Here is a 56,858-nt window from a genome sequence, read left to right on the forward strand (position 1 = left end):
CACACCAACCCCCACACCCTCGGCCTCAACCCCACCACCCACCCCCTCCTCGCCATGTTCGTGCCGCGCCCCGCGCTGTGCGCCCCGCCAAGATCCGCGCAACTTCCCTGATGTTGCTGCCTCCGGCGGCCGGGAGGCAGCAACATCAGGGAAACTGCGCAGATCTTGGGGGCACGGGCACGGGCACGGGCCGCCGACGCTGCTGCGGCGCGATGTCCGTGGCGCGGGGAGGTCGGGGAGGTGTTGCTTCTGCTCTCGTCCGGTGGTTCGGCCTTAACCGCTTGCCGCGTTGTGCTTTGCGACCAGGCTCGGAAGTTCGTCCAGCGAGTCGATGCGGAAGAGGCACTGCGCGGCCACGTCGGGAAGGTCGAGGATGTGACCCCAGGGGCCGCGCCGGATCAGGCACGTCCGCATACCGATCTCCTGGGCCGGGCGTACGTCGTTGTCGGGCCGATCGCCGACGTACAGGATCGACGACGCGTCGCCGCCGCCGGCGCGGACGACCCGCTCGAAGAAGGCCGGTGACGGCTTGGCCACCCCCCAACCGTGCGACGTGCCGATCACGTCCACGGGGAGGTCGAGTGCGCGGAGGGTCGCCTCGGCGTGCGCTGGCTGGTTTCCGGCCAGGCCCACGAGCAGGCCCTGCTCCTTGAGGGCGGTCAGGCATTGCCGTGCGTCGGGGTAGAGATCCTCCTCGCCGAACGACTCTGACTTGCCGGCGGCGGCCCGGCGCTCAAGCTCGGTGTCGAGGTCGAAGTCGGGCCGGAAGGCCCGGAACGTCTCCTGGTAGTCCAGTCCTCGGGCGATCACCGCGCCGAGGACCGCCGAGAGCGTGTGCCGTGGCACACCGAACCAGTCGGCCCAGGTCGCGAACTCGCGTGACTCGTCGAGAATCGTTCCGCCAACATCGAAGAAAACCGCGTTGATCACTGCGCCCCCGGTCACGGTCGTGTTGTCGGTGGAGCGTAGCCGCAGTCGTCGCTTGTGGACACGGGACGCGGGAATGGCACTCACGTCGTACCGTTTGCCGGTGCATGTACTTGACGATCCGGCGGTGTCAGCCAGGGTGGCCGGCTTCCTCGGCACGCACGGGGAGCGGTGGCCGAGCACCCCGGTCGAGCAGATCCGGCGGTTGGCGAGCGCGGATGGACCGGACGGGCCGCTGGCCGTGGTGCCCGACGAGCTGGTCGCGGTCGCCGTCGCGTTCGAGGAGCGATATGGCGGGCTCGCCTACCGACTCAAGACAGACGGCAACCACATGGAGTACGGCCTGGAGGGTGAGGCGTACTTCCGCTGGATCTCCGAATTTGGGTGGATGTTCCCGGCAGCCGTCGACGGGGCCTGGACGTGGGGTGTCGATGTCCTGCTCGACGGACGGACCGCCATGGCCCCGGGCGAGTGGCCGTACCGGCTGATCGACCGCGCCGTGGAGCAGCGGCTGGAGAAGCACGCGCTCCTGGAGGAGGTGCGGCTCTGGCCGCACGTCACGCTCACCTACGAGACCGCCACCCTGGTCTCGCCGACGATCACCCTGAGCGGTGTCCCCGAGGTGCCCGAGGCCACCGGCCCGGCCGACCGTTGGTGGTATGACGGCGAGGTGGCCGCACACCTCTGGCTCCATGGCTGGCCCGCCGGGAGGGACAACTGGGTGTTGCGCTGTTTCTCCCGAACGAGACCTGGGTTGTCCGGCGTGCTCGGACACCTCAGCGCGGTCGGCGAGTTGGACCAGTGGTGCACAATCTGCAGCCGAGCATTGCAGCCGTCGATGCCTACCTACGTCCCTCAGGGCGGCGAGCCAGGCCTCTGTCTGCCCTCGCCCTCGGATCGCCGGTAGCCCGCTGACGCGCGCCCTGCCCAGCTTTACCGGCGCTGCGTCGACGGCGGCGAACGTGTCGCTCATTCACTATCGTGATCGTCCATGGGGGAGTCGGCTGAGCCGGTGGGTGAGGTGCTCGTACTCGGGCGGTCGCGGGTCTGGCCCGCCGTCGCGGTGCCGGTCGCGGTCGTGATCGGGCTGATCGTCGGTGCGGTGCTGTTCGACTGGGTCGGCTGGGGCGGGTTGGTGCTCAGTGCCGGGTCGATAGTCCTTGCGTTCGTCCACTGGCGCAACGCGGTGTTGGCTGACGACACCGGGCTGCTGGTGCGGGATCGGGGCGGCTTGCGGCGCTCGTACGCGTGGTCTGAGATCGAGCGGATGGGCTGGCAGGATGCCGGGATGTGGGGGAGTTCCCTGGTGGTCTATCCCCGCGGCGGCCCCTACGACGTACCGGGGCCCAATGCGTCAGTCAACGTGGCACGCATCTGGCGACCGAGACGCGCACACCTCGCCGACCCGATGCCGGCGCTGCTCCGGACGCATGGCATCAAGACGATCAGCGAGCCCTGACCCGCTCAAGGTCGACGTGGCTGATCGACAGTGGTCAGCCGCAGCGTCCGAGCGGCAGTGGGTGCGAAGCCCAGGGCACGGTAGACGCCGCTCGGACTCCGCCTCGGCTCGACCGCCCTCGTGAAACAGGTCCTAGTAGGGCGGGGTGGGCATCTCCGGTGCGCGCCGACGTGACCGTCGGGAGTCCGCGCCAACCACTGCGAGCAGCACCACGGCGGTGGCGACGCCGGCGTTGAGCGGATTGAGGTGCGGCGTCACCGGCACCAGCAGGCCGAGGGCCAACAGGCCAGCCGTCCGGGAGCGGGAGACCCGGGCGAAGACCTGGTATTCGAGGGCCGTTCGCCCGGCGAGGAAGAGCGCCGGGCCACCGAGGATGGCGATGAGCCAGGCCGCGGGGAGGTGCCGGAGTGGCTCGGTGATGACCAGTTCGAAGCCGACGCCGGTCAGCACGATTCCCGCGATCATGATCAGGTGGGTGAATGCCATGTCGGTGGCGAGTCGAGTGGCGTCGCGCGATTGGCTGATGGCGGCGTCCAGCAATCCTCCCGCGACGTGGAAGTAGGTCCGCCACAGCAGGACGGTGGTCCCCAGGGCGAGGAGGAAGCCGCCCGTCTGGTCGGCGTGGAATTCGCTGCCGCTGAACGCCAGCCCGATGACGAAGATCGCCTCACCGAGGGCGATGAGCAGGAACTGTTGGTACCGCTCGGCCAGGTGCTCGGCCGCGATCGCCCGGACGCCGAGCCGTCGCGCGCCGAGTCGCGGCGTCGGCCAGCCGAGGAACAGGCCGGCGTAGTCGATCAGCACGGCGGCGGTCCAGAGTGGCCCCCGGACGCTTCCCTCGGCGGCCAGAGCACCGATGACCCAGAGCGGCGCGCTCATGCCGAGCCAGAACAGGACCCGGATGGATTGCCGGGGATCCGGTCGGCCGTGCCCGGCGAGGTGGAAGTAGACCACCCGGCCGATCTGCAGGCTCACGTAGGTGATGGCGAACAGCGGTGCCCGCGCGCCGAAGCCGTCGGGCACCGCGACCGCCATCGTCATGGCGCCGACCACTGTCATCACGATGACGATCTGGACGATCGACGCCTCCGGGTCCAGCCAACTTGTCGACCAGGCGGTCAACGACCAGACCGCCCAGAGCGCCAGGAACAGCAGCAGGGCCTGCCCGAGGCCCGCGTACACGCCCCGCTGGCCGTCGGTGAAGTCGCTGATCACCCGCGCCGAGATCCGGGTGAGGGCGAAGACGAAGACCAGGTCGAGGAAGAGTTCCAGAAAGGTCGCTCGTTGCCGACTGGCGGCGCTGCGCACCAGCCCTTCCTCGCGCTGATCGCTCATCCGTCCGCCACGGGCCGGTGCCGTCGAACGACCACGTGCCCTCCCGTCGTGGTGATCCCCTCACCTAACGAGCGACGGTCGGCGGTGGCACGTGGGAACGAAGGAATCGACCCGTTCGCCTTACGGTTGTAAGGTTATGCGGTGACCACACCGAGAACGCGGGCTCGCAACAAGCGCGGCGAAGGCGCCCAGTTGCGCGAAGAGATCGTCAGCGCCGCCGGCAAGCTGCTGGACGGTGGTGACCCGCAGAGCGTGACGCTGCGGGCGGTGGCCCGGGAGGCCAGCATCTCGGCGCCGTCGATCTATGCGCACTTCCCGGACCTGGACTCGATTCTGCTGGTGGTCGCCCAGCGCGCGTTCGCCGCCCTGGAGCAGGCGTTGGCCGGGCCGGACGACCCGGATCCGGCCGAGCGGCTGCGGGCGGTCAGTGCGGCCTACCTGACCTTCGCCGAGCGCCAGCCGCACCGGTACCGGCTGATGTTCGGGGCGGTCTGGGATGCCAGCCAGGCCCGCGATCGGACGCCGGCGTTGGCGGACGACCTCGCCGTGCTCGGCATGGGAGCCTTCGAGGTCATCCATCGCACCGTCGCCGAGTGTGCCGCGAAAGGGCTCTCGACCAGCGCGGATCCCTTCGCCGACGCGACGGCGCTCTTGGTGGGGCTGCACGGGTTCGCTCAACTCCAGGTGGCGACGCCGCTGTTTCCCTGGCCCCCCAACCTGCGGGAGGCCCTCATCAACCGGCTGGCATTGTTGGTCTGACCGGCCCATACAGTCGCCAATCCGTCACGACGCGACTGCGGTCGGTGTCCGCCCTTACGCTCAACTGCGTGCCCGGACCTGCCGAGAAGGCCACCGAACAGGACCGGCGTGACCTCATCGTCACTGTCGCACGCGAGCTGGCCGAGGCGGAGGGCTGGGCGGGGGTGAGCACCCGACGACTCGCCGAGCGGGCCGACATCGACGTCGGCGACCTCTACCGGCAATTCGCGGATCTTGACGCGCTCCTCGCCGCCGTGGCCGTCTGCGCCTTCGCCGACCTGGCCGCCGATCTGGCGGAGGCGCACGCGGAGGCAACCGGCAGCGCCGAGGGGGTCTGGCCGGCGGTCGCGACCGCGTACCTCGACTTCGCGTACACGAATCCGGAGGTCTATGACGCGATGCTCGCGCTGACCCCCGACCTGGGCCTCGGCGTCGATGGCGTCCCGGCCGCGCCGCGGGCGGTCTTCGCCGAGCTGCGCGCGGCCCTGACCCCGCTGGCCGAGGGGCGTGACCCGGACACCCTCGCCGAGGTGGGTTGGAGCCTGCTGCACGGCGTGGTGATGCTCACCCGGGGCGGTCGGCTCCGACCCGAGGGGCAGGAGGAACGGGAGGTGTTGATCGCCCAGCGGTTGCTGCGGTGGCCGTGACGGGCAGCCTGGTCAGTTGACGGGCTTGCGGTCGGCCGGCCCCCTGTCGACGAACCGGAACGTGCTGCCCAGCGGCGCGTTACCCAACTCCTTGAGGATCAGACCGTTACCGGCGGCGTGCTGAAGGAACCGGGTCTCACTGCCGATCGCGTACGTGCCGGCGCCCTTGGCGACGATGGTGAACCGCTGTATCGGGTTGTCCACGTCGCAGACGGCGGCCTCGATGGTCAGCTCGGGCTCGATGTCCAGACCGTTCACCTGCCAGCAGGACGGCTCGTCGTTGGCCGGGTGATCGTCCTTCGTGCCGAAAGCCTTGATCACGTACCGGTCGCCGCCGATCGGCGTCGGAACGAACAGGACGCGTCCGCCGGTGTCGCCGCCCTCCTCAAGCCGACCGCTGAGTTCCAGTGCGTCCCCGGAACCCTGCACCCGCGCCATCGTGATCTCGCGCTTGCCGGACAGCAGGGAGTCGGTCGCGACTGCCGGAGCCGACGACGATGAGAGTGTCGCCGCCGGGGGCGTCGGTGTGCCTGCCGTGGTCGTCGGCGCCTTGTCGGCGTCGCCTCCGCACGCCACCAGCGCGCCGGTGCACGCCAGCAGCGCCGCGCCGGCAACCCACTTCATCGTGATCACGTCGTACTCCTCATGAGCTGTCCCGCACCTCTCGGCCACCAAGATTTCGCTGCTCCCCCTCCCCGGACGAACGCCACGCCGAGACGGTTCACGAAAAAGTCCGAAATCCACAGCCGATCTCCCGCCTATCCTGTCCCTTCGACTGGGCGGTGACGTCACGGGGAGGGAACGGTATGACGGACGGCGCGGTGGCGCGGCGACAGGCGCAGGTGCTGATCTTCGATGCGGACGACACGTTGTGGGAGAACAACGTCGTCTTCGAGCAGGTGATCGACGACTTTCTGGAGTGGCTCGACCACCCCACGTTGGATCGCACCGAGATCCGGCTGATCCTCGACGACATCGAGCGAGCCAACACGGTGGCGCACGGGTACGGCAGCAAGGTCTTCCTGCGCAGTCTGGCGGAGTGCCTGGAGCGGCTGCGCGAGCGGCCGGCCACCGACTCCGAGCGCCAGGAGATCGAGCGCCTGGCGGTAGCGCTCGTCGAGCACCAGGTGGAGCTGATGCCCGGGGTGGCCGACGCGCTCGACGAGCTGGCCGGCCGGCACGAGCTGCTGCTGCTCACCAAGGGCGACAAGGCGGATCAGCAGCGCAAGCTGGACGCCTGCGGGCTGCTGCACCACTTCCGGGCCGCGCACATCGTCGCCGAGAAGGACGTCGAGACGTACCGGTGGCTGGTCCGGGAACACCGCCTTGATCCGGCCCGCGCCTGGATGATCGGCAACTCCCCGAAGTCGGACATCCTGCCGGCCCGCGCGGCCGGGTTGAACGCGGTCTTCATCCCGAACGAGAACACGTGGGTGTTGGAGCACGACGAACTGGACCCCACCGACGCCGGGGTGTTGCGGCTCGCCGCGTTCCGCGACCTGCTGCGGCACTTCTGAGGGTGCCGAAAGCCAACAGCGTCAGCGATCATGGTCGCGTTACGCCGGCTTGTCTGATTTTCACCCTGAGATCAGTCGCGCCGTCGGTCGCCCGGCACGGCTTGTCCGCCCGGTCCGGGTCGACCTAACCTGGCCCGGCGCTCACGGCCTTCGGGGTGTCTGCCGGGAGCGCGCCGGTGTTCGGCGGCTGGCACCGTGGAGCTGAGTGCCGGAGCTGTCCGCTCCCATCCGGACGGCCGAACGTCAGGGCCGGGTAGTTGCGGACCCGGCCCTGACCCGGCCACTGATCAGTTGGACCCGGCGCGTGGGGCAGACCGTGCGCCGGTTGGACTGTCAGGATGACCTGATGAACCGCAGAGCCCTCCTGTTCGGCGCTGTCGCGGGTCTGGCGGCACCGGCCCTGCTCGCCCCGACGGCCCCCGCGCTCGGCGCGACCCGGCCGACGCCGCCCTGGGGCACCGCGCCGTTGCCCCGCCGCACCGGACCGAGCACCCCGCGCCGCAACCTGGCCGCCCGGTTGACCACCCTGCCGACGCAGACTCGGCAGGTCATCGTCGTCGGCGCCGCCAGCTACGCCACCACCTACGCCACGCTTGAGGCGTACGCGCGGATCAGGGGCCGCTGGCAGCCGGCCTCGGCGGCGTTGCCCGCCCGCCTCGGCTCCAGGGGATTCAGCGACAACCACGTGGAGGGCGTGCCGACCACCCCCACCGGTGTCTACTCGATCGGTCCCACCATGTACGGCATCGCCGCCAACCCGGGAGTGCGATACCCCTACCACCAGTTGGTCAGCGGCGACTGGTGGAACGAGAACCCGTCGTCCCCGCTCTACAACACCTTCCAGCACACCTCGACCAACCCGGGTGGGGCCAGCGAGGCGCTGTGGCAGGAAGTCCCGTCGTACACGCACTTCGCGGTGCTCACCTACAACATGCCACCGAACGTGCCGACCCCGATCCCCAACGCGGGCAGCGGCATCTTCCTGCACCAGTTCAGGGTCAGCGCCGGCAATGCCACGGCCGGCTGCGTCTCGCTCGCCCACGACCACCTGGTCGGCGTGCTCAACTGGCTGGACCCGGCACTGTCGCCGCGCATCGTGCTCAGCCCGTACGACCAGCTCGACCGATACTGACAAGCGCCGCGGCGGGGTCTGGCCTCAGGAGGTCTCGCCCCGGACGATCGCCACCGCCACCCGGCAGAACTCGTCCATGTCCGGGTTGAACCTGGCCGCGATGTCGGGATGCAACCCGGAGCGGGTCTCCTCCAACAGTCGCTGGCAGACCTGCTCGACCGGCTCGCCGCCGTAGCCGGCGCGGATCCGGTCGGTGGCCGCCTGAAGCGCCGAGGTCAACTGCTCCTCCAGCGGGCCCCGCAGCTTCTGCTGCACAGGGTCGAGCCCGCGTGGGTCGAGCGTGACATGTGGCTCCGACATCGGTGCTCCCTTCGTCGGCGTCCGCGATACCCCACCGCGGTCGTCGGTCAAACCCCGTCCGGTACGGCGGCGACCCGCACCTGGTACGAGAAGTCCTCGGCCGGCTTCTCCTGATACGACAGCCGGCGGATCTGCCGGTCGTCGTGGTAGAGCGCGACGTCCACAAGCACACCGAGGTGGGTGAGGCCGATGGACGACACCCGCTTCTTGTCCTGCAACACCGCGCAGACGCCGCCGAGCAGGGTGCTGGCGTCGCCCGTGCGGTGCCCGGGCGGGCACCGCAGGACCAGCTCCACCTCGATCGGCCCGGGCAACGGCGTCCAGCCGGTGCGCTGAGCCGCCGTGAGGGCGGCCTGAAGTAGGGTGCGGACCCTCGTCGCCTGCCGATGCCCGGCGGCGAAGATGGACAACGCTTCGGTCTTGACCGGTGGCAGGCCGCTCACTTCGAATGTCAGGGCGAGAGCGCGGGTGTCCTGCACGAGCACCTCCTCGTTGGGACGATCCTGCCGAACCGGGGGAGCGGCGGTGGGACGTTCCCGCGATTACCAACCGATCGGGCAGGCAGGGGGTCGGCCGGAGCGTGTCGACGGCGGCGGCGAGCGCGCTGGCTGCGGCGTGAGGAAAACGCTAGCCGACGCCGCCCGCCCCCGGTAGTCGGCCAGTCACCCGATGGGGTGCGGCGAAAAGGCGCAGAACTCGTTGCCCTCCGGGTCGGCCAGCACCCACCAGCGGGCGTCGGCCTGTGGCTCCCGCAGCAGTGTCGCGCCCGCGTCGATCAGCGCCGTGGGCGCGGGGTCGACCAGGTCGACGTCCCAGTGCAGCCGGTTCTTGACCGTCTTGGGCTCGGGCACCCCGGCGAAGACCCAGTAGTCCCAGGGGAACCCGGCCGCGCCGCTGACCGCCGCGTGGGTCGACTCGTCCTCGATGGTGCCGCCGAGCGCGCCGGCCCACCAGGTCGCCTGTGCGACCGGGTCGGCCGCGTCGACGACCAGCTCGAACGGGCCCGGCCCGGTGCCCTCGCGAGCCGCGAACGCGCAGAACTCGTTGCCCTCCGGGTCGGTCAGCACCCACCAGGTGGCCTCGCCGGCCGGCTCCCGGACCAGCCGTGCGCCGGCCGCGAGCAGCGCCGCCGGGTCCGCGTCGGCCAACCGCAGATCCAGGTGTACGCGGGTCTTGCCGACCCGCGGTTCGGGCACCTTGTTCACCCAGATCGATTCGGCGTTCGAGCGCGCCGAGCGGGGGTCCACCCGCGTGTCGTCGTCGCCGGCGTCGGCCACGTCACCGTTGAGCATCCGAGCCCAGAAGGCCCCGAGGGCGAGCGGGTCGGCGGCGTCCAGACAGAGATCCTTGAAGCGCGCGATCATGTGTCGGTGGGGCTCAGTGCTGCTTGGCGTACCCGACGAACGCCTTCCAGGCCGCCGGGTCGACGCGCAGGGTGCCGCCGTCGCGGTCCTTGGTGTCGCGCACCAGCACCACGGTCGGCAGGTTGTCGGCGACCTCGACGCAGGCTCCGCCGTTGCCGCCGGACCTTGTCGACTTCCGCCACTGGGGGGTCAGCATGTCCATGACTTCGCCACTTCCTTGATCAGCTCGGTTGACTGCCGGCGGGGGAGCGCCTCGTTCCGCACGATCTCCCACGTCTTCGCCAGCTTAGCGATGTCGGTCGGCGCATCGACGATCTGCGCCGTGAGTTGGTTGTCCGCATAGGTCACGCGCTCACCGTCGGGCATCTCGGCGATGATGAACTGCCCGCCCAACCCCAGGTACATCCCAGCATCCACCGGCACGATGTGCACCTGGATATGCTCCGCCGTCGCCAACTGGACCAGGTGCTCGCACTGCTCGACCATGAGCCCCGGCTGGTCGAGCACCGGCCGGCGCAGCACCGCCTCGTCCAGGACGGCGATGAGCTGCGGCGGGCGCGGGCGTTGCAGGATCGCCTGCCGCTCCAGCCGGGAGGCGACGATCCGGTCCACATCGTCGGCGTCGAACCGACCACCGGCCAGTGTGGCCCGCGCGTACCGCTCGGTCTGGAGCAGACCCGGCACGTACGCCAACTCGAACCAGCGCAGCGTGGTCGCCTCCCGCTCGAACTCGATCCACTCGCGCAGCCAGGCCGGCTCGGCGTCGAGCCGGGCCAACCTCTCCAGCATGCGCTGGAAGCGCCCAGCGGTCGGGTGGTGAGTGTCAATCGCCCGCATGTACTCCTTCGTGGGCGCTCGTCCGCCGGTCTCCACCGAGCTGACGTGTGAGCCTGAATAGCCGATGCCCCTGCCGAAGTCGTCCTGACTGAGCCCGAGCCCGGTGCGGAACAGGCGCAGCTCCTCCAACACGTAGTCGGTGACGGTCCCCATCGAATCCCCAACCTTCGCTCACTGTGGATCGGCGTGTCCCGCACGGCTGCTCGACTGTGCGGCTGAGCTGCACGGATGCCGCGAGCACGTGTCGACCGTAGTCGGCTGCTCGCAAACTGTCACCAGTGGCGGGTCCGCTGGTGGCCGGAACAGGCGGCGGTGGGCTCTGCCCCCGGGGTCGCTCCCGTCTCCCCCTTGCGGGAGCGACCCCTTCCCCGCCCCCGAGGAGGTCGATGTGTTGAGCCCGACAGACCACCAAGACGGAACGAGGTGGCGGTGATCATGGTCCGGCCGCCCGTCCCGCACGTCGCCATGCGTCCGCTCTGGCGGTGCCGGAGCTGCGGCCGGGACTGGCCCTGCCAGCCGGCCAAGCTCGCCCTGCTGTCGGAGTACCGGACCAGCAGAACAGCGCTGCTCATCTACCTCGGCACCCTCATGAACGAGGCGACGGGCCAGCTCACCCAGCTCCACCCGGACCACCCGCCGGCCAGGATGACCGAGCGCTTCCTCTCCTGGGCGAGAGCCCGGGGCTGACGTTGCTCGTACCGTCAGGCGGGTTTGACTCTGGTGGTGTCCGGGGGCGAGGTGTCGGAGGCGGTCCGGCCCTCGCGTAGTGACAGGCGACGTGCCAGCACCGTGGCGCCCCCGAGCGCGGCCAGGACCATGGCGATCTCCGCGACCACCACCGCCGGTGCCAAGCTGTAGCCGGTGGCCCAGGAGAAGCCGACGGTGATCGGCGTGATGACGATGCCGGCCACCGGGACGAGCACGCTCATCATCCGAGCCGTCCGCCGGATCTCGGGCAGGTCGCGAAGCCGGGTCCGCACCGCGACGACCGCTCCCGCAGCGACCACGGCGCCCGGTACGCCGTAGTAGACGGCGAAGGCGAGCTGGATCGGCACGTCGATCGAGCGGGGGATATCGATCATGCGGACGAATACCGGGAAGGCCGCCATCAGGAGGCCGTAGCCGAGCACCGCACCGAGCATCGCGCCGATCAGTGCGGTGCCGAGGATGCGACCGTAGTCCTCGCGCACCCGTCGGACGCCAGCCTCGTCGGCAAGCCGTCGCGCGAAGCCGGCCACGTCACTGCCGATCAACTGCGCGGGATCGCCCCCGTCGGCAGCCGCGGCCCGCAGGTCGAGGCGCAGGTCCGCGGCGAGTGTCGCCCGATCGGCCGAGCCGACCCCGTACCCGCGCCACGCCTGGTCGGCTTCGCCCAGAAGGCGGTCGATGGTGTCCATGGGTCAGCTCCTCGTGGGGTGGTGGTCGAGCGGGCGGAGAACGGCGTCGACGGTGCCGGTGAAGCGGTCCCACTGTTTCTGCCAGGCGTCCAGGTGGATCCGACCGGGCCCCGTCAGCGCGTAGACCTTTCGGGGCGGGCCGGTCGGACTGGCCTGCTGTTCGTGAGCGACGAGGCCGAGTCGGCGCATCCGCGTCAGCAGGGGATAGATGGTGCCGTAGCTGATGGCGCCGAAGCCGGCCGTCTCCATCCGCCGCACCAGCTCGTAGCCGTGCGCGGGCTCGCGCGCCAGCAGTGCCAGCAGGCACATGTCCAGCGCGCCCCGCAGAAGTTGGGTCTGCCGGTCGTTGTCGTCAATGGACTGGCTCTCCGCCGCTACCATGCGACACATACTAGCTTACTAGTTGGCGTCGCGATATACCGGTACGAGCTTCCACTGTGTCAGCCAGGTTTCGCGACTTCGCAGGTGGGGCAGAGTAGCCGCACAGAGCATCCGGGCCGGGGCGTTTTCGCAGCTCGTCGGCCTCGACATGGCTCGCCGTGCGCCGGGGCACGGACGCCCTCCCCGGTCTTTCGCCGAGGGAAGGGGGAGGGCTATGACGGACCCCGAAACGGCACGACACCGACGCCGGCCGATTGTTCGGCTGGGCGCGGCGGCCGCCGCGTTGGCGCTTGTCGCACCGCTCGCCGCGTGCGGCGCGGGCGACGACGGTGGCCCACCGACGATCAACCTGTACTACCCGCCCGAGCAGAACCTGCAAAAGGTCGTCGACGACTGCAACGCGCAGGCACAGGGGCGGTACGAGATCGCCTACCAGGTGCTGCCCCGCCAGGCCGACGACCAGCGGGTGCAGATGGTGCGCCGGCTGGCCGCCGAGGACAGCGGAATGGACCTGCTCGGGCTGGACGTGACCTGGACCCAGGAGTTCGCCAGCGCCGACTGGATCCGTGAGTGGAGCGGCCAGGACAAGGCCGAGGTCGAGCAGGGCACCCTCGCCGGGCCACTGGCCACCGCCCGCTACGAGGACAAGTTGTACGCCGCGCCGAAGAACACAAACGTCCAGTTGCTCTGGTACCGCAAGGACCTGGTGCCGCAACCGCCGACCACCTGGGACCAGATGATCAGCGCGGCCCAGCAGCTCAAGGAGCAGGGCAAGCCGTACCAGGTGCTCACCATGGGCGCCCAGTACGAGGGCCTGGTCGTCCTCTACAACACCCTCGCCGAGAGCGCCGGAGGAAAGATCCTCAACGACGACGGCACGCAGGCCGTGATGGACGACGGCACGGTCCGGGCGTTGGAGCAGCTGAAGAAGTTCGCCACGTCGGGCGTGACCTCGCCGTCGTTCAGCAACGCCACCGAGGACCCGGTCCGGCTGGAGTTCCAGTCCGGTTCGGGCGCGTTCCAGGTGAACTGGCCGTTCGTCTACCCGGCCCTTCAGGAGGCCAACCCGGACCTGGCCAAGCAGGTCGGCTGGGCTCGGATCCCCGGCATCGACGAGGGCACCCCCAGCAAGGTCACCATCGGCGGGGTCAACCTGGCGGTCAGCTCGTACTCCAAGCACCCGGAGATGTCCTACGAGGCGGCCCGGTGCATCCGCAGCGCCGAGCACCAGAAGTTCTCCGCCATCAAGGACGGTGTACCGCCCACCATCGAGGCGGTCTTCGACGACCCGGAGATGACCGAGGCGTACCCGATGAAGGACACCATCCTGGAAGAGCTGAAGGAACCGGCGACCCGTCCCCTGACGCCGGCGTACCAGAGCATCTCCACAGTGATGTCGGCGATCCTGTCGCCGCCGTCGGGGATCCGGCCGCAGCAGACCGCCGACGAGCTGCGCGACGCCATCGCCGATGCCCTCCAGTCGAAGGGGGTCCTGCCGTGAGCATCAACGCCACGCCGACCGGCGCGGACGTCGCCGCGGAGGAGACCCGCGCGCCCGCCGCCGTACCCACCCAACGCGGTGGTCGCCGTAAGCCGCCACTGAGCGAGAACAAGAAGGCCGAACGCAGGCTCGGCTGGCTGCTCTGCGCACCCGCCGCGCTGGTGATGGTCGCGGTGACCGCGTACCCGATCATCTACTCGGTCTGGCTGTCGTTGCAGCGCTTCGACCTGCGGTTCCCCGACGAGCGTCAGTTCATCGGGCTGGACAACTACGTCACGGTGCTCACCAACGAGTTCTGGTGGACCGCGTTCGGGGTGACCGCGCTGATCACGGTGGTCACCGTGGTCGTCGAGCTGGTGCTCGGCATGGGCCTGGCGATCATCATGCACCGCACCCTGGTCGGCCGCGGCCTGGTCCGCACCTCGGCGCTCATCCCGTACGGGATCGTCACAGTGGTCGCGGCGTTCTCCTGGCGGTACGCCTGGACGCCCGGCACCGGCTACCTGGCCGACCTGTTCAGCGACGGCGCGCCGCTTACCGAGCGGGCCAGCTCGCTGGCGATCATCATGCTCGCGGAGATCTGGAAGACCACCCCGTTCATGGCGCTGCTGCTGATGGCCGGGCTGGCGCTGGTGCCGGAGGACCTGCTCAAGGCGGCGTCCACCGACGGCGCGAGCGCCTGGCAGAAGTTCACAAAGGTGATGCTGCCGGTGATGAAGCCGGCGATCCTTGTCGCGCTGCTGTTCCGCACCCTGGACGCCTTCCGCGTCTTCGACAACATCTTCGTGCTGACCGCCGGGGGCAACGAGACCTCATCGGTGTCGATGCTCGCCTACAACAACCTGATCCGGGGCCTGAACCTCGGCATCGGCTCGACGATGTCGGTGCTGATCTTCATCACCGTGGCGATCATCGCGTTCATCTTCGTGAAGCTGTTCGGCACCGCTGCCCCCGGCAGCGACGACGGGGAGAGGCGCTGACATGGCTGTCGAAACCACCCGGGCGAAGCTGCGCTGGGGGCTGCTGGACGTCCTCGTGGTCGCCTTCGCGCTCATCCCGGTGCTGTGGATCGCGTCGCTGTCGTTCAAGACGCCGGCCACCCTCACCGACGGGAACTTCATCCCGCGGGAGTGGACGCTTGACAACTACCGGACGATCTTCGACACCGACCAGTTCGTCCGGGCGCTTGTCAACTCGATCGGCATCGCCCTGATCGCCACGCTGATCGCGGTGGTGCTCGGTGCGATGGCCGCGTACGCGATCAGCCGCCTGGACTTCCCCGGCAAGAAGCTGCTGGTCGGCGTCTCCCTGCTGATCGCGATGTTCCCGCAGGTGTCGCTGGTGTCCCCCCTGTTCGAGATCGAGCGTCAGCTCAAGATCTTCGACACCTGGCCCGGCCTGATCCTGCCGTACATCACCTTCGCGCTGCCGCTGGCGATCTACACGCTGTCGGCGTTCTTCAAGCAGATCCCGTGGGACCTGGAGAAGGCGGCCAAGATGGACGGCGCCACGCAGGCCCAGGCGTTCCGCCGGGTGATCGCCCCGCTGGCCGCGCCCGGCTTGTTCACCACGGCGATCCTGGTGTTCATCTTCTGCTGGAACGACTTCCTGTTCGCCATCTCGCTGACCTCCACCGAGCGGTCCCGCACGGTGCCGGCCGCGCTGTCGTTCTTCACCGGCGCGTCACAGTTCGAGGACCCCACCGGGGCGATCTGCGCCGCCGCCGTCGTGATCACCGTTCCGATCATCCTGTTCGTCCTCTTCTTCCAGCGCCGCATCGTGTCCGGTCTGACCTCCGGCGCAGTCAAGGGATAGGTGAGTAGTCATGGCTGACATCGTGCTCGACAAGGTGAGCAAGAGTTTCCCGGACGGGACCGTCGCCGTGCAGGACGTCGACCTGGAGATCGCCGACGGCGAGTTCGTGATCCTGGTCGGCCCCTCGGGCTGCGGCAAGTCCACCACCCTCAACATGATCGCCGGTCTGGAGGACATCAGCTCCGGCGAGCTGCGCATCGCCGGACAGCGGGTCAACGACAAGGCTCCCAAGGACCGGGACATCGCCATGGTCTTCCAGTCCTACGCCCTGTACCCGAACATGACAGTGCGGGAGAACATGGCGTTCCCGCTGCGGCTGGCGAAGCTGAACAAGGAGACCATCAACCAGAAGGTCGACGAGGCGGCCAAGGTGCTGGAGCTGACCGCACTGCTGGACCGCAAGCCGGCCAACCTCTCCGGCGGGCAGCGCCAGCGGGTGGCGATGGGCCGGGCGATCGTCCGCCAGCCCAAGGCGTTCCTGATGGACGAGCCGCTGTCCAACCTCGACGCCAAGCTGCGGGTGCAGATGCGCACTGTCGTGTCCCGGTTGCAGAAGCAGCTCGGCACGACCACCGTCTACGTCACCCACGACCAGACCGAGGCCATGACCCTCGGCGATCGGGTGGTGATCATGCGCGGCGGCGCGGTGCAGCAGGTCGGCCCACCGCAGGAGCTCTACGACCACCCCCGCAACCTCTTCGTGGCCGGCTTCATCGGCTCCCCGTCGATGAACTTCCTGCACGCCGCCGTACAGGACGGCGGGCTGCACACCGCGCTGGGTGACGTGCCGCTCGGCGACCGGGTCCGCCGTGAACTGGAGGCCGCCGACGCACCCCGGGAGCTGATCCTCGGCATCCGCCCCGAGCACTTCGAGGACGCCGAACTGGTCGACGACGACACCCGCCGCCGGGGCATGGAGTTCGAGGCGCCGGTCGACATCGTCGAGTCGATGGGCTCGGACAAGTACGTCTACTTCACAGTGGAGGGCGAGAAGGCCAGCGCCGCCGAGCTGGAGGAGTTGGCCGCCGACGCCGGTGCCGCCGACTTCGCCGGTGGCGGCGGCAACCTGGTGACCCGGCTGTCCGCGGAGTCGCCGGTGGCCGAGGGACAGTCGCGCCGGGTCTGGTTCAACCTGGAGAAGATCCACCTGTTCGACCCGGCCACCGGCCGCAACCTGACCCTGCGCGAGGGGCGGGCTGCCGGCGCGCTCGCCGACTGACAACGAACCCGGCACCACGATCGCGCTCGATCACTTGTGCAGTGGTGTCGGACCGCGCGGGATGCCACCGCAACCAGGAATTTGCGCGATCTTGACGATGGGGTCGGCGGGTGAACCCGCCGGCCCCCGTCCGTGTCCTGCGCCGCGCCGCCGGTCGTGGCAAGGTGGTCGAAGGTCGCATCGTGAGGCGGGGGGCGGGATGGACCGACGACTGGCCGCGCTGGCCAAGGCGCACGGCGTGTCCACCTGGTACGAGGACTGGCGGCACCGCCGCGTCGAGGTCGCACCGGAGACCGTGGTGGGTGTGCTCGGCCTGCTCGGCGTGGACGCCACCAGCCCCGCCGCCATCGCCGACGGTCTCGCCGCCGCTCGCGCGGTCGACCGGAGTGCGCTGCCGGAGACGGTAGTGCTCACCCACGGCGTCACCCGGGCACTGCCCGGCCCGGGGATGGTGACCCTGGAGGACGGCGGCCGGCGCGCCGTCGACAGCGAGCTGCCGAAAGACCTGCCGCTGGGCTGGCACCGGCTGGCCTGCGCCGGCCGGGAGGTGACACTGGTGGTGGTGCCCCGCCGGCTGCCGGTGCCGCCACGCACCTGGGGTTGGCTGCTCCAGCTCTACGCGCTCACCTCGGAACGCTCGTGGGGCATGGGAGATCTCGGCGACCTCGCCGAATTCACCCGCTGGGCCGGTGCCACCGGTGCGGGCCTGGTGCTGCTCAACCCGCTGCACGCGGTCGGGCCCGCGCACCCGGTCGCCGCATCCCCCTACTCGCCCGCCAGCCGACGCTTCGTCAACCCGCTCTACCTGCGAGTGAGCGACATTGCCGCGTACCGGGCGGCGGACCCGGCGACCCGGGCCGTGGTCGACGCCCTGCGCCCCGACCGTGGTGACCTGATCGACTACGACGAGGTGTGGACGGCCAAGCGGCACGCCCTGGAGCTGCTGCACCCGTACGCCCAGCCGGTCGACCTCGCCGCGGACCCGGCGTTGGCGAGCTTCGCCACCTGGTGCGCCCTGGCCGAGCGACACGGCAACGACTGGCGGGCCTGGCCGGCGGAGCTGCACCACCCGGACGCCCCGGCGGTCGCCGCGCAGCGCCGTCAGCTCGCCGACCGGGTGGCCTTCCACGCCTGGCTGCAACACCTGTGCGACGAACAGCTCGATGCCGTCACGGCGGCGGCCCGCGCCGCCGGGATGCCGGTCGGCGTGGTGCACGACCTGGCCGTCGGCATCGACCCGGGCGGCGCGGACGGCTGGCAGCTCGCCGACGTGCTGGCCCAGGGCGTGCGGGTCGGGGCCCCGCCCGACGACTTCAACCAGCTCGGGCAGGACTGGGGGCTCGCCGCGTGGCGCCCGGACCGGCTCGCCGCGACCGGGTACGCGGCGTACCGGGACATGCTGCGCCGGACCCTGCGGCACGCGGGCGGCCTGCGGGTCGACCACGTCGCCGGCCTGTGGCGGCTGTGGTGGGTGCCGCCGGGCGGCGGGGCGGCCGAGGGCACCTATGTCCGCTACGACGCCGAGGCGATGCTCGGCATCCTCGCACTGGAGGCGCAGCGGGCCGGCGCGGTGGTGGTCGGTGAGGATCTCGGCACCGTCCAACCCGCGGTGACCCGAGGGCTGCGCGGGCGCAACATGCTCGGCTCGACGGTGCTGTGGTTCGCGCGCGACGACGAGGGTGACTTCGTCCCACCGGCCCGATGGCCGCGCAACGCTCTCGCCACGATCTCCACCCACGACCTGCCGACCGCACCGGGCTTCCTCACCGGCGAGCATGTGCGGGTACGCGACAAGCTGAAGCTGCTCGACACCGACGTGGCGGTGGAGCGGGCCCGCGCCGTCGCCGACCGGGAGCGCCTGCTCACGATGTTGCGGACCGAGCGCCTGCTGCCCGATGCGACACTGCCCGACCCGGCGGCGACATCCGGCCCGGCCGCGACATCTGACGACGGCGAGGTGGTGGTGGCGATGCACGCCGCGCTCGCGGCAAGCCCGGCCCGGCTGCTCGGCGTCTCCCTCTACGACGTGCTGGGCGAGGTGCGCCAGCCCAACCTGCCGGGCACTGTCGACGAATATCCGAACTGGCGGTTGCCGCTACCGGCCACCGTGGCGCAGATCCGCGCGGACCCCCGGGTGGCCCGGGTCGTCGACCTGCTCAACACGGCGCGTCCACGATCGGGTGACGCACGGCCGGCGCGCCCACGATCGGGTGACCCGCAATCGGCGCGCCCAACCGAGGACTGACGCCCGACCGGACCAGACCAGACCAGACCAGGCCGGGCCGGGTCGGCGTCGGTCAGGCCAGGTCGGGGTCGGGGTCGGTCAGGCCGGGTCGGGGTCGGGTCCGCTGCTCGTCGATGGCGAGCAGCGCTCAGGCCGGCCAGTCGAAGCGGGGCGGGAGTCCGAGGTAATCGGCGTACCGCTGCAATGCCTGCTCGACGCGGACCCGCTCGCCGGCCGCCATCGGGGTCAGTGGCTGGATCGTGATGGTGACCGCGGCCCGGCCCACCTTGCGCTTCCACACGCCCACCACCCGACCGGCGCGGACCACTGTCGCCTGGAAGATGCCGTTGTTGCCCGGCACCACGGCCGCCTGGTGCGCCGGGTCGAGCATCAGCGTGCGGTCGCGGTAACCGAGCAGGTACTCGTCGAAGCCGGGCAGCACCACCACGTCGTCCGGTGCGCCGCGCGGCGCGTCGGCCAGCGCCGCGTCGACGTGCATCGGCTCGCCGTTCACCCGGACCGGGCTCAGCACGTCGCCGGCGGCGGCCAGCCCGCGCCGGGCGTCGGTCAGGGTGAGGCCGGTCCAGCCGGCGAACTCGCGGGCGGTGACCGGCCCGTGCCCGCGGACGTAGCGGTGGGCGAGCACTGCCAGCGCCTCGTCGCGATCCAGCCGGCGTGCGTCGGGCGCCCAGTCGTCGAGCAGGGCGAAGGTCTGTTCGGTGCCGACGTTCGGAGCCACACAGGTCACCCCGCGCACACTGGCGAACCAGAGCAGGTGGTAACCGCGTTGACCGTCGGTGCCCAGGCCGGCTTCGCGCAGGGTCGCCAGGCACTCTGCGCGGGTGAGCCGGCCGCCGCCGGCCAACGCCGTGCCGAGGACGTCCACCGCCCGATCCGCGTCGGCCTCGGTCAGCCCGAGCTGCGCCCGGCGGGTCGCCGCGCCGGCCAGCGAGCGAACGCCGGTCAGCTCCAGCATCCAGCGGGCGTCGGCGGGTGGGACGAGGTGCACGGTGCCCCGCATCGGCCAGGTGCGCAGCGCCTCGCGCCGCTCCAGGGCCGCCTGCACGTCCGCGACGGTCCGGCCGGGCAGCCGAGCGCCCAGTGACCACAGCCCGCTGGCCAGGTCCTGTGCCTGCATCGCGCCGAACCACTCGACCACCTCGCCGACGCCAGCGGGTCGGGTGCTCGGATGCGGGCGCAGCAGCAGGCTGGTCATCCGCAGCGCCAACGCGTCGGCCGCGCTGAGGTCGACAGGCATCGGGCCGTCCCTTCGTTGCCGGACGGCCAGCCTAGAGCCCGCCGCCGACAATGCTGCTGATCGGAGGCGTAACGGCGGTCGTCGGGGGAAAGCGGCTCGCCGGAAGTGCGCGCGCGCCGCGTGCACAAGAAGGGGACTGTCATGACTGCCGCAAGCGAGCCGGCCCGGGGTGCCGGCGCACCGGCCGGATCCCGGGGCCATCGAGGGGACGCGGGCGCGAAGACGAGCGCTGCCGCCACCTTCGCCCTGGTGTTCGGGGTGGCCGGTCTCTTCAGCGTGTTGACGGCGATCCTTGCCTGGTTGGGGCTGGTGCTCGGCATCATCGGGATCATCCTCGGCATCGTCGGCCTCAAGATGGCGCGCCGACCCGGGGTCACCGGTCGCGGCGTGTCGATCGGCGGGCTGGTGCTGAGCATCCTGGCCGTGCTGATCGGCCTCGGACTGGCCGCGGGCATCTCCACGTTCGTCAACAACGAGAACGCGGTGGACCGGCTCCAGACCCAGGTCGACAAGCTGCGCGACAAGCTCGACTGACGACGCCCGTGAGCGCGATGCCTCTGCGGCGTCACGACGACCCGGAGGCATCGCGCTCACCCGGTGCCGGCCGGGCCGCGACCCGTCACGGCCTGCCACAGTAGGGTGGGCGGCGTGCTCCGCCAGGTCACCGCGATCCGCTATGTCACCCCGCTGCGCGAGGGTGGGTCGCTGCCGGGCGTGGTGGAGGCCGACGACCTGGGCACGTACGTGGCGAAGTTCCGCGGTGCCGGCCAGGGACCCAAGGCGCTGATCGCCGAGGTGATCTGCGGTGAGCTGGCCCGCCGTCTGGAGCTGCGGGTGCCTCCACTGGTCGTGCTCGACATCGACCCGGTCATCGGGCGAGCCGAGCCCGACCAGGAGGTGCAGGAGTTGCTGCGCAACAGCGGCGGGGCCAACCTGGGGATGGACTTCCTGCCCGGGGCGCTGGGCTTCGACCCGCTGGCGCACCCCGTCGACCCGGCGCTGGCCTCCCGGGTGCTCTGGTTCGACGCGTACGTGGAGAACGTCGACCGGAGTTGGCGCAACCCCAACCTGCTGATCTGGCACCGGGAGTTGTGGCTGATCGACCACGGGGCCGCGCTGTACTTCCACCACAACTGGCCGCGAGCCGAGGCGGCAGTGCACCGTGCCTACCGAGCTGACGACCACGTGCTTGCGCCGTACGCCTCCCGGCTGGCCGAGGCCGACGCCGAGTTGGCTCCCCGGATCACCCCGGAGTTGCTCACCGAGGTGTTGGCGCTCGTGCCGGGGGAGTGGCTGACCGCCGCCGACTTCGAGACGGCCGACGCCGCTCGCGCCGCGTACCTGGAACATCTGTCCCGCCGGGTCGCCCGCACCGCCGACTGGCTGCCGCAGGGGAGCGCGGCATGAGGCACCCCTTCGAGTACGCGCTGATCCGGCTGGTGCCGCGCATCGAGCGCGGCGAACAGATCAACGTCGGGGTGTTGCTCTACTGCCAACAGCGCGACTTCCTGGCCGCGCGTACGCACCTGGACGCCGAGCGGGTCCGCGTGCTGGCGCCGGACGTCGATCTGCCGGCGGTGGCCGCGGTGCTCTCCTCCTGGGACCGGACCTGCTCCGGCGACGGGCCGGCGACCCGGATGCGGCTCGGTGAGCGGTTCCACTGGCTGGCCGCTCCGCGCAGCACGATGATCCAGGCCGGGCCGGTGCACACCGGGCTCACCGTCGACCCGGCGGCCGAATTGGATCGGTTGATGGCAGCCCTGGTCCGCTGAGCGGCGGCAGCTGGGGTCGGGCCCCTGATCGCGCTGCGCCAGCTCCGTTGCTGGCGGAGCGCGATCCCCCGTTCAGGTGCTCGGTGCGGGGCGGCGGTTGGTTCCCGCCGGCACCGGTGGCATCAGGATCGCCGTCCGTAAGGGTCGCGGAGCCGAAACGGTCGGGAAGTTGCGGAAAACTTGAGCCGGCGGACCAGAACAGGGGTCCGCGCGCCCTGCCGTTAGAGGTCACGCCCACCGGGTAGTCGCGGGAGCTGACCCGAGACGAGAAGGGGACATCTGATGGCTGCCCAGATCAAGGTAGCGGTGATCTACTACAGCGCCACCAGCATCACGTACCAGATGGCGCAGGCCGTCTGCGAGGCCGCCGGAGATGCCGGCGCCGACGTGCGCCTGCGCAAGGTCCGCGAGTTGGCGCCGGACGAGGCGATTCGCTCCAACTCCGGCTGGCAGGCGCACCATCTGGAGACCCAGGATGTGCCCGAAGCGATGGTCGACGACCTGGCCTGGGCCGACGTGGTGATCATGGGCGCACCGACCCGGTACGGCATGGTCGCCGCCCAGCTGAAGCAGTTCATCGACACCACCGGCCCGCTCTGGGCACAGGGTGCGCTGGCCAACAAGGTCTACGCCGCCTTCACCTCGACGGCGACCGCGCACGGTGGGCAGGAAACCACGTTGACCTCGCTCTTCAACGTCTTCTACCACTGGGGTGGCGTCGTGGTCGCCCCCGGTTACACCGACACCAGCCAGTTCATCGCCGGCAACCCGTACGGTGCCTCGCACACGAGCAACAACGGCGAGATCGCCCCGGACGCCGTGGCACTCGGGGCCTGCGCGCTCACCGCCCGACGTGCGGTGCTGCTCGGATCCGCGTTGAAGGCGGGCCTGGCCGGCTGACGGCTGGAGGCGACCGGTGGCACGGGCGGGGGCTCTCGGCCCGTCCACGCCACCGGTCGCATCAGCCCTACCCGGTGACGGGACGGCTATGCGCGCCCGCCCGTGGCGGACAGCTCGTCGGCGCGTGGTGCCGGCAGCAGATCAGTAAGCAGCTCGGTCAGCACCGCGAGCCCGTCCGGGCTGAGCACCGACTCCGGGTGGAACTGCACCCCGGCGAAGCCACGCCCCCGGAGGGCGTGCACGGCGCCGTCGCCCGCGTCCCGGGCCAGCTCCACCGGCCCGTACGCGCTGGTCAGCCGGTCCGCGTCCGCGCGTGCCGTGAACGTGGAGTAGAACCCGACCCGGCGGGCCCGGCCGAACAGCGACACCTCCCGCTGCATGCCCTGGTAGGGCGCCTTCCGGCGGTGCAGGGGCAGCCCCAGCAGCCCGGCCAGCACCTGGTGGCCGAGGCAGACCGCGAGGGTGGGACGGCCGGTCGCCAGCAGCTCGGTCAGCAACTCCCGCAGCGCCACCATCTTCGGCTCGTCCAGGCTGCCCGGGTCGCCCGGCCCGGGACCGACCACCACCAGGTCGTAGTCGTCGACGGGGCCACCCGCGTGCCACGGTCGCAGGCTCACCGCGAGGCCCAGCGCGCCGAGCTGGTGGGCCAGCATCCCGGTGAAGGTGTCCTCCGCGTCCACGATCAACGCTTGGCGGCCGACCAGGCCCGGCAACCGGGACGCGTCCGGTGCCCGCTGGTCCAACCAGAACCGCGCCAGCGGCGCGTTGCGCGCGGCCAGCGCGTCGCGTACCTCCGGGTCGTCGGCCAGCCGCGCGACGGAGCCGCCGCTGGCGGACGCCGCCGGACCGAGGCCGAGCGCGGCCAGCACACCGGCGGCCTTGGCGTGCGTCTCCGCCACCTCGCCGGCCGCCGTCGAGTGCCGGACCAGGGTGGCGCCCACCGGCACCCGCAGGTGGCCGGTGGGGGAGATCTCGGCGGTACGGATCAGGATCGGCGCGTCCAGCGTCTGCCGACCGGCCTCGTCGTGGCCGAGCAGGGCGAGCACACCGGCGTAGTAGCTCCGGCCCCGACGCTCGTGTCGGGCGATCACCCGGCAGGCGTTCTCCATCGGGCTGCCGGTCACGGTCGGGGCGAACATCGTCTCGCGCAGCACCTCCCGCACGTCGCGGGTGCCCCGTCCGGCCAGCAGGTACTCGGTGTGCGCCAGGTGCGACATCTCCTTCAGGTACGGGCCGATCACCTGACCGCCGTCCTCGGCGACGGTGGCCATCATCTTCAGCTCCTCGTCGAGCACCATGTACAGCTCCTCGACCTCTTTCGGGTCGGCGAGGAAGCGCAGCAGTGCCGCCCGGTCCGCAGTGCCACCACCGGATCGGAAGGTGCCGCTGATCGGGTTCATCATGACGAGCCCGTCGTCGACGCTCACGTGCCGCTCCGGGCTGGCACCGACAAGCGTCCGGGTGCCGGTGTGCACGACGAACGTCCAGTACGCGCCGCGTTCGGCGACCAGCAACCGGCGTAGCGTGGCCAGCGCGGCCACCAGTGGTCGGCCCTGCACGGTGGCGTGCAGGGCGCGGTGGATGACGAAGTTCGCGCCCTCGCCGCGGCCGATCTCCTCGGCGAGCACCCGCTGCACGGTCCGGGCGTACTCCTCGTCGGTGACGTCGAAGGCGGCGTCGGTGGTGCGGACCGGTTCGTCGGGCAGCGTGGCCAGGGCGTCGGCCAGCGCGATCCGCCGATGCTCGCGGATCTGGAGGCACTCCAGCGGGGCGCCGTCGTCGACGCAGGCGAAGCCGCGTTCGGTGATCTGGCGGTACGGCACCAGGGCCAGCGTCCGCGCTCCGGGCGTGCCCGACGGCAGCGGAATGTCGGCGAGGCGGTCGACGGTGTCGACGGGGCCGGTGAACAACTCCAACTCGTCCGCGCCGTCGCGGCGCAGCAGCGCGAACGGGCCCGGGTCGGCGCCGCTGGTCACGGCGGTGAGCAGGTCGGTCAGGTGGGTCATCGAAGTCTCCGTGGGGCCGGGCGCCGCGGTGTCGAGGCGGCCATCCGGGCCGGGGAGAACCGGCGGCCGCCTCGATGGCGGCCGCGTGGATGGAGCTACGCGCGGAAGGTGGCCGCCGGGTTGGCGGGCCACCAGCAGGTCAGATGCGCGAGCATGTGATCCACCCTACGCGCCCGGCGCCCGCCTGGCACCGGGTAACTTGACCGGCGATGAACATTCTCGCGCTCGATCTGGGTACCTCCTCGGTACGCGGGCTCGTGCTGGACGGGGACAGCCGTCCGTTGCCCGGTGCCCTGGCCCGGCGCAAGGTCGACCTCGCCATCGGCGACGACGGCACCGGCACGCTGTCCGGCCCCGGCTACCTCGCCTGTCTGATCGACTGCCTCGACGAGTTGGCCGACGCGGGGCACCTGCACGACGTCGACCTGGTGGCGGTCTCCGCCCAGTGGCACTCGGTGCTCCCGCTCGACCGCGACGGCGCTCCGATGGGCCCGGTGGTCACCTGGTTGGACACCCGGCCCGCGCCGGTCGGCAATACGGCCGGCCCGGCCGACCCGGACGGCTTCCACCAGCGCACCGGCTGCTGGTGGCACCGCTCGTACTGGTCGATGCGGTTGCCCTGGCTGCGCGAGCGGTCCGGCAGCCCGATCGCCCGGTTCGTCGGCCTGCCCGAGTACGTGCTGGGCGAGTTGCTCGACGCCGCGCCCATGTCGGTGTCCCAGGCCTCCGGGACCGGTCTGCTGGACCTGCGCACCCTGCGCTGGGACGAGGAGGCGCTGACCCTGGCCGGCGCGCGGCCAGGGGACCTGCCGGCCCTCGGCGAGTTGGACTGGCACGGCCGGCTCCGGGCCGACCTGGCCCGCCGGTGGCCGCAGCTGGCGCAGGCCCGGTGGTCACCGCCGGTGGGCGACGGCGGGGCGTCGAACGTCGGCTCGGGCTGCGTCGATCCGAGTCGGGCCGCCGTCACCGTGGGCACCTCGGCGGCGGTACGGCTGATGCAGCGGATCCCGGCCGGCGAACCGATGCCTCGGCTCCCCGAGCGACTGTGGCGCTACCGGGTCGACCACGACCACGTTGTCACCGGCGCGGCGTACGCCTGCGGCGGCAACCTGTTCGCCTGGGCGAATCGGGAGCTGCGGTTGCCCCAGGGCGCTGAGCTGGACGCGGCGCTGGCGCTGGTGCCGTCGGGCGGTGGCCGACCGGCCGACCCCCGCTTCGGTGGCGACCGGCCGCCCGGCCTGGCGCCGGCGGGCAGCGGGCAGCTCCGGGGGCTCAGCTTCAGCACCACCTCGGTGGACATCCTGGCCGGGCTGATGCAGGGGCTGTGTGAGCTGGTCGCCGAGGATCTGGTGGTGCTGGAGTCCACGATCGACAAGCCGGTCGGTGTGGTGCTGGGCGGGGGTGCGGTGGCCGCCTCGGTGTGGTGGCGGCAGGCCTTCGCCGCCGCGCTGGCGCCGCGGCCGGTGTCGCACCAACGCAACCCGGAGATCGGTGCCACCGGCGCGGCACTTGTGGCGTTGGGTCGGTTCGGAGCCGCGATCGAGCTCGCCGACATCGGCCGGACGGACGAGCTGGTTTTGCCGACCACGGCAGGACGTTCCCACCCGCAGTATCCTTCCTGAACCTCCGCGTCGCCCGGGCCGTTGACAGAGCTCCCGAGCCTGGTTGGATGGACTGCGCTCCCCGGACCGCGGTGGACGCGGTAGGACCGAGGAGGCAGGGTGGCGGTGGGTTCCGACCCGGCGAACGGCACGGTGTCGAACCACCGCCGACGCCGCTTCGACGTCCGAGTTGTTCCGCATCGACGTCGGTCACCGTTCCGGTTGCGGGACTGGCGGATGAGCACGAAGCTCGCGACAGTGCTGATGGTGCCGTCGATGGCGTTCCTGGTGCTCGCCGGGGTGCAGACCAGCGCCTTGGTGGGGCGGACGACAGCGTTGAACGACTTCTCCCGCCAGGTCGGCATCGGTCGGCAGATCACCACAGTGGTGCACCAGCTCCAGCAGGAGCGCGACCGCTCGGCGGGGGAGCTGGGTGAGCTGCGCAGGGGCGGCGACCGGGAAACCGCGGTGACCAACCTCAAGCCGTTACAGACGGCGACCGACCGGGCCATCGTGGATCTGCGTCGGGCCGCCGAGCCGCTCGCGGACGCCGACGCGTCCTGGCGGGTCGCCTTCTCCGAGGCGTTGGAGGCGTACGAGCAGGTCGTCGACATCCGGCCGGCGGTCCCGCCGGCGGTGCTCAGCAGCGATACGATCCTGAGCAACTACTACCGGGCGATCGGTGCGATGCTCGACCTGCTCGCCGAGCCGACCCCTGGTCAGGACCAGCCCGCGTTGAACGACGCGGTCCTGCGCTATGTGCAGCTGGCCCGGGTCAAGGAGCTTTCCTCCCGGGTCCGCGCCCAGCTCTACGCCGCCGCCCGTGCCGGTGGGTACGGCACCGAGGACCGGGTGCTCCTCGCGGATCTGCGCGCCCAACAGTTGACAGCGCTCGGCGCGTTCCGGGTGGCCGCGACCAACGACCAGATCCGCCGCTACGACGAGACCACTGTGAACCCGGCGTTCCTGCTCGCCACGCGGCTGGAGGAACGCAGCCTGCCGGCCGGCGACGCGGCGCCGGAGGTGCTGCCGTCGGAGCAGTGGTGGGGGGCCAGTCAGCAGCGCCAGGACCTGCTGCGCCAGCTTGAGGCGGGGGTGCTGGACGACGCGGTGCGCCAGGCCGACGACGCCAGCGACGGTCAGCTACGGACCACCCTGCTGGTCGTCGGCGGAGTCGTCGTGGTCCTGCTTGTCGCCCTGCTGATCTCGTTGCTCGTCGGGCGGTCGGTGGCCCGTTCGATGCGGTTGCTGCGCAGTCAGGCGCTCCGGATCGCGCAGGTCGAGCTGCCGGACGCGCTGGACCGTTTGAAGACCGTCACCGGTGGGGTGCCCGGCATCGACGTCGCGCCGGCGGTGGTCCGCTCGCTCGACGAGATCGGTGAGCTGGCCGAGGCGTTCGTGGCGGTGCACCGAAGCGCGGTCACCGTCGCCGTCGAGCAGGCGCTCATGCGGCGCAACGTCAACGCGATGTTCGTCAACCTGGCCCGCCGCAGCCAGGTGCTTGTGGAACGCCAACTGGAGCTGCTTGACGACCTGGAGCGTGAGGAGAGCGACCCGGACCAGTTGGAGAACCTGTTCAAGCTCGACCACCTGGCCGCTCGCATGCGCCGGAACGACGAGAGTCTGCTGGTGCTCGCCGGCACCGATTCGACCCGGCGGTGGAACCGGCCGGTCGGCATCGGTTCGATGCTGCTGGCCGCCGCCGCGGAGATCGAGCAGTACCAGCGGGTCCGCATCGAGTCGGTGGCCGACGTGTACGTGGTCGGGCACGCCGTCGGCGAGCTGGTGCACCTGTTGGCCGAGCTGCTGGAGAACGCCACTGCCTTCTCCCGCCCGGACACCCTCGTGGTGGTGACCGCCAGGGTCGAGGCGGTGACCGCGCTGATCGAGATAGTCGACAGTGGGCTTGGCATGAGCCCGGCCGCGCTGGCCGAGGCGAACGCGGTGCTGGCCAGCCCGCCGGCCGCGGATGTCGCGGCGGTGGAGCGGATGGGTCTGTTCGTGGTCAGCCACCTGGCCGCCCGGCTGGGCGTCGGCGTGCGCCTCGACGGGGGCCAGGACGGCCTGGTCGCCCGGCTCGTGCTGCCCGCGGTGCTGCTGGCGCCGGCGGGCGCGGTGGAGCTGGATCCACCCGCGCCGGCCCGGATGCTGGCGACGAGCGCCACGCGGGGAATGACCGTGCAGCCCGGGGGTGCCCGGGAGGCAGGTGCCCCGGGGCCGGGCTTCGGCGCCAGGGACCTGCCGGTGGCCGGCCGGCGGCCGGGGGTGGCCGTGCCGCGTCAGGCCCGTCCGGTGCCGGTGCGCTCCGCGGATGTGCTGACCTCGCCCGGCGCTCCCGGCGGCGGTGCGGGCTGGTGGTCGCGGCAGGGCCCGTCCGCGCCGGCGGTGCCCGCGGCGGCGGCGCCGCCGGCCATTCCGGTGACCGGCGGCACGAACGAGCGGGGGCTGCCGGTGCGGGTGCCGATGGCGCAGTTGAGCGCGGTCACCCGTACGGCACAACCGACCTCGGCGCCGAACCGCGTCGACCTGGACCCGGAAGCGGTCAGCGGCATGCTCTCCCGGCTCTACAGCGGGGTACGGCGCGCCGAGGCCGAGGACACCACCGAGATACCCGCGCCACCGTCCGGGGGGCACGACGAAGGGGGACGACGACAGTGACGACGTTGAGCCAGGAAGCGCGTGACCTGAGCTGGCTGGTGAGCGCGTTCGCGGACCGGGTGCCGGGCGTGGCGCACGCGGTGGTGGTCTCCTCGGACGGGCTGCTGGTGGCGATCTCCGACCACCTGCCCCGCGACAACGCGGACAAGCTCGCGGCGGTGACGTCCGGGCTGATGAGCATCACGGCGGGCGCGGCGCAGCTGTTCGACGGGGATGTCGTCAAGCAGACGGTGGTCGAGATGGGCCGCGGCTACTTCCTGGTCATGCAGATCCGCGACGGTTCGATTCTGGCCACGCTGGCGGCCGGGGACGCGGACATCGGTGTGGTGGGCTACGAGATGGCCCGGCTGGCCAAGCAGGCGGGGGAGATGCTCACCCCGGCGCTGCGAGCGGAGCTGCAGCAGGCGCTGCCCCGCTGACCGGCCGGTCCGGGACCCGGACGGTCGCCGGCTCACCCGAGCCGAGCCGTCCGGGCCCGGCATTCCGGGTGGCGGCCCGCTCAGAAGCCGCCGTCGGTGATGACGGAGCGGTACCAGGTGGCGCTGCTCTTGAGCACCCGCCGCTGGGTCGGGTAGTCCACGTAGACAAGCCCCCAGCGCTGGTCGTATCCCGCGTCCCACTCGAAGTTGTCAAGTAGTGACCAGACGTGGAAGCTCTCCAGTGGCACCCCGGCGGCGATGGCCCGGTGCACGGCGGTGAGGTGGTCGCGCAGGAAGCTGATCCGGCCCGCGTCGTGGACGGTGTCGTCCGCGGCAAGCGTGTCCGCTGTGGGCAGGCCGTTCTCGGTGATGGTGAGGGGGATCGGGCCGTAGTCGCGGGTGACCCGGGTCAGCAGGTCGTACATCCCCTCGGGGTAGATCTGCTGCCACTCGGCCTCGGAGGTCGCCCAGCGTCGCACGGTGCTGCCGTCGCCGGTGACGTAGATCGGTGTGTAGTACTGCACGGCCAGCAGATCGACGGGCGCCGAGATGATCTTCAGGTCGCCGTCGCGGATGCCCTGGACCATCCGGCTCTGCGGGCCCAGGTCGGCCAGCAGGTCCTCCGGGTAGCTGCCCCTGAGCAGGGAGTCGAGGTAGAGGCGGTTCTCGTAGCCGTCGTAGAGGTGGGCGGCGGCGGCGGCCTGCGCGGAGTCGTCGGCGGGGTAGCAGGGGTGCAGGTTGAGCGCGGGGCCGATCCGGCTGTCGCTGCCGCTGGCCCGCAGCGTGCCGACGGCGAGCCCGTGCGCGAGTTGCAGGTGGTGGGCGACCAGGTAGGCGGCGTCCGGGTCCTGCCGGCCGGGGGCGTGGTGGCCGGTGAGGTAGCCGTTCTGCACCACGGTCTTGGGTTCGTTGATGGTGAGCCACGCCGGCACCCGGTCGCCCAGGGCGCGGAAGACCACGTCGGCGTAGTCGGCGAAGCGGTGGGCGGTGTCGCGCGACTCCCAGCCGCCGGCGTCCTGTAGTGCCTGCGGGAGGTCCCAGTGGAACAGGGTCGCCATCGGGGTGATGCCACGCTCGAGCAGGCCGTCGATGAGCCGGCGGTAGAAGTCGAGCCCGCGCTGGTTGGGCAGGCCGCTGCCGTCGGGTTGGATGCGGGGCCAGGAGATGGAGAAGCGGTAGCTGCGCAGCCCGAGGTCGCGCATGAGGTCGAGGTCCTCGGCGTACCGGTGGTAGTGGTCGGCGGCCACGTCGCCGGTGTCGCCGTTGCGGGTGCTGCCCGGGACGCGGCTGAAGGTGTCCCAGACGGACTCGCCGCGCCCGTCCTCCTTCGCGGCGCCCTCGATCTGGTACGCCGAGGTGGCCGCGCCCCAGCCGAAGTTGTCGGGGAAGCGCAGTGGGCCGGCGGGCCCGGTAGGTATCGACATGGATTCTCCTCATGGATACGGGGCCACCGCCGAGATTCGGGAGCGCTCCCAGAATAGGCCAGGGGCGGCCGGCCCGGTCAGCGGGCCGTCATGGCGGCCGGCGATGGCGGGTCGAGGCGGTTGGGGGCCCCAGACAGCGAACGAGGCCGGCCGGGCGGCGCGGCGCGCCTGTCCCGTCGGCCTCTTTTCCCATCGTGTACGGGGGTTTAGTGTGGGGACGGGGGAGGGCAACCCCCGTCCCCACCGTAACTGCACACACACGGGCGAGATTTGGGTCCTGCCGTGCGTGTCGCGCGGGAGCCGGGCCACGCGAGTGGCTCTGGTTCCACCTCCCTCCATAAGGCGGGACGATGGCTGACGACGGCGTCCGGGCTGGCCCGTCGTCGGCCCTCGGGCTGGTTCGCCGAGCCCGTCAGAAACGACCTCAGCGATCTTCTTGTTGGAACCTTGTCGATGGAAGCGCTCCCATCGACCGATGTTGCGACTGTAACGCCCGTCACGGCTTTGTGAAAGACCCAAAACGAGATCGAAACAACGGGCTGAACGAGTGGCGTGTGCGCTTGTTGTGGGAGCGCTTCCATGGCAGACTGTCGATTCAACGCGACAGGAGCCACATCGCGTGAGCGCGGGTTCACCGAGGGCAGCCGGCAGCACGATTCCGGTCACGGTCACCCGATCGCAGCCGGCGGGACCCCCTCCCGTGCGGGCCGCACCGCCCTACCCCGGCCGGGCCCGGGGGAGACCACCTTCCCGGCGCCTCGAATCTCCCGCGGACCACCACCACCCTCGCGGGCAGGCGCCTTCGCCGGGGACCGTCCCGGCCTGGTCCGAGGAGACACCGCGCACATGAGACAACTGGCAAGACGCCGTCGAGTGGCGATCATCGCTGCCGTCGCGCTCGCCGCGGGCGGGGTGACCCTGCCCGCCGGCGCCGCACAGGCCGCGCCCGCCTGCGACGTGGTCTACGCGACCAATGACTGGAACACCGGCTTCACCGCCAACGTGACGATCAAGAACCTGGGCGACGCGGTCAGCAGCTGGACGCTCAAGTGGACCTTCCCGAACAGCAGCCAGCGGGTCACCCAGGGCTGGTCGGCCAGGTTCAGCCAGTCCGGCAGCGAGGTCACCGCGACCAACGAGTCGTACAACGGCAACCTCGGCACCGGGGCCTCCACCACCATCGGCTTCAACGGCTCCCACGCGGGAAGCAACCCGAAGCCCACCTCGTTCACGCTCAACGGCACCCCGTGCAACGGCACCCCGGCCAACCAGCCGCCGACGGTCTCCCTCGGCCTGCCGAGCGGGCCGTTCACCGCGCCGGCCGACGTGCCGCTGACCGCGACCGCCAGTGACCCGGACGGGACGATCAGCAAGGTCGAGTTCTACCGCAACGGCCTGCTCATCAACACCGACACCTCCGCCCCGTACGCGTACACGCAGGAGGACCTGCCGGCCGGCAGCTACACCGTCCAGGCCAAGGCGTACGACAACGCCAACGGCGTCGGGGTGGCCGAGAAGGCGTTCACCGTCGGCGCCGCCAGCGGTCCGACACTTGTCGCCACGCCGTCCGCGGTGAGCGTCAGCGAAGGTGGCACCTCCACCTTCAACCTGAAGCTCAGCGCCGCGCCGACGGCCAGCGTGCCGGTCACCCTCACCCCCACCGGCGACGCCGACGTCACGGTCTCGCCGACCAGCACCACGCTGACCCCGAGCAACTGGAACACCGGGGTCACCGTCACGGTCGCCGCGGCGGAGGACACCGACACCCTGGGTGGCGCCGCCACCATCACCGCCTCCGCCACCGGCCTCGCCTCGCTGGCGGTCACCGCCACCGAGATCGACAACGACACCCCCGGCGGCGACAACACCTACATCGCGAAGTTCCTCGAGCAGTACGGCAAGATCAAGAACTCGGGCTACTTCAGCCCCGAGGGCGTGCCGTACCACTCGGTGGAGACGCTGATCGTCGAGGCGCCCGACCACGGGCACGAGACCACCTCGGAGGCGTTCAGCTTCTGGCTCTGGCTGGAGGCGAACTACGGGCGGGTCACCCAGAACTGGGCCCCGTTCAACAACGCCTGGACGGTGATGGAGAAGTACATCATCCCGTCGCACGCCGACCAGCCCACCGCGGGCTCCGCCGGCACCCCGCAGTACGCCGCGGAATACAACCTGCCCAGCCAGTACCCCTCGGCGTTGAACCCGAACATCTCGGTCGGGCAGGACCCGCTCCGCGCGGAGTTGCAGTCCACCTACGGCACCGGCGACATCTACGGCATGCACTGGCTGATGGACGTCGACAACACCTACGGCTTCGGCCGCTGCGGTGACGGCACCACCAAGCCGGCCTTCATCAACACCTTCCAGCGGGGCACCCAGGAGTCGGTGTGGGAGACCATCCCGCAGCCGTCCTGCGACACCTTCAAGCACGGCGGTCAGTACGGCTACCTCGACCTGTTCGTCAAGGACACCGGCGCCCCCGCCAAGCAGTGGAAGTACACGAACGCCCCGGACGCCGACGCCCGCGCCGTGCAGGCCGCGTACTGGGCGCTGACCTGGGCCAAGGCGCAGGGCAAGCAGGCCGATGTGGCGGCCACCATCGCGAAGGCCGCCAAGATGGGTGACTACCTGCGGTACGCGATGTTCGACAAGTACTTCAAGAAGATCGGCAACTGCGTCGGGGCCAGCACCTGCCCCGCCGGCAGCGGCAAGGACTCGGCGCACTACCTGCTGTCCTGGTACTACGCCTGGGGTGGCGCGTACGACGCCAGCCAGAACTGGTCCTGGCGGATCGGCTCCAGCCACAACCACTTCGGCTACCAGAACCCGTTCGCGGCCTGGGCGCTGACCAACACCCCGGAGCTCAAGCCGCAGTCGTCGACAGCGGTCGCCGACTGGACCAAGAGCTTCGATCGGCAACTGGAGTTCTACACCTGGCTCCAGTCGTCCGAGGGTGGCATCGCCGGCGGCGCCACCAACAGCTGGGACGGCAGCTACGCCCAGCCGCCGTCGGGCACCAGCACCTTCTACGGCATGTTCTACGACGTCGACCCGGTCTACAACGACCCGCCGTCCAACCAGTGGTTCGGCATGCAGGCCTGGTCGATGCAGCGGATCGCCGAGCTGTACCTGCAGACCGGCAACGCGAAGGCCAAGGCGCTGCTGGACAAGTGGGTGCCGTGGGCGATCGCCAACACCACCGTCGGCACCAACTGGTCGATCCCGTCGGACATGGCGTGGACCGGTCAGCCGACCACCTGGAACCCGTCCAGCCCGCAGCCGAACACCAACCTGCACGTCGAGGTGATCAGCAAGGGCCAGGACGTCGGCGTCGCCGCCGCCTACGCCCGGATCCTGATCGCGTACGCGGCCAAGTCGGGCAACGCGGCGGCCAAGACGACCGCCAAGGGTCTGCTCGACGGGCTTTCCGCCGCCAGCGACGCCAAGGGTGTCTCCACCACCGAGAAGCGTGGCGACTACCGGCGCTTCGACGACACCTACAACGCCTCCACCGGGCAGGGCATCTACGTCCCGCCGGGCTGGACCGGGAAGATGCCGAACGGTGACGCCATCGCCGCCGGCAAGAGCTTCCTCGACCTCCGGTCCTTCTACAAGAACGACCCGGACTGGCCGAAGGTGCAGGCGTACCTGAACGGTGGCGCGGAGCCCAGCTTCAACTACCACCGGTTCTGGGCACAGGCTGACGTCGCCATGGCGTACGCCGACTACGGCAGCCTGTTCCCGAACGGCTGACGACGACCCGGGGTGGGTGGCGTGGACCGCCCACCCCGGGATCCGGCCCGGGTCCGAGGAACGACGGACCCTGGCCGGCGGACGGCCTGACACCCACGGTCAGGCCGGGGTGGGCCGGCCATCTGGCCGACGCAGCGGATCGGCTGGCCCACCCCACCGCCCGGACTGGAGCCAACCGCGAAAAAGCCCAGAAATTCGGGCCGTCACGGGATCACGCCGAGGTCCGTAACGGAGTAACGTACGTCACCGGAGAGGCCGCTCCCCCCGTGGCGGCCTCTCCACTTTTTTTGCCCGCACCGCCCGGCTCGGCGCCGGTTCAGCCCGGCGGTGCCGTCGGCTCTCCGCCGACCGGATGACGCAGACCGGGGTGCCCGGCCGGCAACGACCGCCGCAGCACCACCCAGCTCAACGCCAGCGCCGCGGCGACCAGCGGCCAGGTCAGAGCCACCCGGGCCACCACCAACGCGAGCACCTGCCCACCCAGGTACAGCGGTACGAACACCGCCAGCCGCACCAGGTAGGTCGCCGTCCACACCCAACTCGCCCGGCCGTAGCCGCGCAGCAGCGCCCGGTCGCGCCGCCACCGGGTGCGCTGGCCCAGCACCCCGCCCACCAACACACCGAGCAGCGGCCAGCGCACCACGATGCTGACCGCCCAGGCGAGCGCGCTGGCGGCATTGGACAACACCTGAATGAGAAAGAAATCCTCGGCCCGGCCGGTGCGCACCGCGATCAACGCCGCGACGCAGACGGCCAGCAGACCGATCAGCACCGAACGCGGCCGGTCACCCCGACGCAGCCGTACCCCGGCCACCAACGCGCCAACGGCCAACGCCGCGCCGATCCCACCCCACAGCGACTCACCGCCCAGCAACCAACCCGCCGCGAACGCGAGCGGCGGCAGTGTGGCGTCGATGGCACCGCCCCGCCCACCCAACAGGTCGGCCAGCGACTCGGCTCGCGCCCGCCCGCCAGGGCCCGGGCCGGGGTCCACCTGCTGGTCCGGGTCGGGTGCGGCCTGGCCACTGCCGTGCTCGGGTGTTCCGCCCATCGCCGCCTCCTCGCTCTGGCACAACCTAACCGTCGGCGGGCGGCGGGCCACCGCTCGGCCGGCCGACACCGGCCGCTACGGTGTGCGGATGCGCGCGACGGCACGGGGTTGGACCGCTGTCTGGTTGGTCGTACTGGCCCTCGTCCAGGCGGCCGCCCTCTTCGCCGTGTGGCGGGTGGCCCTGCACACCGAGATCGGCCAGTGGGTGGACACTGTCGCCCTCACCGGCAACCGGATCGGGCAGGACACCATCGAGGGCCCCGTCGACCGCATCCTCAACGCGATGTCGGTGGTCTCCCTGCTGGTCGCCACCGCGATGATCGGGTTCATCGCGCTGATCCGGGGACGGATCGCCCTGGCGATCACCGCGACCCTCCTGATCGCCGGGGCGAACGTCTCGACCCAACTGTTGAAGTACGGGCTGAACCGGCCCGACTACGGCGTCGACCCGGAGCGCGCAGCGGTGGGCAACAGCCTGCCCAGCGGGCACACCACGGTGGCCGCGGCGGTGGCGGTCGCGCTTGTGCTCGTGTTGCCGGCCAAGGTGCGGGCGGTCGGTGCCTTCCTCGCCGCGGCCTACGCCGCCACCGCCGGCGTCGCCACGCTCTCCGCCGGCTGGCACCGGCCCAGCGACGCGATCGCCGCGTACCTGGTGGTGGGTGTCTGGGCGGCGGTGGCCGGGCTGGTCCTGCTGATCACCCAGCGGGAGCAGGCCGAGGTCGCTCCCGGCGACGCGCACCGGACGGCCGCGCTGGTGCTCGGGGTGGGCGGCGTGCTCGCCCTGGTCGCCTGCGGGCTGTCCCTCACCTGGTTGGTCGACCTGCGCGACACCGGCCCGGACGAGTTGAGCCGCCAGCCCCTGTTCGTCGGGTACGCGGGCAGCGCGGCCGGGATCGCCGGCACGATGGCGGTGGTGATGGCGTTGGTGCTCACCGTCGTGCACCGGCTGGTGCCCAGGGTCAAGGGCTGAGCGGACCGATGGACCCGGTGCGCGCGGCGTTCTCCGCGGAGTGCGCGCAGCTCACCGAGATCCTTGCCGAGCTGGTCGACGCCGACCTTGACCGGCCCACCGACTGCCCACCGTGGACGGTGCGGGAGTTGGTCGCGCACGTGCGCACCGGAGTCGGCCGGCTGGCCGACATGCTCGCCGAGCCGGCCCCGCCGCGCGCCGAGGTCGACGCGGCCGGTTATTTCGGCACTGCGAAATTCACCCCGCAGGTCGACGCCGACCGGATCGCCGGGGGCCGGCGCGACGCGTCGCAGGTGGACCGGGCGGCGCTGGCGACCGAGTTGGACCGAGCCTGGCGGGCCACCGACGCCGCGGTCGCCGCCGTGCCGCCTGATCGCGTCGTACGGACGCGGCACGGCGACGCGATGGGCGTCACCGAGTTTCTGCGGACCCGGGTCGTCGAGGTGGGCGTACACGGTCTGGACCTGGCCGCCGCGCTGGGCCGGCCGCCCTGGCTCACCCCGCCGGCGGCCGGGGTGATCGCCGACCTGCTCACCGGGGGCCGACCGACACCGCCCGGGTTGGGTTGGGACCAGCTGACAGTGATCCGCAAGACCACCGGCCGGGCGGCGCTGACCGCCTCGGAGCAGTCCGCGATCGACGCTGCCGGCTTCCGCTGGCTCGCCTTCGGCCGCTGACGCACGCGGATCTCCGAAGGAGGCGGTGTCGCCCGGGGACTGGTCGCTGGCGATCAGCTCGCGGAGCGGGGCGCGGGGACGTGCGGGGCGACGCCGCGCAGGTGGGTCAGCACCACCGGGTCGATCCGCCCCGGCACCAGCCGCTCCTCCAGGTTCTCCAACCCCGCCCAGGAGACCAACGCCGCTTCGGTGCCGCCGTCGGCCACCGGGTGGCCCAGCGCGGCGAGCAACGTCGCCACCTCGTCGGCGACAGCGCCGCTCAGGTCGAGCAGGGTGACCGGGTCGGGCCGGCTGAACAGCATGGTGTGCACGGCGAGCAGCCGACCCAGCTCGGCGACCGGGTCCGGGTGGTCGTCCACCCGAAGGTCGACAAGCACGTCGCTGGTGCCGCCGTACCCACCGCCGCGCTCCACCACCAGCAGGCCGGCGCTCTGCCGGCCCCGCCGGTCACCGCCGGCCTCGTCGCCGGCCCGCAACGCCGCGACCAGCCGCTCGGCGAACGGCAGCGCCGACCCGGCCAGCCAGGCGTCGCCCAGTGCGTCGACGACCTCCGGGCCGGTGAGCACGTTGCCCTGGGCGGCCCACCCGTCGCCGGTCCGCCCGCCCGCCCACGGGTGGCAGGCCGGTCCGGTCCAGGTGGCACCCGAACCGTTGACGCCCACCACGCCGAGCTGGCGGTGCTCCCGCTCGGGGTCCGCGGCGATCAGCCCGGCCACCACGTCGGCCGGGGCCACCCCGGTGCGCAGCAGGGTGAGGCCCTGCGGACGGTAGGCGAGGTTGACGTGCGCCTGGGTGGCCAGTGCGCCGACCTCGGCGGCGGCGGCCGGCACCAGCGCCCCGGCGGCGAGGAACTTGCTGGCGACGGCGACGCCGTGCAGGCGACCGTCGGTGGAGCGGGCGACAAGCGAGAAGGTCACCCGCCGAGACTAGGGCCTGTGTCAAAGTCCTCGGTCGAGCCGAGGCGGAGTCCAGGCGGCGGTCCGGCAAGGCGGATATTCGTCCGGATACCGGTGTTGTATCCGGACGAATATCCAACGCGGCCGGTCGTCGTCTGGGCCCGCCGCAGGCCGGCCAGGGGCTTTGACACAGGCCCTAGACCCGCCTGGGCGGAGCACCGTCGTACCGTGTTGGCTCAGAACGGTGGCGCGGCGGGCTCCGGTGGGGCACCGTGCGCCCGGCGGGCGTCGACGACCGCGACCGCGACCAACACCACCACCCCGGCCGCGGTCGCGACCACACCGGGCAGGTGCAGCAGTGGCACCGACGCCGCCACCAGCACCGTGAGAGCAACCCACCGGGACGGGGAGACCCGCCCGAACACCTCGTACTCCAGGCGGGCCCGGCCGGCCAGGAACAACGCCGGCCCACCGAGCACCATGGCCAACCAGGCGCCGGGGATCGTCTCCAACGGATGCTCGATGATCAGCTCATAACCGATCGCGGTGGCGGCGAGGCCGATCACCATCAGCAGGTGGGTGTCGGCGGCCGAGCGGCCGATGTTGGCGGGGTGCCGGGCCTTCACCACCGCCTCGCCCAGGATCCGCCCAGCCCGCTGGACGTAGATCCGCCACAGCATGATCGAGGTGGCCAGGGCCAGCGCGAACGCCCACACGTGCCCCGACTCGTACGGCCCCATGCTGTACGCGAAACCCGCCACCAGGATCGTCTCGCCCAGCGCGACGAGGAAGAACTGCTGGTACCGCTCGGCCAGGTGCTCCCCGGCGATCTCCCACTTCGACACTGTCGAGCGGCCCAGCCCCGGCACCGGCCAGCCACAGCGGGCAGCCAGGTACTCGATCACCAGCGCCGCCGACCAGAGCACCACCTGCACATTGGTGGTCATCATCGCGCCACTGATCCAGAACACCCCGCTGAACGCGAACACCACCGCCATGCGCACCTTCAGCCGGCGGTACGGGTGGGCGCCCAGCGCGATCGACAGGATCAACGGCCGGGTCAGCTGCGCGACCACGTACGCCACCGCGAACATCAGCGCGGTCTCGCTGAACGCCCGGGGGATCGCCACCCCCATCAGCATGCTGCACACCAACGCGGTGATCACCACGGTCTGCAGCGGCACCCGGTACGGGTCGTAGCGGCTTGTCGTCCACGCGGTGCCCTGCCAGACCGACCAGAGCGCGAGCAGCAGCAACAACGTCTTGCCACTCCCGGTGACCGCCGCCCTGGCGTGCTCCCGAGCCGGCCCGTCGGTCAGATCCTCGAACGCGCGGGCCGAGATCCGGGTGAGCGCGAAGACGTACACCAGGTCGAAGAAGAGCTCGAGGAAGGTCGCCCGGCCCGGGTCGCGCTTGGCCGGCTCCAGGTGCCCCGCTGCCCTGGAACCCATGGTCAGCGGCCTGTGCCGTTGGTCCGGTCCACCTCGAAGTCGTAGCATCCGCACCGGCACGGTCGGCCGGGAACCGGCGATTCTGCCCAACCCGGGGATCTTGCCCGTGCCCTCGTCAACGGGCACGATCGATCGGTGACGAATCGATGGGGCATGACGGTGCCGCTGGGCGGGATCGCACTGGCGCACCACGACGCGGCCTACGCGGCCCTCGACCGGGCCGGGTTCACCGACGTCTGGTCGTCCGAGGTCGCCGGGACCGACGCGTTCACCCCGCTGGCGCTCGCCGCGGCCTGGCAGCCGGGGCTGCGGCTGGGCACCGCGATCGCACCGGTCTTCACGAGAGGTCCCGGGCTGCTGGCGATGAGCGCGGCAGCGCTGGCCGAGGCCGCGCCGGGCCGGTTCGCCCTCGGCATCGGCGCGTCCTCACCAGTGCTCGTGCGGGACTGGAACGCCGTGCCGTTCGACGAACCGTTCCGCCGCACCCGCGACGTGCTGCGCTTCCTGCGCGCCGCGCTGCGGGGCGAGACCGTCGACGAGGCCTACGACACGTTCACCATCCGCCGGTTCACGCTGGAGCAACCGCCGGCGGTGCCACCACCGATCCTGCTGGCCGCACTGCGCCCGGGGATGCTCCGGCTGGCCGGTACGGAGGCCGACGGCGTCATCCTCAACTGGCTCAGCGCCGACGATGTGCCACGTGCCCTCGCCGAGGTGGGCAAGCGGCGCGCCGGCTTCGAGGTCGCCGCCCGGATCTTCGTCTGCCCCACCGAGGACGCCGCGTACGCCCGAGCGCTGGGCCGCCGGCTCATCACCAGCTACCTCACCGTCGGCGCGTACGCCGAGTTCCACCGCTGGCTCGGCCGGGACGAGGCGCTCGCGCCCATGTGGGCGGCCTGGGCCGCCGGTGACCGGCGCGGCGCCAGCGCGGCGGTGCCGGACGACGTGGTCGACGCGTTGGTGCTGCACGGCGCACCGGAGCGGTGCCGCGCCGAGGTGCGCCGTTACGTCGACGCCGGTGTCGACGTGCCGATCCTGGCGCTGCTATCCACCCCTGAGGTCACCGCCGGCGGAGCGGCCGCGCTACTCAGCCTCATCGCCCAGTTGGGGGCCGACCCCGTAGGAGCGTCCGCGTGAACCTCACCGACCGGATCGTGGTGGTCACCGGCGCAGCCGGCGGCATCGGGGCGGCGCTGTCCCGCCGCTTCGCCGCGGAGGGGGCCGCCGCCGTGGTGGTCGCCGACCTGAACGCCGACGCGGCGGACGCGGTGGCCGAGGGCATCGGCCCGGTCGCGCACCCCATCGCCCTCGACGTCACCGACGAGCAGCAGGTACGCGACCTGGTCGCCGACACCGAGGAGCGCTACGGCCGGATCGACCTGTTCTGTGCCAACGCGGGGGTGACCACCGGCGGGGGAGTGGAGGTCGACGACGCCGGCTGGGACCGGGCGTGGCGGGTCAACGTGCTCGCCCACGTCTACTCGGCCCGTGCCGTGTTGCCCGGGATGCTCGCCGGGGGTGGCGGGTACCTGCTGCACACCTGCTCGGCGGCGGGCGTGCTGACCGCGGTGGGCGACGCCGCGTACACCGCGACGAAGCACGCCTCGGTGGGTTTCGCCGAGTGGCTCGCCATCACCTACCGGGACCGGGGCATCCGGGTCAGCGCGCTCTGCCCGCAGGGGGTGGACACGCCGATGCTCGCCGACGGGATCGTCGAGGGTCACCTCGGTGCCCGGGTGATCGCCGCGTCCGGGGCGGTGCTCACGCCCGACCAGGTTGCCGAGGCGGCCATCGCCGGGCTGGCCGAGGAACGTTTCCTGATCCTGCCGCACCCGGAGGTCGCCGACTACGCCCGCCGCCGCGCCGAGGACCCGGACGGTTGGCAGGCCGGCATGCGCAAACTCATCCGCCGCCTGACCACCTGATCTGAGGCGGATCGGCCCGCCCCCAACCTGCCACCGGTGATCAAGAGGTTTGCGTCAGGGACGAGCCCGGAGGTGACGCAAACTTCTTGATCACCGGGGAGGCCGGGGGGCCGGGGAGGGTCGGGAGGGTCGGGAGGGGCGGGGGGATCGGTGTAGGGGGGATGGGTGGATGGACCAGAGCAGTCGGCGCCACCAGGGGCGGGCGGAGCGCAGGTTGGCGACGTAGACGGTGGCCAGCTCGGCGGCGCGGGCCGCCTGGTCGGCCGCTGCGGCGTCGGGGGCGAAGCCCACCTGGTTGAGCAGGGCCGCCAACTCGTCGACCGACGGCTCGTCGCCGGTTGCGCCGTCGCCGCTCGCGCGTGCGCGGGCCTCGGCGAGGGCCTCGCGGGCGTGCCCGGCCACCTCGGTGGCGGCCAGGTCGTCCCCGACCGGCCGTCCCGCCAGGCGCAGCGCGTCGGTGACCTCCCGCCAGGCTCCGGCGATACGTTGACCGGGATCACCCTGCGCGAGCCGGGCGCGGGTGAGTGAACGGCGCATCGCCCACAGGGTGAGCAGCAGCGCCCCCACCAACAGCAGTAATCCACCGCTGCCGCCAGCGACCAAAAGCGGGGTGGACACGCCGCCCCGGTCGGGCGGCCCGTCAGCGTCGGCGAGCGGCTCCGGTGACGCGGTCGGCTCCACGGTGGGCGCCGGCGCCTCCGACGGCGGTGGATCCTCCGGTGTCGGGCGGAAATCCTCCTCCACCGGCCTCGGCTCCTCGTTCGGGCGAGGCAGCGGGTCGAACGGCACCCAACCCAGCCCGTCGAAGAGCACCTCCGGCCAGGCGAACGCGTCACCGGCGAGCACCGGGCCCTGCCCGCCGGCCCGGAAACCCACCACCACCCGCGTCGGCAACCCGGACAACCGGCCGAGCACCGCGAACGCGGCGGCGAACTGCTCCGACGTGCCCTCCTGCCCGCCGCCGGCGCGGGGCCCGAAGAGGAAGAAACCCAGATTCGGGTACGCGTGCCCACTCGGCGCGTCCGCCACCACCCGGTAGTGCTCGGCCAGGAACTGCTCGATCGCCTGAGCCCGCGCGAACGGGGCGCCGTTCTCCTCGGCGAGCTGCGCGGCCAGCCGGCGCATCGGGTCGGGCACCCCGTCGGCCACCCGCAGCACCCGGGCCACCTCCTCGCCGGCGGGCACGTTCGCGCTGGCCAACAGGTTCCCGTCCGGCTGTGCCTCGGCGGAGGTCACCGCGTACCGCAGCCCCGGCGTCAACCCCTCCGGCCGGATCAACGTCCCGCTCGCCGGGTCGTACGCCACCCGGGCGCCGCTGACCTCCCGGGGCGTCGCCACGGCGGGCAGCAACCGACCACTCAGCTCCGCGACGGTGATCTGCTGGCGGACCGTCTCCACAGTGCTGTCCCGGGGCGGGGCGGCGGCCGGCAGGATCCGCCCGGCGTTGCGGTACGTCGCACCGACCCGCCAGGTCACCCCGTCGTAGTCGCTGAGCACCGCCAACCGGATCCGCACACCGCCACCCGCGTCGCCGGCCGGCTCGCCCTCCGGCGGGGCGCCATCGGACGCCGGAGGTGCGACACCGGCGCGCTCCGTGCCCACGTCGAGGAGCTTCTGCTCCGGGTGCAGCGCCCAGCCGGAGATCCGGATCAACGGGTTCTCGTCGAGCGTCTGCACCTGCGGCGGCTCCACGTACCGGCGCGGGTCCACCGGCCGTCCGTCGACCTGATCGGCGACGACCGGTCCGAGCAGCGCGACCAGCCCGACCACCAGCGCCACCCCGAGTGCCGCGCTGGTGGCCAGCCGCAGGCGCACCGCCGCGCGTACCCGGGGGGCCAGTTCGGCGGCCGGATCGGCGGCGGCCGGTGCCGCGCCGGTGGGGGCCGCCAGACCAACCGCCGCGACCGCGACGAACGCCACAGTCACCCCGACCGCCGGGGCGGCATTCGGGCCCACCACGTAGAGAGCGGCGGCGTAGAGCCCCGCCGCCGGCAGGTAGCCCAGCAGCACCCGGCCGGTGCGCAGCGCGACCTCCGCGCCGGCCAGCCCGGCCAACCAGGCCGCGACCACGGGCACCAGCACCGTGTCCGGGGTGGGCTCCACCGGGATCATCGCGGTCAGCAGCCGCGGAATACCGTTGCGCGCGGCGTCGCCGGTGATCTCCAGCAGACCGCCCGGAAGCTCGGCCCGGTTGGCGGCCAGCCGCAGCGACCACAGTGTCCAGCCGGCCATCGCGGCCACCGACACCGGTGCCACCAGCCAGGACGGCAGCCGCCGGGCGGCCACGCTGACCAGCACCGAACCGGCCGCCGCACCGATGACCAGACCGGTCAGCAGGTCACCCGCGTACACCCGGCCCAGCACCACCCCGGCGAGCGCGGTCAACCCGATCAGCGCCAGCGGGACCACCGCCGCCCGCAGCACCCGCGCGACGCCCGTCACCACCGGCGTACCCCGTCCCACTCGGCGGCGAACTGCGCGCCGTCCGCCGCGTCGACCACCACCAGGCCGGCCGCGCCCGGCGGCGTCGGCTCGGCCGCGCCGAACACCCCGACCACCACCGACGGGTACGCCCCACGCAGCGCCCCGACGTGCCCCAGATCGTCCCGCCCACCCGGCCCGGTCAGGAAGATCAGCGTGTCACCGAGCCGGTCCTGGCGCAGCCGGGTGGTTGCCGCGCGGACCGCCTCGTCGGCATCCGAGAGTTCGGCGGCGGCGAGCCGGTCCAGCGGACCGAGCGCCGAACCGACGTCCGGCACCCCGCCCGGCGCGCCCGGCTCCGCGCTGGCGAACAGCAACACCACCGGCAGGTCGGCGCGGTGCGCGGCGGTGACGATCGACGCCGCGGCCTCGCAGGCCGACTCGAACGACTCCGCCACCCCACCCACCCGCTGCGGGTGCGCGACGGCGCGATTGTCAAGCAGCACGATCAGGTGCGGCAGGCTCGTGTCCACGTTCTCCCGCACCATCAGCTCACCCACCCGGGCGCTGGTCCGCCAGTGCACCCGGCGCAGCTCGTCGCCGACCACGTACTCCCGCAACGAGTCGAACGTGATCGAGCCGTGGGGCACCCCGTCCACCCGGCCGTCGAGGCTGCGCCCCGCGCCGCGCGGCACCGCCGTCAGGGGGTGGACCCGGGGATACACCCAGACCGGCACCGCCGCGCCGTACGGGCGGGCCAACGCCACCAATCCCAGCGGATCGCGCCGGGTCACCCGCAGCGGCCCCACCGGCACCACCCCGCGCCGATGGGTCGGCACCTCGTAGCGGACCTCGGTGTCCCGGCCGGGCCGCAGACGCAACACCGGCACCGGCACGCTGCGCTCCCCGCACCGGTCCTCGGCCAGCAGGTTCGCCGACCGCAGCCGGCCCGCGTTGCGCACTGTCAACGTCATGCTCGCCGGCTCGCCACGCGCCACCCGGTCCGGATCGGCGTGGCGGGTCACCGTCAGCCGGGGCCGCCAGGCCGCGACCAGCGCGGCATAGCCGACGGCCGCGCCGGCCGCCGCGCCGAGCAACGTCAACTCGGGGTACGCGAACCGGAAACCCGCCCCCAGCAGCACCACGGCGGCGACGAGCAGCCCGATCCCACGGGCGGTGATCCCCATCGCGCTGCTGCCGGTCAGCCCTGCACCGGAGCGGGCTGCCCCGACGGCAGGGGCACCGGCACCGAGGCGACGGCCTGGCGCAGCACCTCGGCGGCGGTCATCCCGCGCACCTGGGCGTCCGGAGTCAGCAGCAACCGATGCGCGAACACCGCCTCGACGAGCGCCTTCAGATCCTCCGGCATGATCCAACCTCGCCCGTCGATCAGCGCGTACGCGCACGCCGCACGGGTCAACGCGATCACACCCCGGGGACTGACCCCGACCCGCACCTGCGGATGGGTGCGGGTCGCGGCGGCCAACCGGACCGCGTACGCGTAGAGCGGCTCCGCGATGTGCACCCGTTGGGCCATCCGGACCATCTCCCCGACGGTGGCGGTGTCGGTGACCGGGGCGAGCGCCTCCGGGGAACGCAGAGTCGCGCCGCGCAGCACCTCCACCTCGACCGCCTCGTCCGGGTAGCCGACGGACAGCTTCACCAGGAAACGGTCCAACTGCGCCTCGGGCAGCCGGTAGGTGCCGTCCATCTCGACCGGGTTCTGGGTGGCCACCACCAGGAACGGCGACGGCACCGGGTGCCGGACCCCGTCCACTGTGACGGTGCGTTCCTCCATCACCTCCAGCAGCGCCGACTGGGTCTTCGGCGACGCCCGGTTGATCTCGTCGGCGATGACGATGTTGGCGAAGACCGGCCCCGGATGAAACTCGAAGTCCCGGGTCGCCTGGTTGAAGATGGTCACCCCGGACACGTCCGACGGGAGCAGGTCGGGCGTGAACTGGATGCGCCGCCACTCACCCTTCACCGTGGCGGCGATGGCCCGCGCCAGGGTCGTCTTACCGACCCCCGGCACGTCCTCCAGCAGCACGTGACCCTGCGCGAAGAGCGCGGTCAGCGCCAGCCGCACCACCTGCGGTTTGCCGAGCACCACCGCGTTGACGTTCTCGGCCAGCCGGGCGGCCAGGGCGGCGAAGCCCTGCACCTCCGGCTGGGTGAGCGGCTCGTGGGTGTTCACGGTCGGCGGTGCTCCTTGCCTGGTGGTTCAGCAGGTGGGCAGGACGTTGATGTTGTCGCCGCCCTCCAGGTTGAGCCAGGCCCAGGGGATGTAGTTCTTCCCGCTGTACTCGACCTGCACCCACCAGGTGCTGCGCTTGTCGTTGTTGTAGATGTACGCGTAGACCTCTTCACCCGACTTCTTGCAGTACGCCTTCAGCCGGGTGCCGGGCTCCGCCCAGCCGACCTGCTTGTCGTTGTCCTGTTCGGCAACCTTGAAGACCTCGTTGCCGTTGCGGCCATTGACGTCTTGGTCGCAGTAGGTCGACTCCGGCCCGGAAGCGCCGTTGCGACAGGTCGCGATCCCGTACAGCGCCTGCGTGGCCTGGTCCTTGGTGGCCGTGCCCTTACCGGCGGCGTTGGTGGCCGTCACCGTGAACGCGTACGCCGTGCCCGGCGTCAGGCCCGTCATCGTGATGCTGGAGCACGCCCCGGTCTTCGTCGGCTCACCCGGCGTGCTCACCGCGCAGGTGGCCTGACCGCCGCCCGCGTCCACAGTGAACGTCACAGTCGCCGCGGTCGCCGTCGACGACGAGCCGGTCACCGTGACCCGTGGCTCGGCGACCGTACGCGCGGTGGCGGTGGCCTCCGGACCCGGACCCGCCTCGTTCACCGCCTTCACCTTCACCGTCACGTTCTGGCCGTTGCCCAGCCCAGTGACGGTCGTGCGGGTGTCGGTCACCTCGCTGACCCGCCCACCGACGTCCACCAGGTATGTCGACACCGGTCGGCCGTTGTCCTCGGCCGGCGACCACTGCACCGTGACCGCGCCCGGCTGGTTGGCGACGGTGCCGGCCCGCAGGTCGAGCGGCGCGCCGGGCGCCGCGAAGGGCACCACCGTGTTGCTGACCGGCGACGCCGCCGAACCGGCGCCCCTGTCGTTGATCGCGACGACGGTGAACGCGTACTGGGTGCCGAACTCCAGCTCACCGGCGGGCACCACCAGCTCCGTCTTCCTCGACTCGCCGACCGGCGCGTTCGCCCCCGCCGAACTGGCCGTCACCGCGTACCGTGCGATGGTGTTGCCCTGGCCGTTCGCCGCCGGCCACTTCACCAGCACCGTGCCGTCCGGTCGCTCCTGGGCCGTCACGCTCACCGGCGGGTCGGGCACCGCGGCCGTCGGGGTAACCGGGTTGCTGTTGCGCGGCGGACCGTCGCCCTTGGCGTTGACGGCGTGCACCGCGAACCGGTACGTCTCGCCGTTGGTCAGACCCTTGACCTCCACCGCGCGTTGGTTGGCGCCCACCTCCAGGCGCTGGCCGGCACCCTCCACCACGTACTTGATGATGTCGGCGCCGTTGGCGGCGGCCGGCCGCCAGCTCACCCGCGCCTGGGCGTTGCCGGCGGCGGCGGTGACACTGCGCGGCGCGCTCGGCTTGCCCACCCGGGGCTTCTTCGGCGGGGGCGGCGGTGGGGCAACCGGTGGCGGGTCACCGCCGAGCACGTCGTTGGCGTACTTGTTGACCTCGCGCACCTGGTGCTTGTCGTCCACCACCCGGGCGGTCGCCGAGTCGGGAGAGTTGATGAACAGGTGATTCTCCCGCACCTCAAGCTCCAGCGGCCCGTTCGCCCGCCCGTCGATGGTCTCGACCAGCTGACCCCCCGCGTCGAAGGCGTAGATCTTGCCGGTGGCCTCGTCGGCGCAGTAGAACCGGTCCGCCCAGGCCACCGCCGGACTGAGCCGGTCACCCTCGCCCGGCACCGTGAAGGCCCGCTCCTCCCCACCGTCACCCACCACCAGCACCCGCCGCTCGGCGGGCACGGTGACCGGAACCCGCTGCCCGCTGGTGCGCGTGGGCATCGCCGCCGCACCGGAGAGCGTCAACGACGTCGGGTGAACCTTGCCCTGCTGCACCCGCACCAGCTTTCCGGCCGTGCGGTCGAGCACCGCCACCCCCTCATCCAGGGTGGACACCACAAGCTCGTGGCTGGCCTCGGCGACGTCGTACGACTCGACCTGCTTCGGGCTGAGCCCGGCGCCGGCGGGCGCGGCCGAGGCCGGCGCGGACGGCAACGTGGCGGCGGTGATCGCCGAGACGGTGCCTTGGCTCGGCACCGCGATCCAGAGCCGTCCCGCACCGTCGAACGTGCCGCCGGTGATGCCCGGGGGATAGTGCACCGGCTCGCCGACCGGGGTCAGTGACCGCGGGTCGAGCTGCCGCACGATGCCCTGCACGGCGTCGACGACGAACGCCGAGTCTTCGTGCAGAGCGACACTCACGCCCAGGCCGGGGGTGGTCCGGGTGGTCGCGGTGAGCTGCAGGGTGGCCAGGTCCAGTGAGCTGACCTGCCCGGTGTGCAGGTCACGCAGGACCAGCAGCCGGTCGGTCTGGGTGATCTGCATCGGGTGCCGGACCGCACCGGGGATCTCGGTGCGGGTGTCCACCCGGGCGGTGACCCCGTTGACCCGGGCCAGCTCGCTGCGCGCCGCGCTCCACAGCCACGAACTCGCGTCGTAGTTGGCCACCGCGTTGTCGGCCGCACCGAGCCCGAGCACGGTCAGCCCCATGGCCGCCAGCAGCGCGGCCACCGTGCCGACGGTCACCAGCCCGCCCCGCAGCCGGGACCGGGAACGGGGGGCGTCGGTCTGAACGGCGTCTTCGATGCTGGCCACAGCCGGCTGCCTCCCGTGAGTCGTGGCAGGTGGCGTGCCTCGCGGCAACCCCTCCCCTGAGCCGGGTGCCATCATATGGCGCTGCTGGTGACGGGGGAACCCGCACCGTCACCCCTGTGGATACCGAGCGTGTGCGCAGTGGACTCCCAGCTCAGCTCGGTTCAGCTCGGCACGCCTCAACTCGGCGACGGTCGGGCCGAGGGACCGCCGCCCGACCCGGTGGCGCGCTCCCGCGTCGTACAGACCTGTCCCGAGGTCGCGAAGCTGTCGGTGGAGTAGACCGCCAACACGGTGAAGCAGTGATCCACTCGCGAGTTCAACCCGTTGACCGTGTAGCTGGTCCTACCCGGGTCCACGGTGGCCATCACCCCCAGGGGCCGCCCGGCCAGACCGGCGGCGACCATGAACGGCACCGCACCGCCGGACGGGTCCGTCCAGGTCAGCGTGATCGTGGTCGCGTCGTCGCGGAGCTTCAGATCGCCGGGGGGTGGCCCGACCGTCGCCTGTGCCGCAGCGGTCGGCGCGGTCCCCGCGGGCGGCGGGTCGTCGCGGGTCAGCACCACCACACCCAGGCCGGCCACCGCCACGACGGCCACCCCGGCCGCCACCGCCGCGCCGATCAGCGTCGCCCGGCCGCGCCCCGCCGACCCACCCCCATCGGTGTACGACGGCCGGTACCCGTCGTGCACCGGGTGGTACTGCTGTCCCGGGTACGGCACCTGGATCGGCTCGTGCTTCCGGGGTGGGTACGGGTCGTGAGTCGGGTACAGATCCCGGGCCGGGTACGGGTCGTGAGCCGGGTACGGGTCGTGGGTCGGGTACTGGTCATGGGTCGGGTACTGGTCCCGGGCCGGGTACTGGTCGTGGGTCGGGTACTGGTCAGGGTGGTGCTGCGGCGCCGTTCGCGGTGCGGTCGGCCGCGACCCGGCCGGGTCGGCGCCCGCGTCCGCCGACCACGCCGCCGTAGTCGGCTCGGCCGACGGCACGACGACGCTCGGTTGTGCGGTGGCCGACGCGGGCGGAACGGCGGCGGACCGGGCCGAACTGGCGTCACCCCTGGTCGGGGCGCTGTCCGGCTGGACGGGCGGGATCACCTCGGTCTGATCGGACAGCGCGGCCCGGGTCCGCTGCGTCGGCACCACCGCGGCATCGACGCCACCCAACCCGAACTCACCGTCCGCGCCACCGTCGTCCACGTCCGTCGGGGACCCCTCGGCGGGGTCGGCACCGGGAGTGGGCAGGGGTTGCGGTGGGGCGTTGCGGCTCCACGGCGGCGCGGTCAAACCCCACGGCGGTACGGGCGGCGCACTCACCGGAGGTGCGGAGACAGGGTGCCCGAAGCCGGGTGGTGCGGAGACGGGGTAGGTGTGTCCGGGTGGTGCGGAGACGGGGTGCCCGTGGCCGGGTGGCGCGGAGACGGGGTAGGTGTGTCCGGGTGGTGCGGAGACGGGGTGCCCGTGGCCCGGTGGTGCCGAGACGGGGTAGGTGTGTCCGGGTGGCGCGGAGACGGGGTGCCCGAATCCGGGTGGCGCGGAGACGGGGTAGGTCTGTCGGGGTGGTGCGGAGACGGGTTGTCCGTGGCCCGGTGGCGCGGAGACCGGGTAGGGATGGGCTGGCGGTCCGGACGTCGGGGACGGGTGCGCCGGTGGTCCGGAGACCGGGTACGGGTGGCCGGGCGGCGTCCCGATCGGTGGTGCAGCGGCGGGTGGCCCGCTGACCGGATGGGCTGGCGGTCCGCTCACCGGATGCGCCGGCCCTGACTGCCCAGCGGCTGGCGACGGTTGGCCCGACGACGTCGCGTCGATGGCGGACGCGTTGACCGGTCCCGTCGCCCCGGCTGGTCCGGCTGCGGCTCGGGCAGCCTCCTCGGCGAGTAGCGGTTCGATCTGTCGTACCTGGATCGTGGGGTTGTCCCACGGAGGTGCCGGCATCCCCGACGTTGGCGCGGTGCCGGCCGACGCCGGGGCGGGTGGGGTCGACGGCCGGTGCGGCACGTCGACCGCCGGGTGGGTCGCCTGGTCGCCCGCCCGCTGACGGTGCGGCGCGGTTGGCCCGGACGCCGGTCGCTGTGGTGGCTGGTGAACAGACGGCGGTGGCTGACTTTCGGCCCTCGGCCGGGGTGGTTGGCCCGGGGCGCTGGGCTGGGTTGGCGGGCCTTCCGCTCGCGATCGGAGCGGCTGGCTCTCGGGCACTGGTCGGGGTGGCTGGCTGACCGCCGGCCGGGCGGACCCGGGCGGTTGCTCGTCGGCGCGTTGGCGGGGTGCCACCGCGGGTGCGGCGGGCGGCGGGCTGGGCGGCGCCGGCGTGGTCGGGAGAGGTGCGGGCGTACGCCGAGCAACCGGAGCCGGCCCAGCGGCGGCGGGGCCGCGTACCCCTGGAGGGGTTGCCCGGGGTGGGGCCGGCGGGGGCGGCGGAGCCCAGGGCGAGTTGGTGGGCGTCGGGCCATCAGCGGAGGGCCGCATCGCGGCCAGGGTCGCCATGGACAGGGTCGGACCGGACAGTGCCGACCGGATGCCGGACTCCGTCGCCGCGACCGGGTCCGAATCGGGGACCGGCCCGTGTTGCTCGGTGGGCATCGACGCGGACGGGCCGAGGTAGGCGCGGGCGGCGCGTACCGCCGGGTGGTGCTCCCCGAGGGTGGTCGGCCCGGCGGTGGCGACGCGGGTGTAGTTGCGGCGGGCCTCGTGCCGGTTGCCCAGCTCCTCCGCGACCTCGGCGAGTTCGAAGGCGAGCGCGAGCATCACCGGGTCCGAGTGCTCCCAGCGCCGCTCGCCCGCCGCGAACGCCTCCTCCAGCACCCGGCGGGCGGCGAGCGGATCGTCCGCCTCGCGGTGCAGCCGCGCCAGCAGATGCGCGGTGTGCAGCATCTCAGGATGATCCTCGCCGTACGGCGGGGGAGCGGATCCGACGGCCTCCGCGAGGAGCTGCCGGGCGGCCCTGAGGTCGCCCGTGGCACGCAGGGCGAGGGCGCGGTGCTGGGCGGCTGCCAGGGGAGAGGGATGGGACACGTGGCAATGCTGCCGTCAGAGGGCCGCCGGACGCTACCCGGACACGCCCCGGGCGGCGAGTCGGTGGACGCGCAACAGGCGGTTCGAGCAGCGGCGGAAGTGCCGCAAGAAAGGCGCCGGAAGGCGATGTGCATGATCCACGAGCGGCGTGTAAAGTAACTCCCCGTGCGGCCCGTCGCGCCGATCACCGGGTGGAAAGATCATCTGGTTGGCGAGGTAGGCTGAACGTGTAGGTCCGGGTGGCGGAATGGCAGACGCGCTAGCTTGAGGTGCTAGTACCCGTATAGGGTGTGGGGGTTCAAGTCCCCCCTCGGACACCAGAGTTCGTGGATATCCGCGCGAGATCAACTTCCTCTCGCGCGGGGAACGCGACCTGCGACGGATCATATGTGCGCACCGTCTCCCGGGAGTCGGTGCTACCTGCGCTGACACCCTTGCCGCCCCGCTGGCGGGGGTCGGGTGAGTCGTGATCGCCCGCGCCCTCGTTGGCGCGACGAGCAGCTCGTCGAGGCGCTCGTTCCCACCCCACTGCCGGTCGCATCGCCGGAGCCGGCGCCGCTGCCGACACTGCCCGCGCCCGCCGCCCGGACGGGCGATGGCGTGCTGTTCGACGTGGCCCGACCCGACGCCGCCGGCCGGGTCACCGCTCGCGCGCTGCTGCGGGCCTTGGACTGGATACCGGGCCTCACGCTGCACGTCGACGTCGTGACCGGCGCAATCCTGATCACCCCGGCCGTCGATGGCGCGCACGTCGTTGGTGCTCGCAAGGAGCTGCCCCTACCGGCCGCCGCCCGACATTTGTGCGGCATCGCCACCGGCGAACCCGTGCTGCTGGCCGCCCTGCCCCGCCAGAACCGCATCGTCGTGCACCCCTCAAACACCATCACCGCGGTCCTGGCCGACCTGCACGCCCGCATCCTCGCAAAGCCCTCATGACCACCGGTCCCGATCGTGTCGCCACCGCCCGAGCGCTCCTCGAGCACCTCGGCCTCACCGCCGCCGACCTCACCGGCAGTAACCGGCCTGCCGTGCCGACAGTCGCCGAGTACCTTCCTGCTGTGGTCGCCGCGGCGAGCCCGGGCACCCGACGCACCTACGGCAGCTCCTGGCGGCGCATGGCCGCCGCCCTCGGCGATCGGTGCATCGACGAGGTGCGGGCCAGCGACCTCGAAGCCCTCATGCGACAGGCCGCCACAGGCGCCCGCCCTCGCCGCAACTCCCGACACGGCCGGCACGCCGGCGAGCACCTCATCGCCGCCGCCCGCGCCTTCTACAATCGCGCCATTGCCGACGGCTACCTCACCGTCGTGGACAGCCCTGCCCACCGGGTGCGCAAACCCCGTCGGCTGCCCAATACACGCCGCGCCCTTACCGCCGACGAATTGACCGACATCAACGCCGCCGCCCGCAGCGGCGGTAACGACATCGTGCTCGACGCCCTACTGCTGCGCCTGCACACCGAAACTGCCTGCCGGCGCGGCGGCGCCCTGGCGCTGCGCCTGATCGACCTGGACACCGACCACGCGCTGATCCGCCTGTCGGAGAAGGGTGGCACGCAGCGGTGGCAGCCCATCACGCCGATGCTCGCCGCTCGTCTCAGCGAGCACGCCCAGGCCCGCGGCGCCGTTACGCCCACCGACGCGCTGCTTCGCTACCGTAACGGCCAACCCGCCACCTACCGGCGCTACGACCTACTGTGGGCCCGCATCGGCCGGCGGCTACCGTGGGTCGCCGCCCAGGGAATCACCACGCACTGGCTGCGCCACACCACCCTGACCTGGGTCGAGCGGCACTTCGGCTACGGTGTGGCCCGCGCCTACGCCGGACACACGGACCGCCGAGGACCCGCCACCACCACCTATATCAAGGCCGACCTGTACGCTGTCGCTACCGCCCTGGCAGCCTTCACCGGTCAGCCACACCCACTGGCCGTAGGTGAGAGCGTCCTAAGATGATGATCAGACCTAGACGGTGGTCGCGTCCTTGATCTGGAGCACGACAGGCCCTGCCGCTGTTGGAGCGATCCAAGCCTCATAGGTGGGATTCCGGGTGTCGGTCTTCGTGGTTCCGAGCCAGGTGTAGCGGACGGCCAGCTCGTACGTGCCCTTGACGCGGTAGATCGCAAACTTCGGATCGAAGTTGGCGCGCGCGGTCAGAAGTGGATCACCCGTGGAAGACCACTTGACCTTCTCGGCGCCCGACGGCGGACTCCATTCGGGGCATCCAGCCGGCATAGCCGACTTGGCGTCTCGCACGCATCGTGTGAAAGCCTCGCTCAGCTTCGCGGCGACCAGCTCCCAAGGCACCTTGGGATCCTGCTTCACTACACCGGGGTCGCCTATGGCCGAGTGCTCCTTGATCTCCTGGACGTCAAGTCTCCCATCGACCCACTTCACCTTGGCCCAGTACTTCGCCGGCGTCACGACGCGGCGTAGCTCCTTTGAAGCGTTGTAGTCCGCCGTCACCATGACGGTCCCGAGCATGTCGAAGCGGCTCTCCGCTTCGGTGTAGTGAATGACCGAAGCTTCCAGAGGGTTGCCGTAGAAGGCCCATCGGACCTTGGAGACGTCCGAGGTCTCGACGATGGATTGCGGGCAATTGGCGGGGGTCGCAGACGGTGACTTCGCGCATTTGTCGAGCCAGCTACCTGCAGCCGCGACCACGGCCTCCTGCTTCACCTCAGCCGGCCAGGGATCTGACGTCGCAGGGAACGGCTCATCTCCCCCGAAGATGAAGTAGCCCAAGACAGCAAGAACGACGACGACGCCCAGTCCGCCACCACCCGCGGCTGCTGCCGCGCCACTTCCGGAGCCAGACTCTGTTGCCTCATCTTCTCTGAGGTCGACATTCGCTCTGGTTCCATAGTGACGATGGTGATGCGTGTGGGTGCTCTTATCGACGTTCCCTTCGTAGTAGGACCCCTTGACGTTGGCCTGACGTTCGCCACCAACGCCAGTTTGCCGATCTACCATGCTTACCTGCCCTCGCGGTCATCATGGCCTCGCTCGAAGTAGTCGCCCGCGACGTTGGCCTGACGCCCGCTACTGAACCCGGCCTGGTTGACCACGGGGCTAGCTCTGCCCGACTTCGCCGGACCGCTCAAGCTGTCCCGATGCTGAGCGCCAGACGAGGATGCCGAGCCGCTGCCGCTTCGAATCGTCAAGATCATGCCGACGATCGCTACCGGTAACGCGATGATGTTTGCCCAGGCCGCCGCGCCGTCGAGGCTCCCACTAAAGATCATTACTAGCGAGACAACGATCATCAGAAGGAGCGCGCAGGCGATCATTTGTCGTTTGGACACGACGTCCATCATGGGCGATGGACGCAAACTTGCGAACCTCCGACGATAAGGAGTGTCCTTGATCTGCCACGTTGGCGACGTGCATCTTCCTGGTGCGGCTTGCCCATGGTCCAAGGGGCGCAAGGCCATTCTTGAGCAGCAGTCGGTGTGGCACTTGGCAACGCGGTGGCCGACTCATCGGCTGCTGGTCGCAGCATCGGTCGGTCGTGAGCTGCCGACCGTGGCTGGGTGACATCCTGGACCCCGTCGCCGCCAAGGCGACCGCCACCGCCGAAGCCGAGGTCAGTGACGCATGACGACGATGGTCCGGGGCTGGCTCGTTGCCACCGCTCTTGCAGGCATTACCGGCCAGCTGCACCCCTTTCGATTAACTCCGGAGACGTCGGCATCCGAAGTTGATCAATGACGCGTTGAAGCCGACGCGCGACCGCCTGATGGAGTCAGCGCAGACCGCGCTGCGCGGCGACGCTCTCGGCTATCTTCCGGTGAGTGCCGGCCAGTCCCTGGGTGTCGAGCGCGCCGGCGAAGGGCTTGCTGCTGTCTGGTTTGACGAGCGCGCCCCGGCGGACCCAGACGTCGGTGTGGCGGATCAGATAGTTGGTGGTCAGGATTGTGGCCCTGTGCGCGAGGAGGAATTCGAGGATGCGGTGCAGTTTCTCGCTGTTGCGCGAGTACCGGCTCAGCGCCGATGTGCACAGTACGAGATCGCCTTCGGCGGCCTTCCTGAGCAGGTTCACCAGACCTTGGTCGAAGCGCGGGTCGATCGCGCTGAACAGGGTCACCGTGTCGTCGTCGGACGGTGGTGCCGTGACAACCTCGTCGCCAGAAGGCAGGCTGGGTGTGGGTGCCGAGGGCAGGCGCAGTGGACCGCGACCGCCGTCGGCGAAGGTGTCGGTCAGCGCGTCCAGACACGCCCACGCACGCGGATAGCGCCCGGCCAGCTCGGCGAAAGGGTTCGGCTTTTGATCGGCGATGGGATGGCGGCGGCGCGCGGCCAGCAGATGCGATAGCGGGCCGGTCGCGTACTCCGTCGCCGGGATGATCCCGCTGTCGAGCGGACCGTCGTGGTGTGCCTGCTCGAGCAGGCTGTTTCGCACCACGAGGGTGACCTTGGCCTTCAGGTCCAGCGGTGACGCCAGCGGCTTGTGGTCGAACACCTCCTCGACGAACGGTGCGATCAGCACGTCCTGCTCACGTTGCGGCAGGGCCGCCAGCGCCTCGGCCCGCTGCAAAACGTCGTCGCCGATACGGTGGGCCAGGTCCTCGTTCACGTCGCATGCTTCAGTGAGCATGCTGGGTAGCACGTCGCGGCAGTATTTGACCATGTGCGTTGGATCAGGGGCGGTCATCGCGAATGCCTCCGTCGGATGGGGACCAGGTGTCGACAGCGCCACACCCTAAGCAGATCGACGCGGTGTCGCGACAGACGCTCCATGGCGAAAGCGTCAAGGGCGGGGGAGGACTCAGGCGGGCAGCATGGCCTGTGCCGGCGTCAGCCAGTCAGCCCGTACGTGTTGCTGGGTCTGTTCGGTGACGCCCCAGTGGCCGCCGCAGGGCATCGCGTCTGCGGGGAAGGCGTACGACGCCAGGGGATTGTCGAACCGGGTGATTCGCGGCCGGTAGGGGCCACCGGGGAACCACTCGTGCACCGAGAAGACAGCCGAGACCCGCTGGTGCTTGCCGGCGGTGCGGTCACGGCCG

50 protein-coding genes, 1 tRNA gene and 2 pseudogenes (1 of these 53 running past the window's edge) are annotated in these 56,858 nt (G+C 71.6%); 27 read left to right on the plus strand and 26 right to left on the minus strand.

The annotated features are described in order from the left end of the window. Window positions 1–273 precede the first annotated feature (273 nt). Window positions 274–930: an HAD family hydrolase gene (locus tag ABZU25_RS16255; protein WP_355030233.1), complete on the minus strand. Its 657-nt coding sequence runs from the start codon at window positions 928–930 to the stop codon at window positions 274–276. Between the two features lie 124 nt (window positions 931–1,054). On the opposite strand from ABZU25_RS16255, the gene ABZU25_RS16260 reads away from it, so the two are divergent. Both ABZU25_RS16260 and ABZU25_RS16265 read left to right on the plus strand, forming a co-directional pair. Further along, window positions 1,055–1,834, plus strand: coding sequence for a hypothetical protein (locus tag ABZU25_RS16260; RefSeq protein ID WP_355030134.1), 780 nt, complete (start codon window positions 1,055–1,057; stop codon window positions 1,832–1,834). A gap of 84 nt (window positions 1,835–1,918) precedes the next feature. After that, window positions 1,919–2,386: a hypothetical protein gene (locus tag ABZU25_RS16265; RefSeq protein WP_355030135.1), complete on the plus strand. Its 468-nt coding sequence runs from the start codon at window positions 1,919–1,921 to the stop codon at window positions 2,384–2,386. A 132-nt stretch (window positions 2,387–2,518) separates the two neighbouring features. On the opposite strand, the gene ABZU25_RS16270 is transcribed toward ABZU25_RS16265, so the two are convergent. Next, window positions 2,519–3,721: a low temperature requirement protein A gene (locus tag ABZU25_RS16270; protein WP_355030136.1), complete on the minus strand. Its 1,203-nt coding sequence runs from the start codon at window positions 3,719–3,721 to the stop codon at window positions 2,519–2,521. 141 nt (window positions 3,722–3,862) lie between these two features. Between ABZU25_RS16270 and ABZU25_RS16275 the strand changes: the two genes are divergently transcribed. Both ABZU25_RS16275 and ABZU25_RS16280 read left to right on the plus strand, forming a co-directional pair. Then, entirely contained in the window at window positions 3,863–4,480 is a 618-nt protein-coding gene (locus tag ABZU25_RS16275; RefSeq protein ID WP_355030137.1) for a TetR/AcrR family transcriptional regulator, read from the plus strand. 68 nt (window positions 4,481–4,548) lie between these two features. Beyond that, window positions 4,549–5,127, plus strand: coding sequence for a TetR/AcrR family transcriptional regulator (locus tag ABZU25_RS16280; protein WP_355030138.1), 579 nt, complete (start codon window positions 4,549–4,551; stop codon window positions 5,125–5,127). A 12-nt stretch (window positions 5,128–5,139) separates the two neighbouring features. Here the strand turns inward: ABZU25_RS16280 and ABZU25_RS16285 are convergent, their stop codons facing one another. Beyond that, entirely contained in the window at window positions 5,140–5,760 is a 621-nt protein-coding gene (locus ABZU25_RS16285) for a hypothetical protein (protein WP_355030139.1), read from the minus strand. Window positions 5,761–5,933: 173 nt separating this feature from the next. Between ABZU25_RS16285 and ABZU25_RS16290 the strand changes: the two genes are divergently transcribed. Together ABZU25_RS16290 and ABZU25_RS16295 are read left to right on the plus strand one after the other, a co-directional pair. Next, the gene (locus ABZU25_RS16290; protein ID WP_355030140.1) at window positions 5,934–6,644 is read left to right on the plus strand and encodes an HAD family hydrolase; all 711 of its coding nucleotides are present in this window, start codon (window positions 5,934–5,936) and stop codon (window positions 6,642–6,644) included. Window positions 6,645–6,990: 346 nt separating this feature from the next. After that, complete coding sequence (locus tag ABZU25_RS16295; RefSeq protein ID WP_355030141.1) at window positions 6,991–7,776, plus strand: L,D-transpeptidase family protein; 786 nt, start codon at window positions 6,991–6,993, stop codon at window positions 7,774–7,776. Window positions 7,777–7,800: 24 nt separating this feature from the next. Here ABZU25_RS16295 and ABZU25_RS16300 read toward each other — a convergent pair whose 3' ends face one another. From ABZU25_RS16300 to ABZU25_RS16320, 5 genes are all read right to left on the minus strand, one after another. Continuing rightward, window positions 7,801–8,076 carry a hypothetical protein gene (locus ABZU25_RS16300; protein ID WP_355030142.1) on the minus strand — a complete coding sequence of 92 codons (276 nt, stop codon included), beginning with the start codon at window positions 8,074–8,076 and terminating at the stop codon, window positions 7,801–7,803. A 47-nt stretch (window positions 8,077–8,123) separates the two neighbouring features. Then, window positions 8,124–8,555: a hypothetical protein gene (locus tag ABZU25_RS16305; RefSeq protein WP_355030143.1), complete on the minus strand. Its 432-nt coding sequence runs from the start codon at window positions 8,553–8,555 to the stop codon at window positions 8,124–8,126. A gap of 183 nt (window positions 8,556–8,738) precedes the next feature. Then, entirely contained in the window at window positions 8,739–9,440 is a 702-nt protein-coding gene (locus ABZU25_RS16310; protein WP_355030144.1) for a VOC family protein, read from the minus strand. A gap of 13 nt (window positions 9,441–9,453) precedes the next feature. Beyond that, entirely contained in the window at window positions 9,454–9,636 is a 183-nt protein-coding gene (locus tag ABZU25_RS16315; protein WP_355030234.1) for a DUF397 domain-containing protein, read from the minus strand. Beyond that, window positions 9,630–10,430 (minus strand): helix-turn-helix transcriptional regulator, encoded by an 801-nt coding sequence (locus tag ABZU25_RS16320; protein WP_355030145.1) that lies wholly within the window; start codon window positions 10,428–10,430, stop codon window positions 9,630–9,632. Before ABZU25_RS16320 ends, ABZU25_RS16315 begins: the two co-directional genes overlap by 7 nt. Before the next feature lie 282 nt (window positions 10,431–10,712). On the opposite strand from ABZU25_RS16320, the gene ABZU25_RS16325 reads away from it, so the two are divergent. Continuing rightward, entirely contained in the window at window positions 10,713–10,964 is a 252-nt protein-coding gene (locus tag ABZU25_RS16325) for a flavin reductase (RefSeq protein ID WP_355030235.1), read from the plus strand. Between the two features lie 14 nt (window positions 10,965–10,978). Here the strand turns inward: ABZU25_RS16325 and ABZU25_RS16330 are convergent, their stop codons facing one another. Together ABZU25_RS16330 and ABZU25_RS16335 are read right to left on the minus strand one after the other, a co-directional pair. Further along, window positions 10,979–11,674, minus strand: a complete 696-nt coding sequence (locus tag ABZU25_RS16330; RefSeq protein ID WP_355030146.1) for a hypothetical protein — start codon at window positions 11,672–11,674, stop codon at window positions 10,979–10,981. Between the two features lie 3 nt (window positions 11,675–11,677). After that, window positions 11,678–12,055 (minus strand): PadR family transcriptional regulator, encoded by a 378-nt coding sequence (locus tag ABZU25_RS16335; protein ID WP_355030147.1) that lies wholly within the window; start codon window positions 12,053–12,055, stop codon window positions 11,678–11,680. A 214-nt stretch (window positions 12,056–12,269) separates the two neighbouring features. Here ABZU25_RS16335 and ABZU25_RS16340 point away from each other — a divergent pair, with 214 nt between their 5' ends. The 5 genes from ABZU25_RS16340 to malQ all read left to right on the plus strand — a co-directional run bounded on the left by ABZU25_RS16340 (window position 12,270) and on the right by malQ (window position 18,835). Beyond that, a complete protein-coding gene (locus ABZU25_RS16340; RefSeq protein WP_355030148.1) occupies window positions 12,270–13,556 on the plus strand; it encodes an ABC transporter substrate-binding protein in 1,287 nt (428 codons plus the stop codon). Beyond that, the gene (locus ABZU25_RS16345; protein WP_355030149.1) at window positions 13,553–14,536 is read left to right on the plus strand and encodes a sugar ABC transporter permease; all 984 of its coding nucleotides are present in this window, start codon (window positions 13,553–13,555) and stop codon (window positions 14,534–14,536) included. Before ABZU25_RS16340 ends, ABZU25_RS16345 begins: the two co-directional genes overlap by 4 nt. A gap of 1 nt (window position 14,537) precedes the next feature. Continuing rightward, a complete protein-coding gene (locus tag ABZU25_RS16350) occupies window positions 14,538–15,371 on the plus strand; it encodes a carbohydrate ABC transporter permease (RefSeq protein WP_355030150.1) in 834 nt (277 codons plus the stop codon). Between the two features lie 10 nt (window positions 15,372–15,381). Next, window positions 15,382–16,590, plus strand: a complete 1,209-nt coding sequence (gene ugpC, locus ABZU25_RS16355; protein ID WP_355030151.1) for a sn-glycerol-3-phosphate ABC transporter ATP-binding protein UgpC — start codon at window positions 15,382–15,384, stop codon at window positions 16,588–16,590. Window positions 16,591–16,789: 199 nt separating this feature from the next. Then, window positions 16,790–18,835: a 4-alpha-glucanotransferase gene (gene malQ / locus ABZU25_RS16360; RefSeq protein ID WP_355030152.1), complete on the plus strand. Its 2,046-nt coding sequence runs from the start codon at window positions 16,790–16,792 to the stop codon at window positions 18,833–18,835. A 127-nt stretch (window positions 18,836–18,962) separates the two neighbouring features. On the opposite strand, the gene ABZU25_RS16365 is transcribed toward malQ, so the two are convergent. After that, window positions 18,963–20,072 (minus strand): winged helix DNA-binding domain-containing protein, encoded by a 1,110-nt coding sequence (locus ABZU25_RS16365; protein WP_355030153.1) that lies wholly within the window; start codon window positions 20,070–20,072, stop codon window positions 18,963–18,965. A 141-nt stretch (window positions 20,073–20,213) separates the two neighbouring features. Here ABZU25_RS16365 and ABZU25_RS16370 point away from each other — a divergent pair, with 141 nt between their 5' ends. The 4 genes from ABZU25_RS16370 to wrbA all read left to right on the plus strand — a co-directional run bounded on the left by ABZU25_RS16370 (window position 20,214) and on the right by wrbA (window position 22,744). After that, on the plus strand, window positions 20,214–20,606 hold the full coding sequence (locus ABZU25_RS16370; protein WP_355030154.1) for a hypothetical protein: 393 nt from the start codon (window positions 20,214–20,216) through the stop codon (window positions 20,604–20,606). Between the two features lie 114 nt (window positions 20,607–20,720). Next, on the plus strand, window positions 20,721–21,479 hold the full coding sequence (locus ABZU25_RS16375; RefSeq protein WP_355030155.1) for a HipA family kinase: 759 nt from the start codon (window positions 20,721–20,723) through the stop codon (window positions 21,477–21,479). Beyond that, a complete protein-coding gene (locus tag ABZU25_RS16380; RefSeq protein WP_355030156.1) occupies window positions 21,476–21,844 on the plus strand; it encodes a DUF3037 domain-containing protein in 369 nt (122 codons plus the stop codon). Before ABZU25_RS16375 ends, ABZU25_RS16380 begins: the two co-directional genes overlap by 4 nt. A 282-nt stretch (window positions 21,845–22,126) precedes the next feature. Next, on the plus strand, window positions 22,127–22,744 hold the full coding sequence (gene wrbA / locus ABZU25_RS16385; RefSeq protein ID WP_355030157.1) for an NAD(P)H:quinone oxidoreductase: 618 nt from the start codon (window positions 22,127–22,129) through the stop codon (window positions 22,742–22,744). A gap of 86 nt (window positions 22,745–22,830) precedes the next feature. Here the strand turns inward: wrbA and ABZU25_RS16390 are convergent, their stop codons facing one another. Beyond that, window positions 22,831–24,750, minus strand: coding sequence for an anthranilate synthase family protein (locus tag ABZU25_RS16390; RefSeq protein ID WP_355030158.1), 1,920 nt, complete (start codon window positions 24,748–24,750; stop codon window positions 22,831–22,833). A 209-nt stretch (window positions 24,751–24,959) separates the two neighbouring features. Between ABZU25_RS16390 and ABZU25_RS16395 the strand changes: the two genes are divergently transcribed. The 3 genes from ABZU25_RS16395 to ABZU25_RS16405 all read left to right on the plus strand — a co-directional run bounded on the left by ABZU25_RS16395 (window position 24,960) and on the right by ABZU25_RS16405 (window position 29,428). Next, a complete protein-coding gene (locus ABZU25_RS16395) occupies window positions 24,960–26,372 on the plus strand; it encodes an FGGY family carbohydrate kinase (RefSeq protein ID WP_355030159.1) in 1,413 nt (470 codons plus the stop codon). A gap of 216 nt (window positions 26,373–26,588) precedes the next feature. Next, window positions 26,589–29,009 carry a nitrate- and nitrite sensing domain-containing protein gene (locus ABZU25_RS16400; RefSeq protein WP_355030160.1) on the plus strand — a complete coding sequence of 807 codons (2,421 nt, stop codon included), beginning with the start codon at window positions 26,589–26,591 and terminating at the stop codon, window positions 29,007–29,009. Between the two features lie 5 nt (window positions 29,010–29,014). Further along, the gene (locus ABZU25_RS16405; RefSeq protein WP_355030161.1) at window positions 29,015–29,428 is read left to right on the plus strand and encodes a roadblock/LC7 domain-containing protein; all 414 of its coding nucleotides are present in this window, start codon (window positions 29,015–29,017) and stop codon (window positions 29,426–29,428) included. Window positions 29,429–29,508: 80 nt separating this feature from the next. Here the strand turns inward: ABZU25_RS16405 and ABZU25_RS16410 are convergent, their stop codons facing one another. Next, window positions 29,509–30,852: a GH1 family beta-glucosidase gene (locus ABZU25_RS16410; protein WP_355030162.1), complete on the minus strand. Its 1,344-nt coding sequence runs from the start codon at window positions 30,850–30,852 to the stop codon at window positions 29,509–29,511. An 846-nt stretch (window positions 30,853–31,698) separates the two neighbouring features. Here ABZU25_RS16410 and ABZU25_RS16415 point away from each other — a divergent pair. Beyond that, window positions 31,699–34,605 carry a glycoside hydrolase family 48 protein gene (locus ABZU25_RS16415; RefSeq protein ID WP_355030163.1) on the plus strand — a complete coding sequence of 969 codons (2,907 nt, stop codon included), beginning with the start codon at window positions 31,699–31,701 and terminating at the stop codon, window positions 34,603–34,605. A 316-nt stretch (window positions 34,606–34,921) separates the two neighbouring features. On the opposite strand, the gene ABZU25_RS16420 is transcribed toward ABZU25_RS16415, so the two are convergent. Beyond that, window positions 34,922–35,656, minus strand: a complete 735-nt coding sequence (locus ABZU25_RS16420; RefSeq protein ID WP_355030164.1) for a DUF3159 domain-containing protein — start codon at window positions 35,654–35,656, stop codon at window positions 34,922–34,924. Between the two features lie 82 nt (window positions 35,657–35,738). On the opposite strand from ABZU25_RS16420, the gene ABZU25_RS16425 reads away from it, so the two are divergent. Further along, complete coding sequence (locus ABZU25_RS16425; protein ID WP_355030165.1) at window positions 35,739–36,626, plus strand: phosphatase PAP2 family protein; 888 nt, start codon at window positions 35,739–35,741, stop codon at window positions 36,624–36,626. 8 nt (window positions 36,627–36,634) lie between these two features. Beyond that, window positions 36,635–37,303 carry a maleylpyruvate isomerase N-terminal domain-containing protein gene (locus tag ABZU25_RS16430; RefSeq protein ID WP_355030166.1) on the plus strand — a complete coding sequence of 223 codons (669 nt, stop codon included), beginning with the start codon at window positions 36,635–36,637 and terminating at the stop codon, window positions 37,301–37,303. A 53-nt stretch (window positions 37,304–37,356) separates the two neighbouring features. On the opposite strand, the gene ABZU25_RS16435 is transcribed toward ABZU25_RS16430, so the two are convergent. Beyond that, complete coding sequence (locus ABZU25_RS16435) at window positions 37,357–38,220, minus strand: DUF1028 domain-containing protein (RefSeq protein WP_355030167.1); 864 nt, start codon at window positions 38,218–38,220, stop codon at window positions 37,357–37,359. A gap of 215 nt (window positions 38,221–38,435) precedes the next feature. After that, window positions 38,436–39,650, minus strand: a complete 1,215-nt coding sequence (locus ABZU25_RS16440; RefSeq protein ID WP_355030168.1) for a low temperature requirement protein A — start codon at window positions 39,648–39,650, stop codon at window positions 38,436–38,438. A gap of 153 nt (window positions 39,651–39,803) precedes the next feature. Between ABZU25_RS16440 and ABZU25_RS16445 the strand changes: the two genes are divergently transcribed. Next, on the plus strand, window positions 39,804–40,787 hold the full coding sequence (locus ABZU25_RS16445) for an LLM class F420-dependent oxidoreductase (RefSeq protein ID WP_355030236.1): 984 nt from the start codon (window positions 39,804–39,806) through the stop codon (window positions 40,785–40,787). Beyond that, window positions 40,784–41,575: an SDR family oxidoreductase gene (locus ABZU25_RS16450; RefSeq protein WP_355030169.1), complete on the plus strand. Its 792-nt coding sequence runs from the start codon at window positions 40,784–40,786 to the stop codon at window positions 41,573–41,575. The genes ABZU25_RS16445 and ABZU25_RS16450 overlap by 4 nt, the downstream gene beginning before the upstream one ends. Before the next feature lie 90 nt (window positions 41,576–41,665). On the opposite strand, the gene ABZU25_RS16455 is transcribed toward ABZU25_RS16450, so the two are convergent. The 6 genes and pseudogenes from ABZU25_RS16455 to ABZU25_RS16480 all read right to left on the minus strand — a co-directional run. Beyond that, entirely contained in the window at window positions 41,666–44,020 is a 2,355-nt protein-coding gene (locus tag ABZU25_RS16455; protein WP_355030170.1) for a transglutaminaseTgpA domain-containing protein, read from the minus strand. Then, window positions 44,014–45,183, minus strand: a complete 1,170-nt coding sequence (locus tag ABZU25_RS16460) for a DUF58 domain-containing protein (protein WP_355030171.1) — start codon at window positions 45,181–45,183, stop codon at window positions 44,014–44,016. The genes ABZU25_RS16455 and ABZU25_RS16460 overlap by 7 nt, the downstream gene beginning before the upstream one ends. A 14-nt stretch (window positions 45,184–45,197) precedes the next feature. Further along, complete coding sequence (locus tag ABZU25_RS16465) at window positions 45,198–46,193, minus strand: MoxR family ATPase (RefSeq protein ID WP_355030172.1); 996 nt, start codon at window positions 46,191–46,193, stop codon at window positions 45,198–45,200. A gap of 27 nt (window positions 46,194–46,220) precedes the next feature. Further along, window positions 46,221–48,845: a fibronectin type III domain-containing protein gene (locus ABZU25_RS16470; RefSeq protein ID WP_355030173.1), complete on the minus strand. Its 2,625-nt coding sequence runs from the start codon at window positions 48,843–48,845 to the stop codon at window positions 46,221–46,223. A gap of 176 nt (window positions 48,846–49,021) precedes the next feature. Beyond that, window positions 49,022–49,453: pseudogene (locus ABZU25_RS16475) on the minus strand (fibronectin type III domain-containing protein); the annotation flags it as partial. A 1,983-nt stretch (window positions 49,454–51,436) separates the two neighbouring features. After that, window positions 51,437–51,835 (minus strand): annotated as a pseudogene (locus ABZU25_RS16480) (tetratricopeptide repeat protein); the annotation flags it as partial. 251 nt (window positions 51,836–52,086) lie between these two features. Here ABZU25_RS16480 and ABZU25_RS16485 point away from each other — a divergent pair. The 3 genes from ABZU25_RS16485 to ABZU25_RS16495 all read left to right on the plus strand — a co-directional run bounded on the left by ABZU25_RS16485 (window position 52,087) and on the right by ABZU25_RS16495 (window position 53,808). Continuing rightward, window positions 52,087–52,173 (plus strand) — tRNA-Leu (locus ABZU25_RS16485). A 139-nt stretch (window positions 52,174–52,312) separates the two neighbouring features. Beyond that, window positions 52,313–52,789: a hypothetical protein gene (locus tag ABZU25_RS16490; RefSeq protein ID WP_355030174.1), complete on the plus strand. Its 477-nt coding sequence runs from the start codon at window positions 52,313–52,315 to the stop codon at window positions 52,787–52,789. After that, window positions 52,786–53,808: a site-specific integrase gene (locus tag ABZU25_RS16495; RefSeq protein WP_355030175.1), complete on the plus strand. Its 1,023-nt coding sequence runs from the start codon at window positions 52,786–52,788 to the stop codon at window positions 53,806–53,808. The genes ABZU25_RS16490 and ABZU25_RS16495 overlap by 4 nt, the downstream gene beginning before the upstream one ends. A gap of 9 nt (window positions 53,809–53,817) precedes the next feature. Here the strand turns inward: ABZU25_RS16495 and ABZU25_RS16500 are convergent, their stop codons facing one another. The 4 genes from ABZU25_RS16500 to ABZU25_RS16515 form a co-directional block, all read right to left on the minus strand. Then, window positions 53,818–54,825 (minus strand): hypothetical protein, encoded by a 1,008-nt coding sequence (locus ABZU25_RS16500; protein WP_355030176.1) that lies wholly within the window; start codon window positions 54,823–54,825, stop codon window positions 53,818–53,820. Between the two features lie 2 nt (window positions 54,826–54,827). After that, window positions 54,828–55,157 (minus strand): hypothetical protein, encoded by a 330-nt coding sequence (locus tag ABZU25_RS16505; protein WP_355030177.1) that lies wholly within the window; start codon window positions 55,155–55,157, stop codon window positions 54,828–54,830. 440 nt (window positions 55,158–55,597) lie between these two features. Further along, window positions 55,598–56,428 carry a hypothetical protein gene (locus tag ABZU25_RS16510; protein WP_355030178.1) on the minus strand — a complete coding sequence of 277 codons (831 nt, stop codon included), beginning with the start codon at window positions 56,426–56,428 and terminating at the stop codon, window positions 55,598–55,600. A 192-nt stretch (window positions 56,429–56,620) separates the two neighbouring features. Continuing rightward, window positions 56,621–56,858 carry the end of a hypothetical protein gene (locus tag ABZU25_RS16515; RefSeq protein WP_355030179.1) on the minus strand. Its footprint extends 890 nt past the window's final position, so the window shows 238 of its 1,128 coding nt (coding positions 891–1,128); its start codon lies beyond the right edge, outside the window; its stop codon occupies window positions 56,621–56,623.

Source organism: Micromonospora sp. NPDC005215 (assembly GCF_040607915.1).
In the GTDB taxonomy this organism is placed as follows: Bacteria; Actinomycetota; Actinomycetes; order Mycobacteriales; family Micromonosporaceae; genus Micromonospora.

What these genes read in the sequence shown, in the direction of transcription:
- ABZU25_RS16265 (WP_355030135.1), top strand. Translation starts at nt 1,919, where the DNA reads ATGGGGGAGTCGGCTGAGCCGGTGGGTGAGGTGCTCGTACTCGGGCGG.
- ABZU25_RS16270 (WP_355030136.1), bottom strand. Translation starts at nt 3,721, where the DNA reads ATGAGCGATCAGCGCGAGGAAGGGCTGGTGCGCAGCGCCGCCAGTCGG.
- ABZU25_RS16290 (WP_355030140.1), top strand. Translation starts at nt 5,934, where the DNA reads ATGACGGACGGCGCGGTGGCGCGGCGACAGGCGCAGGTGCTGATCTTC.
- ABZU25_RS16295 (WP_355030141.1), top strand. Translation starts at nt 6,991, where the DNA reads ATGAACCGCAGAGCCCTCCTGTTCGGCGCTGTCGCGGGTCTGGCGGCA.
- ABZU25_RS16300 (WP_355030142.1), bottom strand. Translation starts at nt 8,076, where the DNA reads ATGTCGGAGCCACATGTCACGCTCGACCCACGCGGGCTCGACCCTGTG.
- ABZU25_RS16310 (WP_355030144.1), bottom strand. Translation starts at nt 9,440, where the DNA reads ATGATCGCGCGCTTCAAGGATCTCTGTCTGGACGCCGCCGACCCGCTC.
- ABZU25_RS16315 (WP_355030234.1), bottom strand. Translation starts at nt 9,636, where the DNA reads ATGCTGACCCCCCAGTGGCGGAAGTCGACAAGGTCCGGCGGCAACGGC.
- ABZU25_RS16320 (WP_355030145.1), bottom strand. Translation starts at nt 10,430, where the DNA reads ATGGGGACCGTCACCGACTACGTGTTGGAGGAGCTGCGCCTGTTCCGC.
- ABZU25_RS16325 (WP_355030235.1), top strand. Translation starts at nt 10,713, where the DNA reads ATGGTCCGGCCGCCCGTCCCGCACGTCGCCATGCGTCCGCTCTGGCGG.
- ABZU25_RS16330 (WP_355030146.1), bottom strand. Translation starts at nt 11,674, where the DNA reads ATGGACACCATCGACCGCCTTCTGGGCGAAGCCGACCAGGCGTGGCGC.
- ABZU25_RS16335 (WP_355030147.1), bottom strand. Translation starts at nt 12,055, where the DNA reads ATGGTAGCGGCGGAGAGCCAGTCCATTGACGACAACGACCGGCAGACC.
- ABZU25_RS16340 (WP_355030148.1), top strand. Translation starts at nt 12,270, where the DNA reads ATGACGGACCCCGAAACGGCACGACACCGACGCCGGCCGATTGTTCGG.
- ABZU25_RS16350 (WP_355030150.1), top strand. Translation starts at nt 14,538, where the DNA reads ATGGCTGTCGAAACCACCCGGGCGAAGCTGCGCTGGGGGCTGCTGGAC.
- ugpC (WP_355030151.1), top strand. Translation starts at nt 15,382, where the DNA reads ATGGCTGACATCGTGCTCGACAAGGTGAGCAAGAGTTTCCCGGACGGG.
- malQ (WP_355030152.1), top strand. Translation starts at nt 16,790, where the DNA reads ATGGACCGACGACTGGCCGCGCTGGCCAAGGCGCACGGCGTGTCCACC.
- ABZU25_RS16365 (WP_355030153.1), bottom strand. Translation starts at nt 20,072, where the DNA reads ATGCCTGTCGACCTCAGCGCGGCCGACGCGTTGGCGCTGCGGATGACC.
- ABZU25_RS16370 (WP_355030154.1), top strand. Translation starts at nt 20,214, where the DNA reads ATGACTGCCGCAAGCGAGCCGGCCCGGGGTGCCGGCGCACCGGCCGGA.
- ABZU25_RS16380 (WP_355030156.1), top strand. Translation starts at nt 21,476, where the DNA reads ATGAGGCACCCCTTCGAGTACGCGCTGATCCGGCTGGTGCCGCGCATC.
- wrbA (WP_355030157.1), top strand. Translation starts at nt 22,127, where the DNA reads ATGGCTGCCCAGATCAAGGTAGCGGTGATCTACTACAGCGCCACCAGC.
- ABZU25_RS16390 (WP_355030158.1), bottom strand. Translation starts at nt 24,750, where the DNA reads ATGACCCACCTGACCGACCTGCTCACCGCCGTGACCAGCGGCGCCGAC.
- ABZU25_RS16395 (WP_355030159.1), top strand. Translation starts at nt 24,960, where the DNA reads ATGAACATTCTCGCGCTCGATCTGGGTACCTCCTCGGTACGCGGGCTC.
- ABZU25_RS16400 (WP_355030160.1), top strand. Translation starts at nt 26,589, where the DNA reads ATGAGCACGAAGCTCGCGACAGTGCTGATGGTGCCGTCGATGGCGTTC.
- ABZU25_RS16410 (WP_355030162.1), bottom strand. Translation starts at nt 30,852, where the DNA reads ATGTCGATACCTACCGGGCCCGCCGGCCCACTGCGCTTCCCCGACAAC.
- ABZU25_RS16415 (WP_355030163.1), top strand. Translation starts at nt 31,699, where the DNA reads ATGAGACAACTGGCAAGACGCCGTCGAGTGGCGATCATCGCTGCCGTC.
- ABZU25_RS16420 (WP_355030164.1), bottom strand. Translation starts at nt 35,656, where the DNA reads ATGGGCGGAACACCCGAGCACGGCAGTGGCCAGGCCGCACCCGACCCG.
- ABZU25_RS16430 (WP_355030166.1), top strand. Translation starts at nt 36,635, where the DNA reads ATGGACCCGGTGCGCGCGGCGTTCTCCGCGGAGTGCGCGCAGCTCACC.
- ABZU25_RS16440 (WP_355030168.1), bottom strand. Translation starts at nt 39,650, where the DNA reads ATGGGTTCCAGGGCAGCGGGGCACCTGGAGCCGGCCAAGCGCGACCCG.
- ABZU25_RS16445 (WP_355030236.1), top strand. Translation starts at nt 39,804, where the DNA reads ATGACGGTGCCGCTGGGCGGGATCGCACTGGCGCACCACGACGCGGCC.
- ABZU25_RS16460 (WP_355030171.1), bottom strand. Translation starts at nt 45,183, where the DNA reads ATGGGGATCACCGCCCGTGGGATCGGGCTGCTCGTCGCCGCCGTGGTG.
- ABZU25_RS16495 (WP_355030175.1), top strand. Translation starts at nt 52,786, where the DNA reads ATGACCACCGGTCCCGATCGTGTCGCCACCGCCCGAGCGCTCCTCGAG.
- ABZU25_RS16500 (WP_355030176.1), bottom strand. Translation starts at nt 54,825, where the DNA reads ATGGTAGATCGGCAAACTGGCGTTGGTGGCGAACGTCAGGCCAACGTC.